The organism is Desmospora activa DSM 45169, from assembly GCF_003046315.1.
Lineage (GTDB): Bacteria > Bacillota > Bacilli > Thermoactinomycetales > DSM-45169 > Desmospora > Desmospora activa.
In genome coordinates this window covers 1-57,671 of the sequence record NZ_PZZP01000004.1, presented here as the reverse complement: position 1 = coordinate 57,671, position 57,671 = coordinate 1, and the positions used below count along the sequence as shown (strand labels likewise).

General features: G+C 48.9%; 49 protein-coding genes and 1 riboswitch (1 of these 50 running past the window's edge). Of the genes, 33 read left to right on the top strand and 16 right to left on the bottom strand.

Translation table 11 applies throughout. The features are described 5' to 3' along the window. A protein-coding gene (locus C8J48_RS17340; RefSeq protein ID WP_107728536.1) for a hypothetical protein crosses the window boundary here: on the bottom strand, nt 1-171 show its 5' portion. Its footprint begins 12 nt before the window's first position; 171 of the gene's 183 nt are visible here — the first part of the coding sequence; it begins with the start codon at nt 169-171; its stop codon lies off the left edge, out of view. Between the two features lie 217 nt (nt 172-388). Here C8J48_RS17340 and pxpB point away from each other — a divergent pair, with 217 nt between their 5' ends. Genes pxpB through C8J48_RS17325 form a run of 3 tightly spaced genes read left to right on the top strand, consistent with a single transcriptional unit; the run spans nt 389 to nt 2,843 of the window. After that, entirely contained in the window at nt 389-1,123 is a 735-nt protein-coding gene (gene pxpB, locus C8J48_RS17335; protein WP_107728535.1) for a 5-oxoprolinase subunit PxpB, read from the top strand. Next, complete coding sequence (locus tag C8J48_RS17330) at nt 1,120-1,887, top strand: LamB/YcsF family protein (RefSeq protein ID WP_107728534.1); 768 nt, start codon at nt 1,120-1,122, stop codon at nt 1,885-1,887. Before pxpB ends, C8J48_RS17330 begins: the two co-directional genes overlap by 4 nt. Beyond that, nucleotides 1,884-2,843, top strand: a complete 960-nt coding sequence (locus C8J48_RS17325) for a 5-oxoprolinase subunit C family protein (protein ID WP_107728533.1) — start codon at nt 1,884-1,886, stop codon at nt 2,841-2,843. The genes C8J48_RS17330 and C8J48_RS17325 overlap by 4 nt, the downstream gene beginning before the upstream one ends. A 37-nt stretch (nt 2,844-2,880) precedes the next feature. Here C8J48_RS17325 and C8J48_RS19255 read toward each other — a convergent pair whose 3' ends face one another. Continuing rightward, the gene (locus tag C8J48_RS19255; protein WP_107728532.1) at nt 2,881-3,075 is read right to left on the bottom strand and encodes an NUDIX domain-containing protein; all 195 of its coding nucleotides are present in this window, start codon (nt 3,073-3,075) and stop codon (nt 2,881-2,883) included. Nucleotides 3,076-3,121: 46 nt separating this feature from the next. On the opposite strand from C8J48_RS19255, the gene C8J48_RS17315 reads away from it, so the two are divergent. From C8J48_RS17315 to C8J48_RS17305, 3 genes are all read left to right on the top strand, one after another. Continuing rightward, nucleotides 3,122-9,871, top strand: coding sequence for a golvesin C-terminal-like domain-containing protein (locus tag C8J48_RS17315; protein WP_107728531.1), 6,750 nt, complete (start codon nt 3,122-3,124; stop codon nt 9,869-9,871). 78 nt (nt 9,872-9,949) lie between these two features. Next, nucleotides 9,950-10,624, top strand: coding sequence for a DUF2625 family protein (locus tag C8J48_RS17310; RefSeq protein ID WP_107728530.1), 675 nt, complete (start codon nt 9,950-9,952; stop codon nt 10,622-10,624). An 18-nt stretch (nt 10,625-10,642) separates the two neighbouring features. Beyond that, entirely contained in the window at nt 10,643-11,359 is a 717-nt protein-coding gene (locus tag C8J48_RS17305) for a DUF1963 domain-containing protein (protein ID WP_107728529.1), read from the top strand. Between the two features lie 76 nt (nt 11,360-11,435). On the opposite strand, the gene C8J48_RS17300 is transcribed toward C8J48_RS17305, so the two are convergent. Together C8J48_RS17300 and C8J48_RS17295 are read right to left on the bottom strand one after the other, a co-directional pair. Continuing rightward, entirely contained in the window at nt 11,436-12,704 is a 1,269-nt protein-coding gene (locus tag C8J48_RS17300; protein WP_107728528.1) for a hypothetical protein, read from the bottom strand. A 175-nt stretch (nt 12,705-12,879) separates the two neighbouring features. Further along, nucleotides 12,880-14,133, bottom strand: a complete 1,254-nt coding sequence (locus tag C8J48_RS17295; protein WP_107728527.1) for a hypothetical protein — start codon at nt 14,131-14,133, stop codon at nt 12,880-12,882. 200 nt (nt 14,134-14,333) lie between these two features. On the opposite strand from C8J48_RS17295, the gene C8J48_RS17290 reads away from it, so the two are divergent. After that, on the top strand, nt 14,334-14,624 hold the full coding sequence (locus C8J48_RS17290) for a hypothetical protein (RefSeq protein ID WP_107728526.1): 291 nt from the start codon (nt 14,334-14,336) through the stop codon (nt 14,622-14,624). A 205-nt stretch (nt 14,625-14,829) separates the two neighbouring features. Here C8J48_RS17290 and C8J48_RS17285 read toward each other — a convergent pair whose 3' ends face one another. Next, nucleotides 14,830-16,746 carry an ABC-F family ATP-binding cassette domain-containing protein gene (locus C8J48_RS17285; RefSeq protein WP_107728525.1) on the bottom strand — a complete coding sequence of 639 codons (1,917 nt, stop codon included), beginning with the start codon at nt 16,744-16,746 and terminating at the stop codon, nt 14,830-14,832. A 143-nt stretch (nt 16,747-16,889) separates the two neighbouring features. Here C8J48_RS17285 and C8J48_RS17280 point away from each other — a divergent pair, with 143 nt between their 5' ends. Beyond that, nucleotides 16,890-17,579, top strand: coding sequence for a 5-formyltetrahydrofolate cyclo-ligase (locus tag C8J48_RS17280; protein WP_107728524.1), 690 nt, complete (start codon nt 16,890-16,892; stop codon nt 17,577-17,579). A gap of 298 nt (nt 17,580-17,877) precedes the next feature. Here C8J48_RS17280 and C8J48_RS17275 read toward each other — a convergent pair whose 3' ends face one another. Together C8J48_RS17275 and mtnN are read right to left on the bottom strand one after the other, a co-directional pair. Continuing rightward, nucleotides 17,878-18,345: an S-ribosylhomocysteine lyase gene (locus C8J48_RS17275; RefSeq protein WP_107728523.1), complete on the bottom strand. Its 468-nt coding sequence runs from the start codon at nt 18,343-18,345 to the stop codon at nt 17,878-17,880. Then, nucleotides 18,338-19,063 carry a 5'-methylthioadenosine/S-adenosylhomocysteine nucleosidase gene (gene mtnN / locus C8J48_RS17270; protein WP_107728522.1) on the bottom strand — a complete coding sequence of 242 codons (726 nt, stop codon included), beginning with the start codon at nt 19,061-19,063 and terminating at the stop codon, nt 18,338-18,340. Before mtnN ends, C8J48_RS17275 begins: the two co-directional genes overlap by 8 nt. A 189-nt stretch (nt 19,064-19,252) precedes the next feature. Here mtnN and C8J48_RS17265 point away from each other — a divergent pair, with 189 nt between their 5' ends. From C8J48_RS17265 to C8J48_RS17230, 8 genes are all read left to right on the top strand, one after another. Then, on the top strand, nt 19,253-20,251 hold the full coding sequence (locus C8J48_RS17265; RefSeq protein ID WP_107728521.1) for a molybdopterin-binding protein: 999 nt from the start codon (nt 19,253-19,255) through the stop codon (nt 20,249-20,251). A 169-nt stretch (nt 20,252-20,420) separates the two neighbouring features. Continuing rightward, nucleotides 20,421-21,101: a redox-sensing transcriptional repressor Rex gene (locus tag C8J48_RS17260; RefSeq protein WP_107728520.1), complete on the top strand. Its 681-nt coding sequence runs from the start codon at nt 20,421-20,423 to the stop codon at nt 21,099-21,101. A gap of 224 nt (nt 21,102-21,325) precedes the next feature. Beyond that, nucleotides 21,326-22,144 (top strand): twin-arginine translocase subunit TatC, encoded by an 819-nt coding sequence (gene tatC, locus C8J48_RS17255; protein WP_107728519.1) that lies wholly within the window; start codon nt 21,326-21,328, stop codon nt 22,142-22,144. A gap of 391 nt (nt 22,145-22,535) precedes the next feature. After that, entirely contained in the window at nt 22,536-22,817 is a 282-nt protein-coding gene (gene groES / locus C8J48_RS17250) for a co-chaperone GroES (RefSeq protein WP_107728518.1), read from the top strand. A gap of 53 nt (nt 22,818-22,870) precedes the next feature. Next, nucleotides 22,871-24,502 (top strand): chaperonin GroEL, encoded by a 1,632-nt coding sequence (gene groL, locus C8J48_RS17245; RefSeq protein WP_107728517.1) that lies wholly within the window; start codon nt 22,871-22,873, stop codon nt 24,500-24,502. 261 nt (nt 24,503-24,763) lie between these two features. Further along, on the top strand, nt 24,764-25,141 hold the full coding sequence (locus C8J48_RS17240) for a GntR family transcriptional regulator (protein ID WP_107728516.1): 378 nt from the start codon (nt 24,764-24,766) through the stop codon (nt 25,139-25,141). Further along, entirely contained in the window at nt 25,141-26,019 is an 879-nt protein-coding gene (gene pmtA / locus C8J48_RS17235) for a phenol-soluble modulin export ABC transporter ATP-binding protein PmtA (RefSeq protein ID WP_107728515.1), read from the top strand. Before C8J48_RS17240 ends, pmtA begins: the two co-directional genes overlap by 1 nt. 120 nt (nt 26,020-26,139) lie before the next feature. Then, nucleotides 26,140-26,757 (top strand): ABC-2 transporter permease, encoded by a 618-nt coding sequence (locus C8J48_RS17230; protein WP_107728514.1) that lies wholly within the window; start codon nt 26,140-26,142, stop codon nt 26,755-26,757. A gap of 170 nt (nt 26,758-26,927) precedes the next feature. Here the strand turns inward: C8J48_RS17230 and C8J48_RS17225 are convergent, their stop codons facing one another. After that, nucleotides 26,928-27,641: a TioE family transcriptional regulator gene (locus tag C8J48_RS17225; protein WP_107728513.1), complete on the bottom strand. Its 714-nt coding sequence runs from the start codon at nt 27,639-27,641 to the stop codon at nt 26,928-26,930. A 213-nt stretch (nt 27,642-27,854) separates the two neighbouring features. Here C8J48_RS17225 and uvrA point away from each other — a divergent pair, with 213 nt between their 5' ends. Both uvrA and C8J48_RS17215 read left to right on the top strand, forming a co-directional pair. Beyond that, entirely contained in the window at nt 27,855-30,305 is a 2,451-nt protein-coding gene (gene uvrA / locus C8J48_RS17220) for an excinuclease ABC subunit UvrA (RefSeq protein ID WP_107728512.1), read from the top strand. 134 nt (nt 30,306-30,439) lie between these two features. Further along, nucleotides 30,440-31,699, top strand: coding sequence for a serpin family protein (locus C8J48_RS17215; protein ID WP_170105680.1), 1,260 nt, complete (start codon nt 30,440-30,442; stop codon nt 31,697-31,699). Between the two features lie 169 nt (nt 31,700-31,868). On the opposite strand, the gene htpX is transcribed toward C8J48_RS17215, so the two are convergent. Then, entirely contained in the window at nt 31,869-32,750 is an 882-nt protein-coding gene (gene htpX, locus C8J48_RS17210) for a protease HtpX (RefSeq protein ID WP_107728510.1), read from the bottom strand. 174 nt (nt 32,751-32,924) lie between these two features. On the opposite strand from htpX, the gene C8J48_RS17205 reads away from it, so the two are divergent. After that, entirely contained in the window at nt 32,925-33,329 is a 405-nt protein-coding gene (locus tag C8J48_RS17205) for a hypothetical protein (protein ID WP_146160526.1), read from the top strand. 155 nt (nt 33,330-33,484) lie between these two features. Here the strand turns inward: C8J48_RS17205 and C8J48_RS17200 are convergent, their stop codons facing one another. Beyond that, nucleotides 33,485-34,765, bottom strand: a complete 1,281-nt coding sequence (locus tag C8J48_RS17200) for a LysM peptidoglycan-binding domain-containing protein (protein WP_107728508.1) — start codon at nt 34,763-34,765, stop codon at nt 33,485-33,487. Nucleotides 34,766-34,925: 160 nt separating this feature from the next. Here C8J48_RS17200 and C8J48_RS17195 point away from each other — a divergent pair, with 160 nt between their 5' ends. From C8J48_RS17195 to C8J48_RS18875, 5 genes are all read left to right on the top strand, one after another. Continuing rightward, entirely contained in the window at nt 34,926-35,294 is a 369-nt protein-coding gene (locus tag C8J48_RS17195) for a DUF4870 domain-containing protein (protein ID WP_107728507.1), read from the top strand. Nucleotides 35,295-35,453: 159 nt separating this feature from the next. After that, the gene (locus C8J48_RS17190) at nt 35,454-35,660 is read left to right on the top strand and encodes a CDGSH iron-sulfur domain-containing protein (protein ID WP_107728506.1); all 207 of its coding nucleotides are present in this window, start codon (nt 35,454-35,456) and stop codon (nt 35,658-35,660) included. A gap of 451 nt (nt 35,661-36,111) precedes the next feature. After that, on the top strand, nt 36,112-38,325 hold the full coding sequence (gene katG, locus C8J48_RS17185; protein ID WP_107728505.1) for a catalase/peroxidase HPI: 2,214 nt from the start codon (nt 36,112-36,114) through the stop codon (nt 38,323-38,325). Between the two features lie 448 nt (nt 38,326-38,773). Next, nucleotides 38,774-39,001, top strand: a complete 228-nt coding sequence (locus C8J48_RS17180) for a transposase (RefSeq protein WP_107728504.1) — start codon at nt 38,774-38,776, stop codon at nt 38,999-39,001. A gap of 312 nt (nt 39,002-39,313) precedes the next feature. Then, a complete protein-coding gene (locus C8J48_RS18875) occupies nt 39,314-39,670 on the top strand; it encodes an integrase core domain-containing protein (RefSeq protein WP_245891285.1) in 357 nt (118 codons plus the stop codon). Between the two features lie 272 nt (nt 39,671-39,942). On the opposite strand, the gene C8J48_RS17170 is transcribed toward C8J48_RS18875, so the two are convergent. After that, nucleotides 39,943-40,914, bottom strand: coding sequence for a pyridoxal-phosphate dependent enzyme (locus tag C8J48_RS17170; protein WP_107728502.1), 972 nt, complete (start codon nt 40,912-40,914; stop codon nt 39,943-39,945). Nucleotides 40,915-41,196: 282 nt separating this feature from the next. Here C8J48_RS17170 and C8J48_RS17165 point away from each other — a divergent pair, with 282 nt between their 5' ends. From C8J48_RS17165 to C8J48_RS17130, 8 genes are all read left to right on the top strand, one after another. After that, a complete protein-coding gene (locus C8J48_RS17165; RefSeq protein ID WP_281261233.1) occupies nt 41,197-42,501 on the top strand; it encodes a nucleotide sugar dehydrogenase in 1,305 nt (434 codons plus the stop codon). A gap of 498 nt (nt 42,502-42,999) precedes the next feature. Beyond that, a complete protein-coding gene (locus C8J48_RS17160; RefSeq protein WP_245891278.1) occupies nt 43,000-43,983 on the top strand; it encodes an AAA family ATPase in 984 nt (327 codons plus the stop codon). Between the two features lie 7 nt (nt 43,984-43,990). Then, nucleotides 43,991-45,217, top strand: coding sequence for a DUF58 domain-containing protein (locus tag C8J48_RS17155; RefSeq protein ID WP_107728501.1), 1,227 nt, complete (start codon nt 43,991-43,993; stop codon nt 45,215-45,217). Beyond that, entirely contained in the window at nt 45,189-47,414 is a 2,226-nt protein-coding gene (locus tag C8J48_RS17150) for a transglutaminase TgpA family protein (RefSeq protein ID WP_170105674.1), read from the top strand. The genes C8J48_RS17155 and C8J48_RS17150 overlap by 29 nt, the downstream gene beginning before the upstream one ends. Before the next feature lie 156 nt (nt 47,415-47,570). After that, nucleotides 47,571-47,672: riboswitch (purine riboswitch) on the top strand. A 114-nt stretch (nt 47,673-47,786) separates the two neighbouring features. Further along, on the top strand, nt 47,787-49,328 hold the full coding sequence (guaA, locus tag C8J48_RS17145; RefSeq protein ID WP_107728499.1) for a glutamine-hydrolyzing GMP synthase: 1,542 nt from the start codon (nt 47,787-47,789) through the stop codon (nt 49,326-49,328). Nucleotides 49,329-49,345: 17 nt separating this feature from the next. Further along, nucleotides 49,346-50,671, top strand: a complete 1,326-nt coding sequence (locus C8J48_RS17140; protein ID WP_281261232.1) for an NCS2 family permease — start codon at nt 49,346-49,348, stop codon at nt 50,669-50,671. Nucleotides 50,672-50,999: 328 nt separating this feature from the next. After that, nucleotides 51,000-51,884 carry a DUF3179 domain-containing (seleno)protein gene (locus C8J48_RS17135; RefSeq protein ID WP_107728497.1) on the top strand — a complete coding sequence of 295 codons (885 nt, stop codon included), beginning with the start codon at nt 51,000-51,002 and terminating at the stop codon, nt 51,882-51,884. Between the two features lie 104 nt (nt 51,885-51,988). After that, nucleotides 51,989-53,143 carry a peptidase MA family metallohydrolase gene (locus C8J48_RS17130; RefSeq protein WP_107728496.1) on the top strand — a complete coding sequence of 385 codons (1,155 nt, stop codon included), beginning with the start codon at nt 51,989-51,991 and terminating at the stop codon, nt 53,141-53,143. 36 nt (nt 53,144-53,179) lie between these two features. On the opposite strand, the gene C8J48_RS19250 is transcribed toward C8J48_RS17130, so the two are convergent. The 5 genes from C8J48_RS19250 to C8J48_RS17110 all read right to left on the bottom strand — a co-directional run bounded on the left by C8J48_RS19250 (nt 53,180) and on the right by C8J48_RS17110 (nt 56,573). Then, on the bottom strand, nt 53,180-53,308 hold the full coding sequence (locus C8J48_RS19250) for a hypothetical protein (RefSeq protein WP_281261231.1): 129 nt from the start codon (nt 53,306-53,308) through the stop codon (nt 53,180-53,182). Between the two features lie 177 nt (nt 53,309-53,485). Next, complete coding sequence (locus C8J48_RS17125) at nt 53,486-54,025, bottom strand: undecaprenyl-diphosphatase (protein WP_107728495.1); 540 nt, start codon at nt 54,023-54,025, stop codon at nt 53,486-53,488. A 140-nt stretch (nt 54,026-54,165) separates the two neighbouring features. Continuing rightward, nucleotides 54,166-55,167, bottom strand: a complete 1,002-nt coding sequence (locus C8J48_RS17120) for a phosphotransferase (protein WP_107728494.1) — start codon at nt 55,165-55,167, stop codon at nt 54,166-54,168. 154 nt (nt 55,168-55,321) lie between these two features. Next, on the bottom strand, nt 55,322-56,068 hold the full coding sequence (gene yidC / locus C8J48_RS17115; protein ID WP_107728493.1) for a membrane protein insertase YidC: 747 nt from the start codon (nt 56,066-56,068) through the stop codon (nt 55,322-55,324). Between the two features lie 37 nt (nt 56,069-56,105). Continuing rightward, the gene (locus tag C8J48_RS17110; RefSeq protein WP_107728492.1) at nt 56,106-56,573 is read right to left on the bottom strand and encodes a MarR family winged helix-turn-helix transcriptional regulator; all 468 of its coding nucleotides are present in this window, start codon (nt 56,571-56,573) and stop codon (nt 56,106-56,108) included. Nucleotides 56,574-56,812: 239 nt separating this feature from the next. Here C8J48_RS17110 and C8J48_RS17105 point away from each other — a divergent pair, with 239 nt between their 5' ends. After that, complete coding sequence (locus C8J48_RS17105) at nt 56,813-57,307, top strand: small multi-drug export protein (RefSeq protein ID WP_107728491.1); 495 nt, start codon at nt 56,813-56,815, stop codon at nt 57,305-57,307. Nucleotides 57,308-57,671: the final 364 nt, after the last annotated feature.

Below are 57,671 nucleotides of genomic sequence, written 5' to 3'. Positions count from 1 at the left end.
GACAGGAACCGGTTTTAGTGAGTCGCCAAATTCGCCAAATTCCTGCTCAAACTCTTGTTTATGTCGTTCTTCTAGCTTTTGTGTAATCAACATGGATATGGCAATCAAGGCCACGACAGAAAAGACGACAAGCGTTAAAAGCCAACTCCAGTTTTGAATAATAAATTGCACAAAACAACCTCCTTAATCTTGACCATTTCTCTTTTTTCTCTATGGGTCGGTTCTCTATTATAGTGAACTACTACTTTGGTGGCAATGTTTCGGTATAATGATCAAAACGTTATACTCCATGGTTAGAGTGGGTGAAGGCTGGAAACCTCTTTACTATTCCTTTTTTTGCGGTATTTCTCCATTATGGTCCATTTTTTATGCAGAGGGGGTTGTTTGAATGGGGGTTACCTTCCATCCTTTGGGAGATACAGGAGTGCGGGTTGGTTTTGGAGAACGACTCGATCCCCAAACCCATCGACAGGTGCGTGTCTTTGCACAAGCGTTGTCCGCAAAAGTACCGGCAGGAGTGGTGGAATGGGTGCCCACTTACTGTGCGGTTACGGTCTATTACCGTCCCTATGAGATCAGTTATGACGACTTATGCCAACATTTGCGTAAGGTGGAAGCGGGCAAAGAGAACCTCGTTCAAGCTGTTGAACGGACGGTGGTCCTGCCCGTTGCTTATGGTGGGGAGTATGGTCCTGATTTGATGGAGCTGTGCGCGCTAAAAGAAATAACGGCGGCGGAACTGGTCTCACTTCATTCGGACCCTACTTACTTGGTATACATGATGGGGTTTGTACCTGGGTTTCCTTACTTGGGTGGGATGCCGGAACAATTGTCTGTTCCTCGTCTAAAACAGCCACGCTTACGCATCCCTGCCGGTTCCGTGGGGATCGCTGGTCCCCAGACGGGGGTATATCCCCTGGAGACGCCGGGTGGATGGCGAATTATCGGGCGCACGCCCGTCGATCTGTACGATCCTGACCGCAGTGAGCCGATTCTACTACAAGCCGGGGATTATCTGCGCTTTCAACCGATTGACGTAAGGGATTTTGCCGATTGGAGAGAAGAGTGGCGATCCGGCCGCCTTCATTTGTTGGAACAACCACAAGGGAGAGGAGAAAAATGAGATATCAAATCGATCTCAACAGTGATGTGGGAGAAAGTTTCGGTCGTTATGTCCTGGGACAGGATGGGGATGTTTTGCGTTATGTGACATCGGCCAATATCGCCTGTGGATACCATGCCGGAGACCACAACGTGATACGGCAAACGATCCGTATCGCCATCCAAAACGGGGTAGCGGTGGGAGCCCATCCGGGGTTGCCGGATCTGCTCGGCTTTGGCCGCCGCAATATGGCGGTCGATCCAGAAGATGTCTACAATATGGTGATCTACCAAATCGGAGCGTTGGCTGCCTTTGCCTGTGTGGAAGGAGTGAAGTTACAACACGTTAAACCCCACGGAGCGTTGTACAATATGGCCAGTCAAGAGGAGCGAGTGGCGGAGGCCATCGCTACTGCCGTGCGGGCGGTCGATTCGGAGCTGATCCTGTTTGGTCTGGCCAACAGTCTACTTGTCAAAGCAGGGCGACAGGTGGGATTACGCGTAGTGGAAGAAGTATTCGCCGATCGGACTTACCAGCCGGATGGGACGCTGACGCCTCGCACCCAGCCTAACGCCCTTGTCACTGATCCCGAGGAAGTGGTGGAGCGGGTAATCCGTATGGTCAAAGAAGGAAAAACGACGACCGTGACAGGAACGGATATCGACATCTGCGCCGATACCGTCTGTATTCACGGTGATGACCCTCAGGCCCTCGTTTTTGTAGAGCAGCTACGGAAGCGGCTGACGGATGCGGATATTCATATCCGGCGAGTGGGTGCTTTATGACGGGGGTCGTTGTCAAAAAGGCAGGCATGTTGACAACGGTGCAAGATGGAGGGAGAACCGGTTATCAGGCTTTTGGCATGGGCGTCTCCGGTGCGATGGACCCGTTTGCGCTTCAGGTAGGCAATCTGTTAGTCGGAAATCCAAGAGAGGAGGCCGCTGTGGAAATTACTCTATCCGGTCCCGAGCTGGAATGGCGGCAAGATGCCTGGATTGCCTTAACCGGGGCGGATCTCAGTCCTACCCTGGACGGAATCCCGCTTCCCTTGTGGAAAACCCTCCGAGTGAAAGCGGGGCAAATGCTTCGATTTGGCAAGCCAAGACGAGGTGTTCGTTGTATTCTCGCCGTCGCCGGAGGGATTGACGTCAAAGCGGTCATGGGCAGTAAATCAACCTATCTGAAAGGTCGGGTGGGAGGTTTTCAGGGGCGTCCGCTGAAAAAAGGGGATGTGTTAAACATCGGTCGCCCACGGTTGCCGGATCATCAACTAAGCGGGCGTGCATTGGCGAGGCGGGAACAGCCCGTTTATCGAAAAGAGGCCTGTCTGCGCACAGTGGAGGGGCCACAGCTGCAGGCGTTTACCGACGAGGGTATCCGCTGCTTTTATGAAGAATCGTATCAAGTCAGCCCCCAATCGGATCGTATGGGTTGCCGTCTGCAAGGGCCGTCGATTCAACACCGCAAGTCAGCCGATATCATCTCCGATGCAACCCCTCCTGGTGCCGTTCAGGTTCCAGCCGACGGTCAACCTATCATCTTGATGGCCGACCGGCAGACTACCGGCGGCTATACCAAAATCGCCACCATCCTCTCCGTCGATCTTCCGCTGGTGGCCCAAGCCGCCCCCGGCCACCGCTTTACGTTTAAGCGGGTAACCGTAGCGGAGGCTCAACAGTTGGCGATTGAACAGGAGCGCTTTTTGCGGATGTTGGAGATGCATAATGGGGGAGGACATTAACCAAACCACGCCGATAAAGGCGTGGTTTTATAGCTGCTCATTGATGAAATAGCGCCTTTAGCTTAATCTTGATTCCAATCTCCTCATACACCTCTCGACTCACGGCATCTTCAATCGTTTCCATGTATTCGACCTTGCCCTGCTTGTGTACGGGGAGATTCCAGTAAAACAATTGTATTTTTTTATTTAATCGATGGAAATAGGAGGAAAAGTAGATGGAAAAGCGAATCATTTATTAGAAAAAAATGAAAAATGGTGGTTGAGAGGAGTGTATTCCCTTGAAAAAATTGAGCCGGACCCGCGCTGTCTTGATGTGGATTTTTCTGGTTGTGTTTTTCTTGGGCAGTGTGCAACCGACCCCGATCTATGCGGCGGAAAAATTGCGTCATTCCTCGTTTGATTTATCCAGTATCCATCACCTTTTGACCTTGATTCAACAGCCAATCTCCCTTTTAACACAGGGAAAAGAGGAAGGAAGAAAGCAAGAGCCGCCTGCGAAAATATCGGCGAAGGCTGAAGTGAAGCCGATCAAGTGGAAGGCGGATGATAAAGATAAGACAACACTGGGTAAACCCTCCCTACTCGGTGCGACGGGAGCCAAACTAACATGGAACCGGTATAAAGGGGATGACTTTGTCGAGTATCAGCTTCATCGCAGCCAGCGTAAAGATTTTGTCCCTTCGCAATCGACGTTGGTTGCGCCGGTGGATGAGCGTGCACGTACCCATTATCAGGATACATCGACACCGACTGATATCAACGAAAAGACAGTTTACTATACGGTTGCCGTTTTGACGAAACAGAATCAGCTCAACTATGGACAACCGATCGCGGTGACGTTGCCGAGCGCCGGCAAGGTGAAGCAGACTGCCGTTATCGCGGCTGATACCACGGTAACGGAAGGTGATCCGCAAGCGGATACGTCTATTCTGCATGTGGGGCAACAGGATGGAGAAAACCGGCGTGCGCTTTTCTCATTTGATTCTTCTTCCCTGAAGGATGCTCCCGTGGTTAAGGCGGAACTGATTTTAACACCGGTTGGCAATAAGCAGAAAAGCAGTCCTGCTCTGAGCGCATATGCACTGGAGGAAGAGATTGATCCGGCAAAAGCGACAGGAAAAATCGTGGATAAGCTGTTGCCGAAAAGCACGGCCGTGAAGAAAGCCACGGCAAAGGCAGATGGCCGATATGTGTTGGATGTGACGGATATTGTGCAAGGTTGGGAGCAAAATCCGTCGTCTCACCCCCTTTTACTTCTAGCAGCAACATCGAAAAAAGAGGTCGAATATTTGGAATTGGCCGGTAGCCAGTTTCGCTCCAAGGATAAACAGCCCCAATTGATCGTCACTTATACGAACCAAAATGAAACCTATTATGCCCCGGATACACCAACACGTATGACACCAGGTGAAAAAGTGGAAGTGGATGTGACGGTGACCAACACCACACAAAAAATCTGGAAAAAGGATGAGGTCGTTCTCTCCTACCATTGGGCACGCCCTGATGGCCGAGATGTGACCAATCCCGTCAACCGACGCGATACAAAATTGACCCAGGATCTGGCACCAGGTGAGAGCATCAAGCTGAAGGCGGCGATCAAGGCGCCGGTTTTAAGCGATATTGGAAATATCCGTGAGGATTTTATCCTCCAGTGGGATATGCGAAAAAATAAGCAATGGATTTCTAAAACCGACGATGTACCCACATTGGATCAGCCAGTGAAGATGGAACATCCCACTTCGAATTCGTTAGGGATGGAGAAATTTTACCAATATGTCGGGAAGAATGCCGGTTCCGGTTCCACCGTAATGGTGAACACCCACTCCGGCAATGCGATCGTCAGCTATGACCCTATCCATAACCCTGGTCAAGGTTTATCCTCCTTTGTGCGGCTAACATACAACAGCTTAGACACTTCTGATTCCGCGATTGGTCGCGGTTGGACGATGACTGCTGCCGGTGGTTTGCGATTAGGAACGTGTTTGGATTTAACCTTGTTGAAATTAAGTCAGAAGACGGGACTTGTCATCGGGGGAAAAGTAAAATTGACCGATGGCGACGGTACCACCCACACCTTTGAATATAATTCCAAAACCAAGCGGTTTGAGGAGCCAGCGGGCATCCAGATGTATTTTCAGCAGGGAGACCGGAAAGATCATCAACGTAGCTGGACTCTCACCCGTCCCGATCGGACGAAATTCCACTTTGATAAAGCGGGTTATCTGTCTGAGGTGGAAGATAAAAACGGAAATAAACTGACGTTTACTTATGAAAAAAAAGGTCTCCTTGGCCGCCTGGGGCAAGAGCTGCAGTATGTGACCGATGAAGCGGGTCGGCGTACTTTGGATTTGGATTACTATACTAAGAAAGATACACGGAATCCGCACATCTGGGGAAAAGTGAAGACGATCAAGGATATCAGCGGTCGTACACTCCGGTTTCAATATGACGATGACCGCCTCGTCAAATTAACGGATGGGAGCGGGACTAACCAGGCCAAAGAGTTTCAGTTCGCTTATCAAAAGGACGGTTTGCTCGATCTCAACCCTAAGTTGGTCAAAGTGACGGATCCGCGCAAACACGACACCCAGCTGCAATATAAACGGTCGGGCCTATTTAAATGGCGTGCGGCCAAATTGACCGATCGCCTGGGTGGAGAGACTACCTTGGAGTATAAAGATGTAGATGGAAAAGAAGGGCATAAGGTTGAGACTACGACGACCGATGCTAAAAAACGGGTAACCCGTTATCTCACAAATGGATACGGCAACCCAATTCAAATTACCAATGCGGCGGGAAAGGTCACCAAACTGCATTGGGATGACGATATGAATGTGGATCGGCTGGAAGAACCCAATGGCTCCGTCACCACCTGGAAATATGACAAAAACGGCTTGCCGCTGGAGATTACCGACCCCGTCAACAATGCGAAAAAAGATCCAAAACAGCGTAAGTCGACCAAACTGGAATACCAATACTCCTTAGACGGCCATGTGGCTGATCTGGTAAAAAAGACGAGTCCTGAAGGTCGCGTGTACACGTTTACTTCCGATGACAATGGCAATCTGTTAACCGTGACAGATCCGAAAGGGAACGCTACACCGGAACAAGACGATTACACAACGACCTATACCTACTACGAAAAAGGATTGTTAAAAACCGCGACGGACCCTAACGGCCATACCACCACTTACAATGATTACGACGCCAACGGTTATCCGCAAAATATCACTGATCCACTCGGCAATACAACCTACTATGAATATGGGAAACGCGGGGAAGTTGTCGCCATTACCGATGCCAAAGGGAAAAAGAGCACCTATACCTATGATGTGTTTAATCGCCCATTGACGCAAAGAGTACCGAAAGATCAGGACAAGGGTGAATTTATTATCACCCCATCACCGGTGTATGACAAAAACGACAATATCCTAGAGCAAACGGACCCTAACGGTGCCAAACGAAGCTATGTCTATGATGCGGCGGATCAAGTAACCGCTATTTCCTTACCGCGGGATACGGATTCGGGACCGGAATCCAAAACGACGTATGAGTATGATATCGTTGGCAACCTCAAAAAAGAAACAGAGCCCAAAGGAAACCTGACCCCCGATAACCCCGATGATTATGTCAACTTGTATGACTACGACAATATGAATCGCTTGCTTTCTGTCACTAACAGCAAGAAAGAGAAAATCTCTTATCAGTACGACGATGTGGGCAATATGGTGAAATTAACTGAGCCCAAAGGAAACAAGACAGAGGATCCAGATGATTTCACCACCACCTACACCTATGATCGAAGCCACCGTGTCGTTAAAGTGACAGATGCCGCCGGCAAAAGCGAACGGATCGTTTATGATCATGACAACAACGAAATTAGTATCACGGATAAAGCCGGAAACACTACTCATTTGGTCTATGACGAACGTGGCAAACTTGTTGAAGTGAAAGTTCCGCACAAGAAAAACGGGGATGGCGAGATTCAATACAACCGCACACAGTATGAATATGATCAAGCAGGCAACCAGACGAAGGTGATTACTCCGCGCGGTGTGGCTTCTTCGACTGCAGGCGATTTTACTCATGAAAAAGTGTACGATGAGCTGAACCGGGTCAAAGAAGTGATTTATCCCCGTGATCCCTCCAGCGACAATGAGCGCTACCGTGCGATCAACAAGATGATCTATACCTACGATGAAGTGGGTAATGTAACCAAAGTGAGCGCCCCGCCATCAGAAGAGCAATCCCAACGCAATGACACCGTTACCACCCATTATGACAACGGTTGGATTAAAACCAGCACCGATCCATGGGGGATTGTTACCAGCTTTGATTACAATGAATTGGGACAGCAGACGGCTCGTACGATCAAAGGGGAAGGCGATAGCAGCCCCCGCACGATGAGCTGGGATTACTATCCCGATGGAAAGCAAAAAGCACGCAGCGACAGCGGGGAGCCTACCGGGGCACAAGCCGTGGTGATCGACAATACGGATATCAACAACACAGATAAAACGGGAACTTGGACCACCGTCAAAAACGGTTCCGGCTACCATGGGTTCGATTATCTGGTCCATGAAAAGGGAGCAGGTAAGGATACATTCACCTGGAAACTGCCAACACCGACATCGGACAAATATAAAATCTATGTAAAAATTGTCGCCGCTGAGGATCATGCCGACGATGCCGCTTATACGATTACCCATGATGATGAAAAAACCACCGAACAGGTAGATCAAACCAAAAACGACGGCCAATGGGTGTTGCTCGGCAGTTTTAATTTAAAAGAAGGCCAAGGTCAAGTGGAGTTGGCACAAAGCGAATCCGGCAAGGTAATGGCGGATGCGGTCAAGCTTGAAAGAGACTTGTCCGACGTAGAAGATGACGAGGAAAAAGATTTTACCTACCGCTATGATGTAAACGGAAATTTGGTCGAAATGACAGACCAATCCCCCCATGCCCAAATCAAAACCTATGCGATCGATTACACGGGGCTCAATCAAGTCAACCGCATAGAAGAAAAGAATGCATCCGGTGCAACCCAACGTACCCTGTCCTTTACCTACGATGAAAATGGAAATCCCCTCAATCGCAGCCATGAAAATGAGATTGTCGATTTTGAATACGATAGCCGCAATTTGATGTCCAAGTTGACGAAGAAGGAAGCGGAAGCGGATCCCAACCCGGAGGTAACGACGTATACGTATACGGACCATGGCTTAACCAGTAAGGAAACGTTACCCAACGGCAATATCACCACCACCCGTTACTATCTGGATAATCAGATCCATGTGCAAGAGACCCAAAAATCCAACGGCACCTTGGTTAATAAACATACACTGGAATACAATGCCAACGGTCATAAGAGCAAAGAGACGACCGAGCGAGTTGACGCCGATGGAAACAATAGCAACAATGTTACCACCTATCAATATGATCCCATGGATCGGATTGCGGATTTGACACAAACCGGTACACAGGCGCGAAAAGAAAGCTATGAGCATGATGCCAACAACAACGTCATCAAGCAAGTGATCGACAACGAGACCACTACATACAAATATGATCGCAATCGGCTTGTATCGGCGACGGTCGATGGAGCGACAGCCGGCTATAACTATGACGTCTATGGTCGCTTACGTTCAGTCGTGTCGGAAGGGATTGTGATTGAAAGCTATCAGTATGACGGCTTTGACCAAGTGAAAGAGCATAAAAAGCTAAAAGAGGGCTCCACCGACCAATACAATGTTTCACAGTATCAATACGATCCTTTGGATCGAACCGTCAAAAAAGCGGAACAAGTGGGGACCGATCAAGAAAAAGAGACTGAGTTTAGCTACCTTGGCTTAAGTGGGGATGTAATCTCCGAGTCGGTTGCGGGAGAAGTAGAAAAATCGTATCTGTATTCACCCTGGGGTAAGCGTTTATCGATGGTGAAGAAAAACGGATCCGACCAGGATGAAACCTCTTATTACGGTTACAACACCCGCACCGATGTGGAGATGCTCTACGATGAAGAGGGCGGTGTTCGTGCGACCTACGGCTATACCGCATATGGAAACGACGATGAGGAGGCGTTTACCGGTGTAGATAAGCCGGATCCGGGCCAACCGGAAAAAGAAGCCTACAACGCTTTCCGCTACAGTGCCAAACGTTGGGACCCCTCGACACAAAATTACGATATGGGTTTCCGGGATTATTCACCGGGATTAAACCAATTTCTAAGCCGCGATATGTACAATGGGGCGCTTGACGATATGACGCTGGCGATGGATCCCTGGACCAGCAACCGTTACGCCTTTGCCGGTGGAAATCCCATCTCCAATGTAGAGATGGATGGACACTTTGCGATTCCCCTTGTTCCACTCGCGATTGCAGCGATTGCGGCCATTGGAACAGTTGCCGTTTTAGAATCGCCGCCCGTAAAAGAAGCGACAAGAAAGTTGGGGCAATCGATAGAAAGAGCGATAGGTGGTGCGATCGACGGGATCGCCAGCGGGTTGGAAAGGCTGGGTAGAAAACTGGAGCAAAAGTGGAAAGAAGAGCAGAAAATCGCTTCTGAATTGAATCGCATCCGCGAAATCTTAGAGAGACAGGGAACCAGAGACGAGGATGTTGATGTTGAAATATTCTTGTCCAAAGACAATTTCCCGGAAACCGCTCAGCATATTCAGGACGCAATTGCCGCTGGATATCCGTCTATTGTTACAATAGAAAGAACAGGAGCGGATCAGAGAAGAAGTGAAGCCGTTAGTCAACTGCCACCACGGTCGGACAAAGATCGGGATGAATGGCCGATGGCCATGTTTGCAGAGGGTGGAAAAAATGCCGACGTCAGATACATTGATCCAAATGATAATCAACAAGCAGGTAACTTTGTCGGTCAGGCTCTAAGGCCAAATGCCAATGGAACGAGAGTAAGATTTACGATCTTAGAAGAAGGGGCAGGCAACTCCTTCGCTGTTGATTATCGAACCGGTAGGGTTTATGTTTATACTGGAAAACGAGCAGTGGAGCCGCGCTAAATTTTGCTTTAATTGCAAACACACCTTAGATTCCAACTAAGGTGTGTTTGGCTTCAATTTTTTAAGGGAGAGAAATCGATGAAACCACTATCGGAATTGATCGTTGACTCAAGTGATACCAAACAGTTGTTACAGCAGTGGAAAGAGGAGAGTGAGCGTACGGTTCAGTTTTTGCCTGAAAATACGGATGCCAATAAACCGGTACTCCACTATCTCCAGGTGACGACCCATTCCATTTTGGGCCATATTGCCTATCATACCGGTGGAATCATCATTGATCACGGGTGGTTACGCATACTGGGGTCCGGGCATGATCGTATGCAGCGGGATGTGCAAACATGGAATGTGATTGATCCGGAGCAAAAGCAGAATCGCTGGCCGGGACTGTTGCTTGTGGCCGATGATGTTTTGGGTGGCTTTTTTGCCTTAAATGGCGGTGGCGTTTCAGGAACAGTGGGGAAAATCGTTTATTTGGCGCCGGATACACTTGAGTGGGAAGCGTTGGATCTGACTTATCCGCAGTTTATCGATTGGGCGATGACTGGAGATATCAAAAAGTTTTATCAGCCTTTTTACTGGACGGGCTGGGAACAAGATGTGCAATCGCTGCACGGGGATCAAGGCTATTCTTTTTACCCGTTTTTATGGACGCGTGAAGGGAAAAATATTGAATCGGTGTCCAGAAAAGCGGTCCCAATCGCAGAATTGTGGAAGCTTCAGCTTCATTGGCGAAAAGAGTTTAATATCAAGTGAAAGGGAGAGGGAAAAAGGATGTTTTGCTATACCCCCAAAGTGACACTGGGTGATTACGTACCGAAACAGACGTCCTTAGAGGACAAGTTTGGCGGACTCCCATGGGGATTGCCACCGGAACGTTGGCCGCTCTGTGGGGAATGTGGGGAACCGCTGACGTTTTTGGCCCAGTTTTCTTCCCATCCACAGCGGTTTTCATTGGGAAAAGAGGGACGAGTTTTATTTTTGTTTTCTTGTCAAGACGATTGTAGTACCTTTGATCGTGAAGCGGGAGCAAATGCAGTCGTGATTGTGGATCGAGACGATTTGGTAGCCGGCTTAACGGCGGCACCGCCTTCATTTGACGAATCTTTGATGCTGGCGGAAGCACGGGTGGTCGAGTGGGTTCAATATGAAGAACCCTTGCCGGATGAGGAGAAATGGAAGTGCTACGATAGGAAGGCATGGGCGGAAAATGAACAAGCCTTAAACAGACAGATCGTTCATCGAACCAAGTTGGGCGGGTTTCCTTCCTGGATTCACCGTGTTCATTCCCACCCACAGGGTTACTTTTTCGCCGGTCAATATCTAACGGGGCCTGATGACTTTGTACAAAGTGAAGAAATTGTCAATGCAACGGATGAAAACAATATATTACGCTATCTCTTGCGTGGGATTGAAAATGGGATCGGATATTTGTTTATCAATCCCGATGCGGTAGAGCCAAAAGGGGAATTAATTGTCGATTATTACTAGTGTAAATTCTCCCCTAAACAATCAAACCGCACCTGATATCAGGTGCGGTTTGATCCTACTAAATAATCGATGTCTTTTATTTTAGGTTCTCGGCAATCGATTGGGCCAGAGGCTCCAGCTTCTGTGCTAGTTGTTGCGGGTCGGCGGCGTCTTGAGTCTGCCAATTCGTCATCTCAACCGCTGTCTTGCCGACGCGGAAATTGAGGGATTTGTTGCCGGTTCCAGTGCTGGTTAAGCATACCGCGCCGTCACCGACTTTCATATCCAAGGCGATCGGTTGTGTCAGAGAGCTTGCTGACCCCTTTGGATCACAGGGCCAGTCACCGTATTTTCCCCACTCATCTTCACGGTAGATGGTGAAATCAACCTTTACAGATTGATAGCCGTCGCCTATCGAACCGGAAGGAACTAGATTGGAGCGACGGCACGAAGTTTCCGTACGGGAGATCATGGGACCTTTGTCAGGCTTAAACTCCGCATCACCAGCATAGTAGGTGGCCTCTACATAACCGCTTGCAGGCTCCCCATATGATTGTTGAAAGGCTTCCGCAGATACGACTTCACATGGATCAGGTACATCGTCGTAGGGCGCGTCGTATTGATGCTGAATCGGTGCGATTGGTTCTTTGGAGATGTTTGCCATGGCCTGTTTTGCGATTGCGTTAGCTACCTGTTCCGGCGTGCGTTTGCCGTACTTTGACTGTTCAAGTTTTGTATAGCCATCTATGACGAGATCTTGCTTCCCGATGATAAATTGCCATTTCACCGGTTCCTCCTCATCCTGCCACACGGCTACTTGCATCCCCTGCTCCGTGCGAAGCTCAGCGCCTTGCCGTTCTGGTCTTCCCATTCTACTTTCCAATTCTCTTTCTTCGTTAAATGGTGGCTGAAGAACATCTACTGCGACCAGATCTTCTCCAAAATTATATATACACTTGCCGACACCATCGAAGGGGGTCGCTCGTTCAATCGCTCGATCGGGAGGAACACTTTCGGCAAGGTAGGCGGCTGTGACTGTCGACTGTTCGGTGTAGTTTAGGCCAAGATCGGTTAACGTTTTGATCGGTATGACAGAGCAGCCGTCAAACACTTGAACTGAACCGTAGCTGTTGGCATCACCTTCTCCTGCTTGCTGCTTGAGAAGGGGGCCCGCAATGGTTTCACTCTGCCCGGATGCTTCTTTTTCCTCTGAAGCATCTGGGTTTTTTGAGTTGAAGTCGGGCAACGAGCAGCCGGATAAAACCATGACGACCGAAAGAGACGCAACTGCTCCCAGACGGATGATTGCGATCTTTTTTGATTTGGTGGGAAATGCTCTCCGTTGAAATTTGCTCAGGAATTTCATGATAAGGACACTTCCTTTTCATCGGTTAGTTTTGTGGTTCGAATTGATGCCATTGGTTTCTAATCTTAAGCTCGTACGATTGAGGATTCCACTTCCTTGTTGAATTAAGGCGATTTTATCATTGTTTTTTTACCGTTAGCAATTATTTTATTAATTATTAAAATATACTAGTTCATTACTTTAGGTTTTCGGCGATTGCTTTCGCCATCGGCTCCAGCTTCTGTGCCAGTTTTTGCGGATCGGAGTTATCGGGATCTTCTCGCCATGTCTCCATCTGGACAATCGTCTTGCCGACACGGAAATTGAATAGATTGTGAGTCTCGTTGCTCTTCGTCAAACAGACGGGGCTGTCACCGATCTCGATATCCAGTACCTTTGCCTGATGAAGATCGGAGTTGGGAGCGTCCGGGTTACAGATTTTGAAATCGGACTTGGCCCATTTTTCGTCGCGATAGTGTGAGAATTTGACATCGACGGACCGATAGGCACGATTGGAATTGCCGGAGGGGACCAGGTTGGAACGGTTGCATTCCGTTGTGATGTTGGGGACTGAGGTTATACCAAAATTTGTTGTTTGAAACTCGCCGGCATAGTATGTTGCCTCAATTTGTCCGCTGGCGGGCTCTCCAAATGATTGCTCAAAAGCTTCTGCAGATACAACTTTACAGGGAGCGGGGATACCCTGATAAGGGGAGTCGTATTGATATTGAGCAGGTGCTGTCGGTCCCTGGTTGAGGTTTGCGATCACTTGTTTTGCAATCTCTTCTGTCAACTGTTCCAGATTGTAATTGCCGTAATTCGGCTTCTCTAGCGGCAAATATCCTTGCACGACCACATCTTGTTTATCGATTACAAAATACCACCCAGATGGCCCTTGCCATACCGCTAACGGCACCCCTTGTTCCGTGCGGAACTGGCCACCTTGATTGGTTGGGACCTCCAGCTGTCTCTGCAGTACATTCTCTGCATTAAACGGCGGTTGATAGATATCGAGAGAAATATGTTCTCCTTCAATTGAATAAGTACACTTGCTCACACCATCTAACACCCCTACCCCTGTAACGGCGGCAGGGACAGATTCCGCCAGATGAATGGAACGAACGGCCGATCGGGCTTTAAAATCAGTTTGGTCACCATGCTCCAGCCCGAGATCGGTTAATGCCTTCAGTGGAAGCACCGTGCATGCGTCATACACTGAAACAGAGCCATATCGTTGGGGATTGCCCTTCCCTTCCTGTTGTTTTAAGAGGACACCTGTGATTTGTTCTGGTGGCTGTGATGAATCACTGTCAGAGTTGGAGTCCGATTGATTGACGGATTCGGAACTTGACGTTCCTAAATCGGGTAACGAGCAGCCAGCCAGTATCATAAGAACAGCGAGAACAGCGACACTTCCAATACGCATAAATAAAAACGTTGGCAACTTCATCTGTGTTCCTCCTGTGATGATCCCTGATTGGAGAGAAACCGATAGACAGCTCTCCCCATTGTTAGTTTTCGAATTCCTGATTTCCTCAATCTAGGATAAAGTTAAGTTTAGCAAGGTTATTAAGATTAAGGAATAGGAGAAGGGATGTAAAGGGAGTTGTTGCTCTTTTTTGCCTAATTTTCCTAGATGGGAGAACGATGATGTACAAACGCCTTTTTTGGATACCGGGTGTTGCATTGGTATGTTTCGTTGTTGCTGCGATTTTCGCTTATCGGTTGGTTTTTTATCAAGAGATTTCATACCCGGCATTTCGAGAGAAAGTTGATGCATGCGAATTTTATCAGGTGAAATTCGATTATACCCGTGAAAGGTTGATCGGTTGGAAAAACGTGACGATGTATGTAACCTCAGAGCCTCATGACTTCAACTATGATGAATTACGTGAACCGACGAAGAGATGTGGAACGGAGTATATTTTGCCGATGGATTGAAGAATATGAATTGCGATCTTTTCTGTGATTAAAAAAGGCTCCGTGCTGACAAAGCACGGAGCGTTGATATACCGAAAAACCTACTATGGAACGGTTAAACGGGTGGGATGTCTTCGATTGAGCACAGGTCTTACCTTAGTTACTTCGGTCCTGGGTCTCGCTTAGCAAAAAAGGTGTCATCAAAGATGGATTAACAATTGTCGCGTTACTCGGCGATTTCCGCCCAACGTTCCGTTTTGGCGGATAAGGTTTGTTGTCGTTCCATTAATCGCTCTTGCAGGGGAAGGTTTTTGTTGGGGTCTTGGTAAACCTCCGGTTTGCACAGCTCCGCTTCAATCCAGGCAATCTCCTCTTCTAAAGCTTCGATTTCCTGTTCTAGCGCCTCCGCCTCCTGCTGAAGGCGACGGGTCTCTCGCTCGCGTTGGCGTTGTTGGCGGAGGGATTCATGGTGAGAAGGAGCGGTTGGAGAAGCGATTTGCTCTGTCTGTGCTTGCTCCCGCTGCCGCACTTGTTCCCGGAATGCATCATAGTTGCCCTCATAAACAAGTACATCGCCGTTTCGCACTTCCCAGACGCGGTTGGCCAGGCGTTTGATCAGATAACGATCGTGGGAGACAAACAGCAACGTGCCCGCAAACCCCTCCAAGGCTTCCTCGAGCCGTTCTTTGCTGTCCATGTCCAAGTGGTTGGTCGGTTCATCCATCAACAGCATATTGGCTTGGTTCAGCAGGCGTTTTACCAAAGAGAGACGCGCTTTTTCCCCTCCGCTTAGGTCCTTAACTTGTTTAAAGACGGCGTCACCGTTAAACAAAAATTGCCCTAGATAGGAACGAATTTCCGTCTGGTTTAAACGCGGGTGTGCATTCCACACTTCATCCAATACTGTCGCTTCTCCGTTCAGCTCTTCTTGTTCCTGATCGTAATCATCCAGCTCTACACCGCTGCCCCAACGGATGGTGCCCGCCAACGGCTTCAATTTGCCTGCCAGTGTTTTTAACAACGTCGATTTTCCGGCGCCGTTGGGACCGACGAGAGCTACCCGATCTCCCCGTTCCAACTGGAGATCGCAGGAACGGATCAGAGGGGGTGACCCTGGATAACCGGCGGTTAGATCGTCGGTGGTCAGCACCTCTTTGCCGGTGCGGGTGCGGGTTTCAAAACGGATGGCGGCGCGGTTTCGTTCACCTGGTGGTTTTTCCAGTTTATCCATCCGTTCTAACGCCTTACGCCTGCTCTGAGCCCGTTTGGTAGTGGAGGCTCGTGCTAGATTGCGCTGGACAAAATCCTCCATCCGTTTGATTTCCGTTTGCTGTTGTTCATATTCCTTTGCCCACTGTGCCAGCCGCTCTTCCCGCTGTCGGATGTAATCGGTATAGTTTCCGGGGTAGCGGGTAACCCGTGTCCGTTCCACCTCATAGATGACGGTGACGATGCGATCGAGAAAATAGCGATCGTGGGAGACGACCAACACTGCGTGAGGATACGATTCCAATGTATGTTCCAACCAGGAGAGGGCATCCATATCCAGATAGTTGGTCGGCTCATCTAAAATGATCAGATCGGGTTGTTCCAACAGCAACCGCGCCAAGGCAAGCCGCGTCTTCTGCCCACCGCTGAGGGATTGAACTGGAGTCGAATTCCAATCGAGTGTACCTAACCCAAGGCCGTTTAGCGCTCCCTTTGCCCGCGCTTCGTAGTCATAGCCGCCATCTCGTTCAAAGGATTCCTGTAGGCGGGCATATTGGGCCAATAGCGACTCATACTGGCTTTCATCCGCTAGGACCGTCTCGTCCCCCATACGGGCTTCCATCTCCCGCAGCTTCTTCTCCTGCTCCCGTAAGGAGGCAAATGCCCGCATCACTTCGTCCCAAATTACACCGGCGGAATCGGTTTCAAACTCCTGGGCTAAATAACCGATCCGGGCACTTTTGGGTACGGCGATTTCGCCTTCATCAGCGGGAAGGCGGCCGGTGATGATTTTTAGCAGCGTCGATTTCCCGGCGCCGTTGGGTCCGATTAGACCCACCCGCTCTCTATCCTCTACCTGGAGGTTAACTCCGTCAAGGACGACGGTGCCTCCAAAGGATTTGTGGATCTTTTGCACTTGCAGGATACTCACCATTTTCACCCTTCCATGTTCCACCGTTTCCATTGTAGCCGATCACAGGGAAAAGGGGAAAGGCTTTCGGATGTGAGTGCTATAATACGTGGAAAGAACATGAGCGTTATAATCGAATTGTGTCAGTGGTGGGAGTAGATAATTCCTTGATCGACAAAAAACGGATCGAGACTGATGACATCGCCACCATCGAAAAATGGGGCTGTGATTGGATAACAGCAGCAAAAAGGAGGGAGCGGTCCAGGAAGTGGACCCATGCGATGATGGACCCATCTACCAAACAAGAGCTGCGCCGACAGTGGCTGCGGCGGCGGGAAGCGTTGGACGCGGCTGTTGTGCGTAAGCATTCCCTTGAAATCTGTCGACATCTCCATCGGCATCCGTTATACCGTGAGGCAAAGCGGGTGCTGTATACGATGCCTCATCGCAATGAAGTGGATCTGCGTCTGTTGATGGAGTGGGCGTGGCAGGAGGAAAAAGGGGTGATCCTTCCCCGCGCCTTAAAGGAGGAGCGCACCCTGCACCTGTACCGTGTCCAAGGGTGGGACGAGTTGTCACTTGGTGCTTTCGGCATCATGGAACCTGCCGGACTGCCGCATACCGAGGTAAAGGCGGCAGAAGTGGATCTAGCCTTAGTCCCTGGTGTCGCCTTTGACCGGCGCGGCTATCGCTTAGGGTACGGCGGGGGCTATTTTGACCGTTTTTTTGCAGACGAAGGAAAGAATACGGTCGCCCTCGGTGTCGCCTACGCCTTCCAAATCGTGCCGACGGTATTTCCTGAGGCTCATGATGTGCCGATGGCAGGAGTGATGACGGAGGAGGGATGGGTGGGGTGAGCACTAATGAATGCAACAGATTATCTCCAGACACCAGAAAGGATCAAATCGGAGAACGAAATATAGGGGCATGGAACGTACCTTCGTGAAGAATGCGACATTGGTCGGTGTAGTTTGCGATATAAATCAAAATTTTGGAAATGACTGCATCCCTTTTCTGAGTTGAGTTTACGGTTTCAAAAAAATCGGGCAAGCGAGTGTCTCCCCGCTTGCCCGCTCTTCCTCTTCCATTTACATCGCATCTATGTCCCGCTTTGCTCGTTCGCGAGTCCGCTTCCACGCTTTCACCAAAATCCCCTCACTCCGCAAACACCTGCTTCCACTCATCCTTGCCCGCCAACATACGGCGAGCGATTGCTTGTGCTCCTTCAAGGCTGTGGTTGGCAGCCCAACCGCATTGGACTACATTACAGGCGGGCACTTCATCCGCTGCCAGCACATCGTTTAAGGTTTTGGCCAGCACATCCAGGATTTCATCGCAATCGTTATGGTTGATCACCGAGAGATAAAAGCCGGTTTGGCAACCCATGGGACTTAAGTCGACCACGTTGTCCAGGTGGTTACGGATATTTTCCGCCATCAGGTGTTCCAGCGAATGGAGTCCCGCCATCTCCATATGTTCTTGGTTGGGTTGGCAGAAACGGATATCGTATTTATGAATTTCATCCCCGTTAAGCCCTTTTTTGGTGCCCGCCAGGCGAACGTAGGGGGCTGCTACTTTGGTGTGATCCAGTTCAAAACTTTCCACGTTCATTTTTTTAGGCATGGACCTTCACTCCTCTGCTATGTTGTCCCAATTGTGCCAGCATCGATAGGGCGATTTGTGCTGATCGTTCCGCCGCCAGTTCCATAAATTGTTCATAGGATAACTTGGCATCTTGGCCGGCGATATCGGAGATGGAGCGGATAACAACAAAAGGAATGCGAAACTGGTGGCAAACCTGAGCGATGGCGGCAGCCTCCATCTCTGCGGCGTACAAGTGTGGGTACTTGGATTTAATCAAGGCGACACGATTATCGTCACTCATAAATGAATCCCCGGAAGCGATCAATCCCTGGTGAACCCGTAGATCGAGGTGGGTTTGTGCAGCTTTTGCCGCCATCGTCACCAACACGGGGTCCGCTTGGTAAAAAGCGGGCATCTGGGGTACTTGTCCATACTCATAGCCAAAAATGGTGGCATCCACATCGTGGTGGCGAATTTCCGTTGAGATCACAATGTCACCCACGGCCAAATCGGGGTGAAAACCACCGGCGCAACCGCTGTTGATGATATAGTCCGGTTGTTGGTTTTGAATCATCAAGGTGGTGCCGATGGCCGCATTTACCTTGCCGATGCCGGATTGCAAAATAACGACATCGATGCCGTCGATGGTTCCGGTGTGACAGGTTGAACCGGCGATCGTCTCGATGTCTGCGCGGTTCATCCGTTCCCGCAAGAGGGAGACTTCTTCCGTCATAGCGCCGATAATTCCGATTTTCATGTTGTGACTCCTTCTAGTTCGATGAGTTCAATATTAGCATACTACAATTGCATTCTTCAGCAATAAAAATCAATTGAGATACTGCTAAGCGGGATGAAACAGTTAAAGAAATGTGAAAATCTACACATGCCCAGCCCCGCTTGTTACAATAAAGAGAGTAGCATTGGGAAATCGAGGGGGAGTTAAAAAATGAAGAGCAAGTTGCGGGAGGTTCATGTCTCCGAAGCGGTGGGGCTCGTATTGGCCCATGACTTGACCCAGGTGCTCCCCGGAAAATATAAAGGTCCCTTGTTTCGAAAAGGGCATGTGGTTCGTGAAGAGGATCGGGAAGCCTTGTTGTCCATCGGCAAGGAGCACTTATATGTACTGGAGATTGCGGAAGGAGAGTGGCACGAGAACGATGCTGCTCTTCGCATCGCTACGGCGGTATGTGGAACGGGATTGACCTTGACCCAGCCCCGGGAAGGGAAAGTTAACCTGGTGGCGGAACGAGATGGATTATTACAGGTGGATGCAAACCGTGTCCATGGGATTAATCAGGTGGAACAGGCGGTGTTATCCACTCGAAAAACGGATATCCCCGTTAAAAAGGAAGACATCGTGGCTGCAACACGCGTGATCCCGCTTCTCTATCCGGAAGAGCGACTGAGACAGGTGGAAGCAGCCGCACTAGCCGATGCAACATTGCCTGTGCTGGAGGTTGTCCCGTTTCCGCAGCGCAAAGTCGGGGTGGTGATCACCGGCAGTGAGGTGTACCACGGTCGTATTCAGGATCGCTTTGGCCCGGTGGTGCAGGAAAAAGTGGAACGCTTTGGCTCCGTTATCATGGGTCAAACCTTGGCCAGTGACGAAAAGGATCGTATCATTGAGCAAGTGCGGGCATTTGTTGAACAGGGTGCGGACTTGGTTTGCGTTACCGGCGGTATGTCCGTCGATCCCGATGATCGCACACCAGGGGCAATCAAAGCACTGGGGGCGGATGTTATCAGCTATGGAACGCCGATGCTGCCAGGGTCGATGTTGATGGTGGCTTATTATCAGCAAACGCCGATACTCGGTTTGCCGGGTTGCGTCATTCATGATGAATACACGTCATTTGATGTGTTTTTGCCGCGGATATTGGTAGGGAAACGCATTACTCGCCATGATATCGTGCAGTTGGGCTACGGTGGCCTTCATTCCTGTTGAGGTATCGAGGCAAGGAATTGTTGATAAACTGTTGAAAAGCGTCGGCACTGACAGGAGAGACGACACGAGGTGTTTACCGGATTGAATTTGACACTCCACTTGGAAAAAAAGGATAGAAACACCTAAACGAGGGTGATAAATATAAACGGCCAAACGGGGGTGATGCTGTATGTCTGAAGGAAAAATACCGCAGGTGACTGCCAAGCGGTTGCCCCTCTATTATCGATATCTGGAGAAATTGCACGCAATCGGGAAAAAGCGTATTTCGTCCTCTCAACTGAGCGATGCATTGCAGATTGATCCAGCTACCATCCGTCGCGATCTTTCCTATCTGGGTGAGCTGGGCAAAAAGGGTTACGGATATAATGTCAACTACCTATTGCAATTTTTACGCGATTTCCTTCATCAGGATGAGGTGACCAATGTCGTTCTGGTTGGTGTGGGGCATTTGGGAACCGCTTTGCTGGGCTACAATTTTTACCGCAGCCATAACACGAAAATCGTAGCCGGTTTTGATGCGGATATCTCAAAAGTGGGCAAAGAGGTGGACGGGATTCCGGTCTTTTCGATGGAACGCTTTCAGGAAGTGGTTGAGTTGCACCAAGTGGAGGTGGCGATCCTGACGGTTCCTGCTACCGTGGCCCAGGCGACGGTAGATATGATTGTGGATGCTGGCATTCGCGGGATCATGAATTTTACCCCCGTCCGACTGACCGTGCCCCCTCATGTGCGTATGCACAACATCGATTTGACAATTGAACTGCAAACTTTGATCTACTTCCTGAAAAACTTCCCTATCGACGAAGATCTTCCGGTGCTGGAGGTTGGAGAACGGGATCACGAAAGGTAGTGTAGCGATTTCACCAATCATTGGATAAGCCCCTTTGCTTCCAAAGGGTTTGAGACATTACACCAGTCTGGCGGCTATCTATGAGATTGGTTTGATCGAGATAGAGAGTGAAGTGGGTCCGATATTTAATTTTTCCGTGAGAGTGAGGGAGGGTTGGTGTGGTCGATGAAGCGACTTTACGCTTATAGCAACGAAACAGAGGCGGCTACACCAGCCCGGAAGTGATGACGGATCGAGAACAGCGTTGGACGGAACATCTAGGTGAAATGCGGAAGCGAATCATCATCGTGTTGATGTTTTTCGTCTTGTTTTTGATTGTGGGATTTGTGTGTGCCAAACCGATTATCGATTGGATTACGACGGATATATTAAGTGGTCCCCTGGGACGTAATCTTGAGCTGCATATCTTTTCTCCAGCGGAATCCTTGAGCATCTTTATGAATTTTGCCTTTGTCGTCAGTCTGGTTCTAACCTCGCCGGTGGCTTTGTATCAGGCGTGGCGGTTTGTTCAGCCGGGTCTGACGAAACAGGAGCAGCGAGCGACATTGCGTTATATTCCCTTATCCGTCGTCTTGCTCATCCTAGGACTTCTGTTTGGCTATTTTTTGATTTTGCCGTTTATAATCGGCTTTTTATCCCTGTTAACGGCTTCTTTGGGGGCGACGGAAACCTACGGAATGTACGAATTTTTTCGCTTTATGTTTCGGATTGTGATTCCAATCGGCCTTTTGTTTGAACTGCCGGTGATCATTCTCTTTTTGACGCGAATCCGGATTCTAAACCCGGAAATATTGAAAAAAGGGCGCAAGTTCGCCTATCTGGCGATGGTGGTGCTGGCGGCTTTTATCACCCCGCCGGACTTTATTTCTAATATCCTGGTCGCACTTCCCCTAATCGGTCTGTATGAGGTAAGCATCTTCTTTTCCATGCGCATCTATCGCAAGATGAAAGCGGAAGAGGAAGCATACGAGGCGTCGTGGCAGGAGAGAGAAGCCACCCCCGGCTCGGAGGCCGACTGGTGGGGGGAGCAGCCAAAAGATTAATCCAGCTAAAAGGCTTCATGCGATCGGTTGTTTAATCGCATGGCCTCTGCCAGGTACCCAGGAGCATCGCAACCGAGGGTCAAACTTGTGCGTGTGAGTCAGGGAATAAAGACGGAACTCTACTCCCGATTGTCTTACAGGGTAGCTTAACCTTTTCTGATGGAGCACGTGATTTACCGGTGTGGATCGGTATCGGGATTCTCGCGTTCTCTGTTCAAACCCGATCTAACCGGGTTTGTTTCTTTTTCCAGTACAGCGGGGGCAATTTTTTCGCCGGAAGGGCTTGCAAAATCAAACTGAGGAATATATCATTGTTTATGGTGTTAGCACTCGGTTGATGCGAGTGCTAACAAGCCGAAAATGTCCACCTCAAGAAGGAGGGTGTTTTGTCGTGATCAAACCGTTGGGAGATCGTGTGGTTCTAGAAGCGATCGAGCAAGAAGAGAAAACCGCTAGCGGCATCGTGCTGCCGGAAACGGCTAAGGAGAAGCCCCAGGAGGGGAAAATCGTCGCTGTTGGTACCGGCCGTTTTGAAAATGGTCAAAAAGTGGCACTGGAAGTGAAGGAGGGCGACCGCGTCATTTTCTCCAAATACGCGGGTACGGAAGTAAAAGTGGGCGATAAGGAATACCTCATCCTGCGGGAGAGTGACATCCTGGCCGTCGTCGACTGATTCGGAACAACCTCTTACCAATAGAAATCCCTACATAGGAGGGTGAAGCGAGAATGGCGAAAGAAATCAAGTTTGGTGAAGATGCCCGCCGCTCGATGCTGAACGGTGTGGACGCTTTGGCCAATGCTGTAAAAGTGACCCTAGGTCCCAAAGGGCGTAACGTCGTGTTGGAGAAAAAATTCGGTTCTCCGCTGATCACCAACGACGGGGTGACGATTGCTAAAGATATCGAGCTGGAAGACAAGTTTGAAAACATGGGTGCCCAACTGGTGAAAGAAGTGGCTACCAAAACCAACGATGTGGCTGGTGACGGAACCACCACTGCAACGGTTTTGGCACAAGCGATGATCCGTGAAGGGCTGAAAAACGTGGCCGCCGGTGCCAACCCGATGGTAATCCGCCGCGGGATTGAGAAAGCTGTTAACGCTGCAGTGGAAGAGATTAAAACCATTGCCAAACCAGTTGAAAGCCGCGAATCGATCGCGCAAGTGGCTTCCATTTCCGCCAACGAAACCGAAGTGGGCGAACTGATTGCCGAAGCCATGGAAAAAGTGGGCAACGACGGCGTGATCACGGTGGAAGAATCCAAAGGGTTTATAACCGAACTGGAAGTGGTCGAAGGAATGCAGTTCGACCGCGGTTATATCTCCCCTTATATGGTGACGGACAACGACAAAATGGAAGCGGTGCTGGATGATCCGTATGTCCTGATCACCGATAAGAAAATCACCAACGTGCAAGAAATCCTGCCGTTGCTGGAGAAAGTCGTGCAACAAGGCAAGCCTCTCCTGATCATCGCTGAAGACTTGGAAGGGGAAGCCCTGGCAACCCTCGTGGTTAACAAGCTGCGTGGAACCTTCAATGCTGTTGCGGTGAAAGCACCTGGATTCGGCGATCGCCGTAAAGCGATGCTGGAGGATATCGCCATCCTGACCGGTGGCCAAGTGATCACCGAAGATCTCGGACTGGATCTGAAAACCGCTGACTTCAGCGCTCTCGGCCGCGCTCGTCAAATCCGCGTGACCAAAGAGGATACCATTGTCGTCGATGGTGCCGGTGATCGCGCTGGAATCGACAGCCGTGTAAAACAGATCCGGCAACAGCTGGAAGATACCACTTCCGAATTTGATAAAGAAAAACTGCAAGAGCGTCTGGCCAAATTGGCTGGCGGTGTAGCCGTCATCAAAGTGGGTGCCGCAACCGAAACCGAATTGAAAGAGCGCAAACTGCGCATCGAAGACGCCCTCAACTCCACCCGTGCTGGTGTGGAAGAAGGAATGGTCTCCGGTGGTGGTACCGCCCTGGTCAATGTCCTGCATGCAGTAGAGAAAGTGGACGCTAGCGGCGATGAGTTGACCGGTGTAAAAATCGTGCTGCGCGCGCTGGAAGAGCCTCTGCGTCAGATCGCCTTCAACGCTGGTCTCGAAGGTTCCGTCATCGTGGAACGGGCCAAGAAGGAAGATGTGGGCATCGGCTTTAACGCCGCTACCGGCGAATGGGTCAACATGATCAAAGCTGGTATCGTCGACCCGGCCAAAGTGACCCGCTCTGCTCTGCAAAACGCCGCTTCCGTAGCCGCGATGGTGCTGACCACGGAAGCAGTGGTTGCCGACCAACCGGAAGAAGAAGCAGCTGCTCCCGGCGCCGACATGGGCGGTATGGGCGGTATGGGCGGCATGATGTAAGGACTGCCCCCATTTACCCTAAAATAGAACGAACGAAAAATGAGAGGCTTTCCATGAGTGGTACACACTTATGGAAAGCCTCTTTTTTCGCTAGCACACTAGATCCGATTTCACCTTTTGTCAACAAACGATTGTCGACCGATACATGTAAGTACACTGTGATCCAGTGTATTTTTCTTTTTTGTTGACACATAAAAGTGCATAATGTATATTTAACATATATACAATATACCCAAAGATCCCATTGGAATGAGGATGTCTATGAGAATATTAATTTCTAACCAGTCAAAAGAACCGATTTATGAGCAGATTAAGACTCAAATTAAAGAAAAAATCTTAAATGATGAATTGAAGGAAGGGGACGCTCTACCGTCAATGCGCAAACTCGCTAAAGATTTACGCATCAGTTTAATTACGACGAAACGTGCCTATGTTGAATTAGAAAATGAAGGCTTCATCACTTCGTTCGTCGGGAAGGGGTCGTTTGTAGCCAGTCAAAATACCGAACTTCTTCGCGAAAAGCGGTTAAACCTGATTGAAGAGCAGCTGGCACAAGTCGTTGAAGAAAGTAAACGGGCAGATTTGAGCCTTGCTGAACTGAAAGAGATTTTGGAAATGTTATTTGAGGAGGATAAATAATGGAAAATGCAATCGAACTTAAAAATGTATCGAAGAACTATAAGCAGTTTTCGTTAGACAACATTTCTTTTTCGGTTAAAAAGGGGTTTGTAACAGGATTTATTGGCCCAAACGGGGCGGGTAAAACGAGCACGATCAAAATGATCATGAATCTCATTCATGCTGATTCAGGTAGTATTGAGTTGTTTGGATTAGATCATAAATTAAATGAGCGTTTTGTAAAAGAACGCATCGGCTTCGTTTACGCTGAAAATCATTTTTACGATCATCTTACAATTGACAAAATGAAAAAAATCATTTCGCCTTTTTATAAGAACTGGGATGATGCGCTATTTTATGAAACGGTCCGCAAGTTTGATTTACCGCTTAAGCGTAAGATTAAGCAGCTTTCTACCGGTATGAAAATGAAGTTTTCATTAGCCATCGCATTGGCTCACCATGCTGACCTCATTATTATGGACGAACCGACATCTGGCTTGGATCCGGTTTTTCGCAGCGAAGTTTTAGATTTATTTTCCGAAATTATGCAGGATGAGGAGAAAACAATCTTTTTCTCCAGTCATATTACATCGGACCTTGAACAGATCGCCGATTACATTACATTCATTTATGATGGGCGTATTCTTTTTCAAGAAACGAAGGATGACATCCTAGAACGCTTTGCAATCGTAAAGGGAGACCGTCAGTTGCTTGACGCTGATACACGTAAGCATTTGATCGGTATACGGGAAACCGATTTTGGTTTTGAAGCATTAACAGCAGACCGTGTTGAAACGAGAGAAATTTTTGGAAAGGAAGTATTAATCGAACAGACGAACTTGGAACAACTGATGGTCTTTACGGTGCGAGGTGAAAAGCATAAACGAATTTCTTCATAACAGAATTTCAGTCATGTATCGAGCTAGGAGTCCTCGTGCATCACGTTCATCATTTAATCTCTTCCGCTTTGTCAAAGGCTGTGCCCGTCAAGAAATTATAATTTCAAGGAGGCAGACACTATGAAAGAATTATTATTAAAGGAATACTATGCAAATCAATCGACGTATGCTTCAACATTTATCTTTTTCGCTATTACAGCATGGGTTATCACTGATAGTCATCAAATACCCTCATTCTTATCGGTATTATTTGCAGGCATCTTTCTGTTCTCTACGACTTACGTTGATGAGCAAAATAATAGTCACATCCTGATTAATAGCCTTCCCGTTAATCGCCGATTGGTGATCGCTTCTAAATATGTGAGTGGACTTCTGGTCGGTATGCTGCTTTTAATATTAACGATCGTCATGAACGCTGTTATCCCAGTCAATACACCGCTAACTGAGATGAGCATCGCGCTGACTGCTGCTGCTATTATGATTACGATTGCACTTTACTATCCGGCTTACATGATTTTCGGACCTCGATTCATGGGTTATGTTTTCATTGTAGTAATGGTCGGTATACTGGCACTTGCACCGCATATCGCAAATACAAACTTTCTCGATACCGTCACTCTTCTCCTCCAACAGTATTCAACTGTAGCTTTGATTACTGGAATAACTGCAGCAGCTATCGTTATTTTGGTTTTATCTTGGATAATTTCAGTGCGTGTCTATGTAGCTAAACAGTTTTAATAATTCACGGGGTCTGAGCCGAATTTGATTTTTCTGGACAAACGGTTAAAAAAATATCCGAATTTCTTGAGCGGATGATCATGGCTGAAATTAATCGGAATAATGAATGAGGGTAAAACTTCTCATGTGTTTCTAAACACGTTGAGAAGTTTTTTTCAATAATGAAACCATCACCCCTGCTTCATCAACCCCACTTCTTCACACAGCTGGACTAATCGATGGACGCCGTAGTATTGCTGGCGATTGCGTTCATGGATGCGTAAGAGCGCATGTTCTGTCACTTTTTTCGCTTGTTCAATGCTCTGATGCTCCACCGCTTGCACAATCTCCTTCATACTCTCCAAAAAATAGACGGTTCTACGCAAGGTGCGTATCAGCAAAATCTGCCGGATATGCACAGGGGTGAAAAGCCGATATCCATTCTCGGGATCTCGTTCCGGCGACAGGAGTCCTTCCTTTTCCCAATGGCGAATGGCAGAAGCGGGTACATCGGTGAGTGTGGAAACTTCGCCGATGGTTAGTTGGTTTTTTTTCTTTTTATTTTTCAGGAGAGGAAGGCTAGGATCTTGTAGTAGAGCAAGCGTCTGGTCGGCAACCACTTTTTCCTGCTGCAGATTGGCCTGTTCTTTGTTGACAATCCAGAAAGCGGTATCCACCTCTCCATTTTGAATGTGGCGAAGCACATCACATGTCAGCTTTACCCCAAATCCGGGAAACATGGCGCGCAGGCAACGGAAATAAGCCAAATGTTCCGATGTATACAGACGATACCCATTTTTAGCACGCGCAGGTGCCGGAACGACTCCCCAAGATTCATAATGTCGTAATGCGCTGGTGCTGATGTGGAGCTCTCTTGCGATCTCAATCGGCTTGTAGTAGCGCATCTTCCATCTCTCCCTTAAAGTGGATCTTTACTATATCAAACAAGACCCTCCTTAGGCAAACATTAGAGAAAAAGATTAAAGTCCTACGCTAAACATGACGACGCACTAAACCGATAATTTTAGGGATAAATGACTTCTAACTTTCTCACTTGCATTAGAGTTATAAAATGGCGGTGGAGGATTATCTTGCATTGAATTGAAGGAGGGTTTTGTATGATTGGGAGAATTCGCATTGAGGGAGCACGAGAAAACAACTTGAAAAATATTTCGCTAGAGATTCCTAAGCACCAGCTCGTGGTCGTTACCGGACCGTCAGGGTCGGGGAAATCGACACTGGCGCTGGATATTTTACAGCGGGAATGTCAGCGGCAATACATGGAATCCAGTGGGATGTCAGCGGAATCAATTGAAAAGCCGAAGGTGGATTCGATTGTGGGCCTTTCTCCCTCGATCGCCATCGGTCAACATATCACCAACCGCAATCCGCGGTCAACGGTAGGAACGGTAACCGACATGTATACGTATTTGCGCCTAGTGTTTCAAAAGAAAGGGGAAATGCAGTGTAACCAATGCCAGGCGATCATCCCGCCAGCGACGGATGATGAGGGTACGGTTATTCACTGCCCCGATTGCCGGCATCTCCATTCACGGTTGACCAAATCGGATTTTTCCTTTAATACTCCCAACGGTGCCTGCCCCCGATGCAGCGGTTTGGGAAGAGTGGTAGAGATCGATGCTGAGGCTGTCTTTGACAAAGAGAAAAGTATTCGCGAGGGTGCAGTCACCTTTTGGCACGGCATGTTGCATGACTACCAGGCGAACATCCTGGAAGCGGCGGGGAAGCACTACGGGCTTGCAATGAGAGGGGATCAGCCCTTACACACATATAGCCAAGCGCAGTGGGATTTGCTGCTGTACGGGGTGGAAAGCGAGGCTTTCTCCCGTCATTTTCCCGGTATTACACCGCCAAAAAGTGTGAGCAAAGGGAAGTTTGAAGGGGTGCTGACAGGAATGTGGCGGCGTTACAAGGAAAAGGAGGGGCAATCCAGTGATGCCGCTTATTTTATTACCCAGACATGCGGCGACTGCGGCGGCGAACGGCTAAAGGAAGAGAGCCGTCGTGTGACGGTTATGGGTGAAACCTTGCCCCGTCTTTCCCATTATTCCTTGGATGAGCTTTGCAGTTGGATCGAGCGTGTACAAGCTAAGTGTCAACAGGATGAGGACCCGCTACTTGAGACGGTTCTGCACGATTTGCTGATAAAAGTGAGACGGGTGATCCGTGTCGGGTTGGGATATTTAACCCTTGATCGAAACGCGATCTCGCTTTCCGGCGGGGAAGCACAACGGCTGAGGCTGGCTTCTATTCTCGGTTCCGGTCTGACTGGTGTATTGTATCTGTTGGATGAACCCACCTCCGGACTGCATCCCAAAGATACGGACGGTTTGATTCATGTCATGAAGCAGCTGCGTGATCTCGGCAATACTGTACTGGTGATTGAACATGATGAACGTGTGATTCAAGCGGCTGATCATGTGATTGATGTGGGTCCCGGTGCAGGCCGTTTTGGTGGGGAAATCGTCGGTCAGGGAACACTGGGGGAGTTGATGAAGCAGTCACAGTCGATCACCGGCCGCTATTTGCGGGAAAAGAGAAAATTGGAAGCAAAGGGACGCCGAGGCAACGGTCAGAGGATTACGATTCATGAGGCAACCCGCCACAATCTGCAACAGGTGACGGTCTCCTTTCCACTTCAGTGCCTGGTTGCCGTCTCCGGTGTCTCCGGTTCCGGCAAATCGACACTCGTCTTTGATGTGCTCGCTTCCGCTGAAAAAGGAAGAACAGACGTGAACGGGTGCCGCTCCCTCACGGGGATGGATGGAGTCGACAATATGATCCGCGTTGACCAGTCCCCCCTTACACGCATGCAACGCTCCAATGTTTCCACCTATATCGATTTGTACACACATTTGCGTAAGGTGTTTGCTGGATTGCCGGAGGCGAAAGAGCGAGGTTTCAAGGCAAACCACTTCTCTTTTAATACGCCGGGTGGAAGATGTGACCGCTGTGAAGGGTTGGGACAAGTCTCCGTCGATATGCACTTTCTCTCCAATTTGCAGGTGGTCTGTCCCGACTGCCGCGGCAAACGGTTCAAGGAAGAAGTCCTAGCGGTTACCTATCAAGGATATACCATCGCCGATGTTCTGGCACTGGGAATCGACGAGAGCCTCTCTTTATTTTCAGGGCTAAAGAAAATGAGACAACTGCTAGAACTCTTATGTGAAGTAGGCCTTGGCTATTTGCAATGGGGACAGCCAATGACGACCCTATCCGGTGGAGAAGCACAGCGGTTAAAGCTGGCAAAGGAGCTTAGCAAACCTACCGCCGGTCACACCTTGTATCTATTGGATGAACCCTCCTCCGGCTTACATTTTCATGATGTGCAAAATCTTCATTTGTTGTTGAATAAGCTGGTCGACGCAGGGAATACGGTGATGATGGTTGAACACCATACCGATCTTATCGCCGCTGCCGATTGGGTGATCGATATGGGACCCGCGGGAGGAATGGCCGGCGGGAGAGTGATGGCTAGTGGGACACCACAGGAAGTGGCGGCTGTTAACGAATCTTTTACAGGCAGATTTCTCGCTGCTTATTTTTAGGGTTTAAGGTTGAGGCCACCCGTATGAGGTGGCCTTCGTTTTTTAAAACATAGTGCTTGATTTTATTTGCAACAATTTCCGTTTTCCACCGTCTATAGTGTTACAGTGATCACGGTGGAATGGGAGGTTATATGATGAAACCGACAGCGATTAAAATTGCATTGCTTACGGTCATCTGTTTTCCGTTTTTGCTTACACCCGGCCACAAAACCGAAAGCGATCATCGGAAGGAGGATAAACCCATATTCCAGATTGATGATATTGATAAACGTCTTATCACCGCAAATAATCGCTTTGCCTTTGGGCTATATGAAGCGACGGTAAAAGAAGAGGAAGATAAAAATATACTGCTGTCGCCCTTTAGTGTATCGTTGGCCTTAGCGATGACCTATAACGGGGCGGATCTGGAGACAAAAGAAGCGATGGTGCGCACACTGGAAGTGCAGAATCTCAGCATGGAGGAAATCAACCAATCCCATGCTGCGCTAAAAAACGTGATCGAACATGCGGATCCCGATATACAACTAAATATCGCCAATTCGCTCTGGGGTAGGGAAGGAATCACGTTTCATGAGGAGTTTCTTAAAAAGAACGAGGCGTTTTATGATGCCTATCTCACGACGATGGATTTTAACGATCCTAAAGCCGCCGCCACCATCAACGGTTGGGTCCATGATCATACAAACGGAAAAATCGAAAAAATGGTCAATGATGACATCCATCCTCGAACGATCTTGTTTTTACTTAATGCCATCTATTTTAAAGGGGAATGGGCCGAGCCTTTTGATGAAGCGTATACAACGGAGCGTGATTTCTACTTAGCGGACGGGTCGACACAAAAGGTGCCGATGATGTCCCAGTCTGGAGAGTGGAAGTATTTCCAAGGGGAAGGGTTTGAGGCGGTACAGTTGCCATATGGAAACGGGCGGATCAGTATGAACATTTTCCTGCCGGATGAGAACTCGGATCTGACGCAATTTCAGCAGCAATTGAACGAGCAAGATTGGCAGTCATGGATGGACCACTTTCAATCGACACCAGGAAACATTCGGCTGCCGCGTTTTCAGGTGGAGTATGATAAGACGTTAAATGAGGCGTTAAAAGCGCTGGGGATGGAAGTGGCGTTTGATGAAGGACGAGCCAATTTTGAACGGATGGTAGCCTCGCCTAATGAGAATGTGGTTATCAAAGAAGTAAAACACCGCTCATTTATAGAGGTGAATGAAGAAGGAACGGAAGCGGCTGCTGCAACATCGGTGGAGGCGCAATTAGTGTCCGCACCTGTACCCACAAACACGTTTAATATGGAGGTAAACCGGCCGTTCTTCTTTACGATTCAAGATAATGAAACGGAAGCGTTGTTATTTATGGGATCGGTGGTGGAGATGGGATGAACGGCCTTCAATGAGGTCTACTTGGAACCGCGGCGTTTTCCGACACACGTATTACGGAAAGTGTGGTTCCTTTAAAGGAGAGTGTCGATTTATTACCCGGCTGCGAAAAATGAAAAAAAGCTTCTCACGAGTATATCCTACTCATGAGAAGCTTTACTTAAACAAAAGATTAGGAGCGCTCCAAACGGGCGATGCGCTCATCCAGATCCGGGTGGCTGGAGAATAGTTTGAGCCATCCGGATTTGCTGTTGATTTTCATCGTTTGCATCGCTGTCTGGCTGTCATCGACCATGTCAACATGGTTTTGGAGAGAGCGAAGCGCATGTATCATCTTGTCCTTGCCGGCGAAGTCGGCTCCACCGCGATCAGCGTGGAATTCGCGATAGCGGGAGTAAGCCATTACCGCGATACTACCGAGAATGGAGAAGATGATGTTAAATAGGATGACACAGACAAAGTGGACGATGCCGGACAGTTCTTCCCGTACCAGCCGTGATACGGCATATGCCGCGATCCGGGACAGGAAGACGACAAAAGTGTTGATTACCCCTTGCAACAGTGTCATCGTTACCATGTCACCGTTGGCGATATGGGCCACCTCGTGGCCGATGACCCCTTCGACGGCGTCGGCATCCATCCGCTCCAACAAGCCGGTAGAAACGGCGACCAAGGAGCGGTTTTTGGTGGGACCAGTTGCAAAGGCGTTTACTTCAGGAGAATCGTAGATGCCAACTTGGGGCATTTCGCGAATGCCCGCTTTACGGGACATGGAGTGCACCTTTTCAATGATCCATCGTTCATCTTGGGTCAAGTTGGGATCATCGGGGGACAGGACGCGGACACCCATCATCCACTTTGCCACGATACGCGAGATGGCCAGTGAGATAAATGCACCGGAAAAGCCGACGATGGCACTAAATGCCAACAGAGCACCGTAATCGATCCCCTGTGAAGTGATATAGTTGCCAACGCCAAAAATGGTAGTAAAGATTACGATGGTAGTCAAAACCAGCACGTTAACGACGATAAACAAGAAAATTCGCTTAAACAATGGCGATCAACCTCCCCGTACAGCAGTTCTAGCTTGTTGGACATGGACCAATACTTTCGATAAAGGTATTACACCTATATTATTAATTTTAACATTATCTAGCGAGCTTGGGGCTGGATTTGTAAGTAATTTTTTTGAATAAGAAGTGACGGTGAAAAGGAGTGGTCGATGATCATGAATCGATTGGTTGGGTTGTGGTCCGTTGATGTCTTATATGGCCCGGGAGCGCAGGAGGATACCGTTATCGCATTTATGGCTAACGGCGAAGGTTGGCTTGCCTTTTATCATTATGTGTTGTTAGAGCGGGAAACTTTTTACTGGCGAATCGATGACGGTGGACGTCTTCATATTAGCGGAAAAACTTATGCGGGGTACACCCTTGATGACCAATGGGAAGAAAAGCCCTCTGATTGGACTGTGCTTAATTTAAGCTTTCGCATTGCCGGGGAGACCGTTCCATCCAGTGAGAGCATGGATGTGTTAACATTTTCAAAGCCGCTTTGGTGCAACGAGAGCCGGTTTGGTCTTCTCAAAAAAGAAGTGAGTCGGAAGGAGTTGCCACAATTTGATCATGATTGAGGGTAGTCGGGTGCGATTTCTCAATCAAGTTTCAATTATGTTGGACCAAGTTCTTATATAAAGGCCAATTATGTGTGATAAATATCCTGATGAATCGCGCAATTATTTTCCGTAAGGAAAAAAACACCCAGCAACCCGTCGTCGGTTTGCTGGGGTCAGCGTAATTTGCGGATATTGAATTGATCAGCCAACAGTGCCCAATTTTGTGGAAACGTGCGTCCCAATACCCAATAACTGATGCCGCGCAGGCGGTATTCTTTGATCAGGTTAAATTTGGCCTGCATGCTGCGAGCGTCCTCAAACCAGACGATGTGTTCTTTGCGCGCTTGATCGTAATAGCGGTAATAAGGAGCTTCATCGCGATTATCGTATAAAATTTCCGCCCCTACCCGCCGGGCTTGATCGACTGCTTCTTGTGGGCTGAGTGTTTTGGCGAAGGGGCCGCCGCGTACATAAGGTAATGTCCAGTCGTAGCCGTAGAGAGCTCCACCCATCATAATTTTGTTGCGGGGAATGACGGAGACGGCGTAATCCAGCACACGACGTACTTGGCGAATGGGCGCCACCGGTAGCGGAGGGCCACCGGACCAGCCCCACTCATAAGTCATCAGGATGACAAAATCGACAATCTCACCATGGGCGGGATAATCATGGGCGCCATACCAGGCACCGGTCTGTTCCGGCCCTACTTTTGGAGCAAGGGCGGTGGATACGAGAAAACCGGCCTCCTTGATCCGAGGGGTGATCTGTCGCAAAAACGCGTTGTACTGTTCACGGTCTTCAGTGCGCAAATTTTCAAAGTCGATGTTTAAGGCCCGGTACCCCTTTTGTCTCATGGTAGTCAAAACATTTTGGATCAAGCGGTCACGTACCGTCGTATCAGTAAAGATGCGCCGGGCGATAGTCGGTGAGAAATTACCCTCTGCAAAATTGGTTATTACCATCATCGGCACTGTACGGGTATTCGCCAAGGCTTGCAGAGCGGTTTGATCTTGCAGTGGGCGTAAGTTGCCATCTGCTTGCACTTGATAGCTAAACAAGCTGATATAAGTGCAATACTCCGCCACCTCTTGAATGATCCGACGATCTTTTTCAGTATTTGCCGGTTCGAGAAAGCCGTTTACTTCAATGGTACGTTTCGCTGCTGCGGGTATCGTGAGCCGCTGTCCAGGGTTGATGCGTCCGTCGGTGGGGATATTGTTGGCCTGACGTAGTGCTTCCACACTGATGCCGTAGCGGTTGGCGATGGAGGAGAGGGATTCCCCCGCTTGCACAATGTGCACCCCTGCTGGAACGGGAACGAGAAGCGCTTCTCCGGGGACCAGTTTTTCCGGGGTGGTTAGTTGGTTAATCTGGATGATGTCTGTTGTAGAAACACTGAATCGATTGGCGATACTCCAGATGGAATCACCCCGATTGACCACAATGATCTGCATGGTATCCTCCTTATATGGGGTTTAGTTGTAGGCTATTCGCATGAGATTGGGCGGGTGCATGGCCTTATCCGCTCTCGCAAGTGGGATCGATTTTCGATATAGTAGGGATAGCGAAATAGGTGAATAATCGACTGAGCCCAAAGGTGACGGAGGGATTTCTATGGAAAATGAAAACGAGAACAAACCGGAAGTAGAGCAAAAGAAAAATGGATCGTCGACCAGCTTAGATCCCAAGGTGGCCGCTTGTTTATGTTATGTTTTATGCTGGGTGACCGGGCTAGTCTTCCTCCTGATTGAAAAAGAGAATCGCTTTATTAAATTTCACGCGTGGCAGTCGGTGATTACCTTTGGCGGTTTGACTGTGATTGCAGTTGTAGCTGGAATCATTCCTTTCTTAGGTGGGATGATTATTACCCTGATTCAGATACTGGCCATCGTTCTCTGGATCGTTCTTATGGTGAAGGCGTACCAGGAAGAATGGTATCGTTTGCCGGTAGCGGGTGAGATTGCAGAAAATCAGTTGAAGTGAACAGTTGTTAACCCCCCTGGATGGGGGTTTTTGTATGGTCGGGGGGAAATGATAATCGCTTAAAATCACTGTTCAATCAGGTTTAAATACAATTGGATAAGTGAAATATTCAAAATAGAGTGGAGAGAAACGATCAATCCAGCATTGGAGGTAGATTTGATGGCTGATGTTAAAATCCAGACGATGGATCGTGGACCCATCATTGTGCGTGGGGATGTAGAACTGGTAGACGCTGAGGGCAATTCATTCGCCACCAAAAAGCAATTCGCCCTTTGTCGCTGTGGTCTCTCCAACAACAAACCCTTCTGTGACGGCAATCATTCCGGAAACTTTGAGGATTGCGCTCGGGCGGAAAAGGTGTTGTAAGCGTAAGTGAGGGAAGAGAAGTCGTATATCGATGCGGCAAAGAGTACACAAACGATCAATATACTGAGCGATACAATAAGAAACGCGAAACCATCCAAGAGTTTGATTCATAAAAAAAGAGAGTGATCGATGATCGCTGTATTTACAGCCCTCTATGCATAGGGGGCTGTAAATACAAACCATTAATTAGATCCTGAACGGCTTCCTCTTTTTTCTTTGTGTTGGCGTCCATTAACCGGGATCGCGAGCTGCCTTTGCTGCGCTGCTCGAACCGTTTGCAAAGGGAAAAGGATCACAGCATGTATGATGATATTTTCTCTTTCCATTTAAGTGTTACTTTAGTATAATTATAAAGTAAGAATAATTATCGTTGATCGGTTTGTAGTTTCTTACGATCAGAAGCATAATTATTCGCTACTTCATTTAAACAGAACAGAGAGGAGATAAACAAATGGACGCTAACACTTCTAACACAGGAAAGTGCCCGTTTACAGGAAGTGTGACTCGAAACCAATCTAGTGGTACGACAAACAGAGACTGGTGGCCAAACCAGTTAAACTTGAACATTCTGCATCAGCATGACAGAAAATCGAACCCTTTGGATGAAGACTTTGATTACGCAGTAGAATTTAAAAAGCTAGATTACTATGCTTTGAAGAAGGATCTTAAGGATCTGATGACAGACAGTCAAGATTGGTGGCCCGCTGACTATGGGCATTATGGGCCATTATTTATCCGGATGTCTTGGCACGCTGCTGGTACTTATCGTACAGGTGACGGCCGTGGAGGTGGTGGAACTGGCGCCCAGCGTTTTGCACCACTTAACAGTTGGCCTGACAACGCTAGCCTAGATAAAGCTCGTCGACTCCTATGGCCAATCAAGCAAAAATATGGCAACCAAATCTCTTGGGCCGATTTGCTCGTTCTTGCAGGGAATGTTGCGATTGAATCCATGGGTGGTAAGACAATTGGTTTTGGCGGAGGACGCCCAGACATTTGGCATCCTGAAGAAGACACTTATTGGGGTGCTGAAACGGAATGGCTAGGAGATAATCGTTACACAGGTGATCGTGAGCTTGAAAATCCACTTGCTGCCGTTCAGATGGGTCTGATCTATGTGAATCCAGAAGGACCAAACGGTAAACCAGATCCGATTGCAAGTGCTCGCGATATCCGTGAAACGTTTAAACGTATGGGAATGAACGATGAAGAAACAGTTGCCCTAATAGCCGGCGGCCATACGTTCGGCAAGGCCCACGGTGCAGGAGATGCTGCTCACGTTGGTCCAGAGCCAGAAGCTGCTCCTGTAGAAGCACAAGGATTAGGTTGGCTAAGCACACACGGCAGCGGCAAAGGCCGTGATACAATCACCAGCGGTATTGAAGGGGCTTGGACTCCTACTCCGACACAGTGGGATAATAGTTACTTTGATCTGCTGTTTGGATATGAATGGGAACTGACAAAGAGCCCTGCAGGCGCATATCAATGGACTCCTAAAAATCCTGTTGAGAAGGATCTTGCACCGGATGCAGAAGATCCATCCGTTCGTGTTCCGACGATGATGACTACCGCGGATATGGCATTGCGTCATGATCCAGAATACGAAAAAATTGCTCGCCGCTTCCATGAGAATCCAGATGAGTTTGCAGATACGTTTGCTCATGCATGGTTTAAACTACTGCACCGTGACATGGGACCGAAAGCGAGATATCTAGGAGCAGAAGTTCCGGAAGAAGATTTCATCTGGCAAGATCCGATACCGTCAGTTGATTATGAATTAACCGATGCAGAAGTAGAAGAGCTGAAAGCGATGATCCTGGACTCAGGACTTACAGTAAGTGAGCTAGTCACAACTGCTTGGGCTTCAGCAAGTACCTTCCGTGGCTCCGATATGCGTGGCGGCGCGAATGGTGCCCGCATCCGTCTTGCGCCGCAGAAAGATTGGGAAGTGAATCAGCCGAAGCAACTGGCTAAAGTGCTGACTGTACTAGAAGACATTCAAAAGCAACTGAGCAAGAAAGTCAGCATTGCTGATTTGATCGTCCTGGGCGGTAGTGCCGCATTAGAAAAAGCTGCACGCGATGCAGGCTTTGATGTAACGGTTCCGTTTACTCCCGGACGTGGCGATGCAACAGAAGAGCAAACGGATGTAGAAGGGTTTGCAGTACTGGAGCCGATCGCTGATGGTTTCCGCAACTACCTGAAGAAAGAGTATAGTGTAAGTGCAGAAGAGCTGCTGGTAGACAAGGCGCAACTGCTTGGCCTTACTGCTCCAGAAATGACTGTACTTATCGGTGGTATGCGTGTGCTGGGTACCAACTTCGGTGGCACTGGGCACGGCGTATTCACTGATCGAGTAGGCACACTCACAAACGACTTCTTTGTTCATTTGCTTGACATGGGAGTTGAGTGGAAGCCGGTGGACGGTGGCGTATATGAAGGCCGTGATCGCAAAACAGGTGAAGTGGTACGTACAGCAACTCGAGTTGACCTCGTGTTCGGTTCAAACTCTGTTTTACGTGCCCTGGCAGAAGTTTATGCTCAAGATGATAACAAAGAGAAGTTTGTGCGTGACTTTATCGCTGCCTGGGTGAAGGTCATGAATGCTGATCGTTTCGACCTTAATTTAAAGGCTACCAAGGCTACTACTACAACAGCATCATAAACCCCGTGGACTTTGCCGGAAGGTGGAAGAAGTACACCACCTTTTCAGGCAAGGTCCTACATAGAGAGAGCATTTCGCACATCATGATGCACTCGATTCCGAAGCACCTTACGAGGATGCCTAAAGATACAAATTAGTTTAACGAGTTTTCGCTCGTGAATATACCAAATAATTGTTGGACTTGAGAGGGGTGTTTTTTACCCCTCTTGCAAGTCTGACCACTTAGTAGAATCATGGTAAGAAACTCCCACTTCTTAGCGTTAGCGTAAGTAGAGAGGTTCATCTCAATATACTTGACTCTCCCCTTAGAGGAGGGCATAAGCTTAACTTGTAAACAAAAAGGAGGTAATTATTATGAATTTAGAGCTACGGGATGTCAGGCAAGAAGATATAGTTCATATACTGACCCCATAAGACCCCAGACACATGTTAAGTTAGAACAAAGGGGATGAAAGGGGTCTTTTTCATGGGACGGAGAAAGTGGAGTGCGGAAAAGAAGATGGAGATTGTGTTGGAAGGAATGGCTCCAGGGGCAAATATATCAGAGGTATGCCGGCGGCACCACATCGCTCAGCCTCAATACTACCGGTGGCGGGAAGCTTTCTTGGAAGGAGGACGTTCCCGCTACCCCCTCTCAGCGAGAAAAGCAGCTGGAAGAAGAGCTGAAGGAGACTAAATCGCTGCTGGGAGAAAAAGAAATGCAGATTGAGATCTTGCGAAAAAAGACCGATTGGGGCCGGAGGTAAGTACACGGGAGCTGGTGCAAACACTGGCTCACGAAGGGTATTCGGTCCCCATAATCACCTCTGCCCTTCGTTTAAATCGAACCTATGGATATGCCCTTCTGAAAACAAATTCAGCTTCCCAGTCGAGACCGCGTGATCCTCGGTTGCGTGAAGCCATCCGTACGTTATGTGGGCTATGGATATCGTCGAATCCGAGTCTGGTTAAAAAAAGAATATGGGTACCAGGGGAACTGTTGCAAGCGGTGAATCAAGCGCTTCCTATTCGCTTTCCTGACGGTGTGTATGGACAAGAGTTGACGATTCGAAGTGATAACGGCTGCCAAATGACTAGTCGTCAGTTCGTTCAAGCGATGAAAGCAGCGGGGATTCGGTACGAACGTATGGGATACAACAACCCAGATGGGGATGCCTATATTGAACGCGGGTTCCGAACATTGAAAGAAGAGAGTGTTTGGTTACAGGAGTATGACTCCTTTGCTCAAGCCAAGCAAGATCTAAATGACTTTATTGCTTTTTACAACCACGACAGACCTCATTCTGCCTTACGTTATCGCTCACCTGTAGAATTTCGCCAATCTCTCACTTCAACTGCGGCTTAATTGTCTGGACTTATGGGGGCATTACGAATCAATTATATATTATCTTTTACCTCAAATTAAATCTTCAACAATCGGGTGCGATTGTTGAGTAAGCGAATTTAGTAAATAACTTTTTTATCACGTATTTTCGGTTCAAGCCAAAGTGATGTAAGCATTAAACCTTCCCCACCTTCAGTGGTGGGATACTAAATTAAAAAAGCTAAAGCAGAAAAAGGTGAGGCTGCTGACCATTGTCAGCAGCCTCGACAATCGATATCGCTCTTTTTTCGTTCTTACTGCCGCTCTTCCCCCATCACATCGGCCAATACCACAGGGTCAATGTTGCCGCCACTCACAATAATGCCGACCCGGTTGAATTCCCCTGGTAGACGGCCATTGATGAGGGCGGCGATGGGAACGGCGCTGGAAGGTTCAATCACCAGTTTGAGCCGCAGAAACACCCAACGTAAGGCATCTCGGATCTCTGCTTCAGAGACGGTCACGATGTCTTCCACCAGGGATTGGATCACCGGGAATGTGAGGGAGCCGGGGGCAGTATTGCGTAAGCCGTCAGCGATGGTGTCAGGTGGATCGATCGCCAAGCGCCGTCCGGCTTGTAGCGATCGATAGGTATCGGCGGCTTGTGCCGGTTCGGCGCCAAAGATACGGATGGTACCCGATTGATGGCGAGCGGCGAGAGCGGTACCGGACAAGAGTCCTCCTCCCCCCACCGGTGTGATGATCGCATCCAGATTCGGTATATCCTGTAACAGCTCATAGGCAGCGGTCCCTTGCCCGGCGATGATGCGAGGATCATCGTAGGGCGGGATCAAGGTTGCTCCCGTTTCCGCTGCGATTTGCTGTGCCAGTTGTTCCCGATCCTCCGTCAAGCGGTCGTAAGAAACGATCGTTGCTCCGTATTCCTCTGTGGCCGTCCGTTTGACACGGGGGGCGTCTGTCGGCATACAGATCGTGGCCTTCACCCCTAACAAATGGGCGGCGACGGTAACGGCTTGGGCATGGTTGCCCGAGGAAAAAGCGATCACACCGTTCTTTTTCTCTTCCGATGAGAGTTGAGCGATGGTGTTATAAGCGCCGCGAAATTTAAAGGCGCCTGCTCGTTGGAAGTTTTCACATTTCAAAAAGAGGTTCCTTCCAGTGTATCGATTGAGGGTGCGGGAAGTCATCACTGGGGTGCGGTGGGCGACTCCCTCCAAGCGGTGAACCGCTTGTTCTACCTCTTCCGCTGTTATAATTGCAGTCATCTCGTCACCTCAATTGTTGCCCATACAGGACTATAATGATAATGGTCAGGAGCAGGTCTGTTAGCTTGGAGGCTCAAATATCCCTACTCCCACGATCGAAATGATAAAAAGTCAACGCGTGTGATCATTGTTTTTTTCGTAGAGATTCTCGATTCATCAAGTAACCAGCGAGACCTCGCATTCCTAAAAAGGAAAATCTCGTCTGATAGCGAATATTACTTCAGAAGATGGCGGATCAGGGGGAATTTTGTCGAATCCCCATTGGGAGGGATAGTAGCCGTTATGGAAATGGAACAACGATGCTGTGTGGTGGGCTTAGGTTATATTGGCTTGCCCACCGCTGCTGTTTTTGCGGATTGCGGTTGGGATGTGCTAGGAGTAGATGTGAATCCGGATGTGATTGCCGTCATCAACGAAGGTGACGTTCATATCGAGGAACCGGGATTGCCACAACTACTGCGGCGACAGGTAGAATTAGGAAGATTGCGGGCGGCGTTGGTACCGGCAGTGGCAGATGTTTTTATCATCGCTGTACCGACGCCGATCGATGCCGACAAACGGGCTGACTTAACCTATGTGGAAGAGGCCATTCGCAGTTTGTTGCCGGTTTTGGCGCCGGGCAATGTGGTGATTGTGGAATCGACAATTCCGCCGCGGACGATGGATGATTGCATTACTCCCATGTTGACTGAAGCGGGATGGAGAGTCGGTGAAGATCTGTATCTAGCCCATTGCCCAGAGCGGGTGCTTCCGGGGCGAATTTTACATGAACTGATACATAATCATCGTATTGTAGGTGGGGTGGATGTAGACTCCACGCGACGGGCAGCCCAGGTATATCGGACAGTGGTTCAAGGGGATGTAGTAGAGACGGAGGCCGTTACCGCCGAGATGACCAAATTGATGGAAAACACCTACCGGGATGTCAATATCGCTTTATCAAATGAATTGGTACAAATATCGGATCAATTGGGGATCGATGCTTGGGAAGTGATTCGGTTGGCGAATCATCATCCGCGGGTGGGATTGCATCAACCCGGTCCCGGTGTGGGTGGCCATTGTTTAGCTGTCGATCCTTATTTTATCACGGAAAAGGCTCCTGTTGAGTCCCGCTTGATCCGCACCGCTCGGGAAATTAACAGCGATATGCCTGTCTATGTAACAAAACAGATACAAGAGGCGATGAAAGGAATCGCCTCGCCTAAAGTGGCGTTGTTCGGGTTGGCGTACAAAGGAAATGTGGATGATGTGCGGGAAAGTCCCGGCTTGGCGGTATGGGAGATCTTATCCCAGGAGGTAGGCTGGCAGGTAGTAGCACACGATCCCTTTGTATCGGAGAAAAAGGTGGCGCTCCCGTTGTTGGGAGAAGAGGATGCGTTACAGGATGCGGATTGCCTCGTCATCCTGACGGATCATACTCCCTTTGCCCAGCTGGAAGGAGCGCGGTTGGCACGACTGATGCGAACCCCTTTTATTTTTGATACAAAAGGAATTCTTCAATTGAATCATCCGGATCTGATTGTTCGACGGTTAGGTACTCCCTTTCTCAATCGGGTTAATCTCGTGGGAGAGGTACCGACAGTTTGAAAGTTTTGTGACAACACTTCGTAATTGTATCCCACTATATAGGAGGCGGAGGTTATTGACAAAGTGGGTCCGGGTCCCGATTTCCGTCTTCGCGCCTCTTTCCCTTGCAACAATGTAGGGCTGTCCGCTCTCCTCCGTCCCCAACCAGCGGGCCAAAGGAAAGGCATGTGTGGCCGCTAACGTGATTGTGTTTAGCTGACGGATACAAATCGGTCGAGGACTTCTCCTGAACGGTTGGGAACTACGGAGACTTCGCTGGGTAGTCGGTCAAAGCGAGACCCGGGAACGGAGTGACCGAGACGAGACTTGTGCTTTAGTGCAAAGGGCACTCACCGTAAATCGTTCCCCTCTTCCCTTTATTACAGTTGATCAATCTGTCTCTCCCTATATTGGGGGTGTTTTTTTTGACAGGGAAATCTGCATAGTCAAATAGAATAATAGAAAAAAGGGTAACAGGTAATGTACATCTTTAGACACATACGATCGGAGGTCTAGGATTTGAAATCGATTTATTCCACCCAGTCGCTTGACCGCCTGCAGCCGCAAATCGCTGAAGTGATCGAACAAGTGGAACGTGTAATCATCGGAAAACGGGAGACAATTCAGCTGTGCCTGGTGGCGTTGTTGTGCCGCGGACATGTATTGTTGGAAGATGTGCCCGGAGTGGGCAAAACAATGTTGGTAAAAGCGCTGGCCAAATCGATGGGGTGCGATTTTCGCAGAATTCAGTTTACACCCGATCTTTTACCATCGGATGTAACTGGCTTTTCTGTATACAATCAAAAAACACTTCAATTTGAATTTCGTCCGGGGCCGGTTATGTCTCATGTGGTGTTGGCAGATGAGATCAACCGGACTTCTCCTAAAACCCAGGCCGCCCTGCTGGAAGCGTTGGAGGAGGGATGTGTCACGGTTGACGGAGATACCTATGAGTTAGAGCAGCCCTTTTTTGTGATGGCAACGCAAAATCCGATTGAATACGAAGGAACCTTTCCCCTGCCGGAAGCGCAGCTGGATCGGTTTTTGTTAAAGCTGCGACTGGGATATCCCGATGCGGCGCAGGAAGCAGAAGTGCTGACCCGCATCCAGCATCATCATCCCATCGAGGACGTATGTGAAGTAATCTCGCGACGGGAGCTGCTGCACTTGCAAGAAGAAGTGCGCAAGGTGCATGTGGATGCATCCATCATCGATTACATCGTAGAAGTGGTGCAAGCGACCCGTACACCGGATGCCGTTTATCTGGGAGCTAGTCCCCGCGGTTCCATCGCTCTATTCCGGACCGCACAGGCCTGGGCGTTTGTTCAGGGACGTTCCTATGTGATTCCCGACGATGTAAAAAAATTGGTTCCCCTCACACTGGCCCACCGAATCATTCTTAACTCCGAAGCGCGCCTAAGGGGTACCCATGTGGAAGGCTTGTTAAAACAAATCTTGAGTCGGGTACGGGTTCCGGTCCTGCCTCAGGAAAGAAAAGGGTGATCGCGGTTTGAAACGATTCCAAGGAGTCCCCGTGCTAATCCTGTTGACGGCCTCCGCTTATGCATTTGCCCGTTTTCAGGGGGGGCATGTGCCTTGGTTCCTCTTTTACGTCTTGCTGGTGATGTTGGTGTATGCTGCTTTAGTCCGCCTTTTCAGCCTTTCCGGGATCGAGATCATCCGTCATTTTTCCACTGATCGTATCACCCAGGGGGAACGTTTGCGCATTCAGGTTTTTTACCGGTTGCAACGCCCGTTTCCCCTCTCCTGGTTACTGGTGCGACATCACGGGGGTGGGACCGTGTATTTGGATCAAGATCGGCATGTTGATTTTCCCGGTTGGAAGCGGCAGGGGTTATTTGAATCGTACAGTGTGCGTTTGCCGCGCGGGCGTCATCATTTTGGCGAGGTGGAGGTTTCATCAGGGGATCTGTTTGGATTTGTAGAAAAGCGGATTACGCTTCCAGAGACTAAGGAAGTGTTGGTTTATCCGCGTATCCGGCCGATTCGATCCTGGTCCACCGTCAATGAGCGCAATACCGGCCAATCCCTGTCAACCCTCCACATCGCAGAAGATGTCGCAGCGGTGGTGGGGGTGCGCGATTACAGCAACCGTGATCGTCTCAGCCGTATTCATTGGAAGGCGTCTGCCCGTGGCCGAGGGTTAAAGGTGAAGGAGTTTGAACAGCGCATCACCAATGATTTTCTGTTTGTGTTGGATTGTTGGAAGGGAGACGGTCAAACAACGGCCTCCGTTTCGTTTGAGCGGGCTGTCAGCCTAACGGCATCGTTGATCCATCATGCATTGGAGCGGCGTTTTAGTGCCGGTTTGCTTACCACTGGACAACTCCCGGGCCAGTTTCCGCTTGGGCGGGGGCAGGAACATCTGCTGCGCCTATGTGAGCATTTGGCAGAAGTAAAAAAGGATGGCGACCGTCCGTTAAAGGAACCGATAGCACAACAAACTCCCTACCTGTCGCGGGGCATGACGGTGGTGGTGATCACCACCCAGTTGGAAGAAGAGTTACAGCAAGCGATCATGTATCTCTCCCACGTTGGGATCAGAGTGGAGTGTTGTTGGGTAAGCAATGGCGAGCCCCCGACAGCGGTGGAAACCGCTTGTTATGCCCAATTGCGACGATGGGGCGTTCGATGTGTTTCCGTTACCCATGATGATTTTGACCAAATTTTTAGGGGAGGGGACTTCCATGGCATGGATGCCGCAACAGGAAAATGAGCAACCGTCACAAGGGCAAAAATGGGGTCTGACGCTGCTAGCGCTCTTGTTGGCCTGGGAATGTCTACTCCCTCTCGCTCAGATCAGTAGCATGGAACGGGTGGATATATTTTTGTGGGCTTTTCTACTCTTTCTCATCGCGCAGCGAGTGGTACATCAGGGGTGGTTACGTTTTTCTCTGTGTGTGCTCCTGGTTGTGATTCTGTTACATCGGGCCCATTTTGCTTTGCACTATTCCTTTTTTGACCCCCTTTGGCTAGCACAGTGGAGCAACCAGTTTATAACGGGATGGAGCATGTGGTGGGGGAGAGAAGGATGGATGGGGCCCGCTTCCTTTCATACCTTTTTATTTTTGCTTGCGTTGTGGGCGTTGGCGGTGCTATTCCGGCTGTGGTCTTTTGAGAGTGGTCGCGTTTTTCCGTTTATAATCGGGGCGGTCGTGGTGTTGTCCACGTTGGACAGCTTTACTTCGTATGACGCCAGCGGTGCCATTTTGCGCGTCTTTGTCTACGGTTTTATCGCCTTGGCGTGGCTTCGTCTCGCCCGATTGCGGGAGCAGTCGGTGGGAGAGCCTCCCGCTGCCCGCGGTTGGGCCACCATGACCGCGGTACTGATCCTGGTAGCAGCCGTCGTGGGCTGGGCTGCTCCGAAGCCGGCGGCCGGTTGGCCCAATCCTCTCGCTTGGATTCCGAGCGGTGATGACCGAGCTGGCGGCGGGGTGGGTATCCGCCAGATCGGTTACAGCCGGGATGACAGTTATTTGGGCGGCTCTCTACAGATGAATGAGGAAACAGCCATAGAGGCTTTGGTGGAAACGCCGTATTATTGGCGGGGAGAATCACGTGATCTTTATACGGGCAAAGGGTGGCAAAACACCTTACAGCCGGAGAAACAGCTGGAATTTAGGCCACAAGAGGAGATTCCCCAGACTGATTCAAAGGATATCGATGCCCAGCTGTTTCAAGACATACCGACAGATCGGAATCGGGTGCGTCTTACCCAGCTAAACAATCCGGTGCTGTTTACGTCTGGAGAATTAAAAACAGTCACTTTGCGGTACGAGGAAACGATACAGCAACAGCCGCATCACGGCGGGTTTGTCGCGGAAGGCCGTATGCGGTTAAGGGAATACAGCTTGGTAAGCGAAATTCCACGCATTGACGAGGATCAATTGCGAAAGGCGCGTGACTACGGTTCTCGTGAAATCGCAGACACCTATCTCCAGCTTCCTGCTTCTCTGCCGGGGCGGGTGCGGCAGTTAGCGCAAGACGTAACGGCAGAAGAAGATAACCCGTATGACCAGGCCAAAGCGATTGAAAGTTATTTGCGCCAAGGGGGAGGATACACCTATGAGTTGGAGGATGTGCCGCTTCCAGGGAGAGAAGATGACTTTGTCGATCAGTTTTTGTTTGAGTCCAAGCAGGGATACTGTGACCATTTTTCTACCTCGATGGTGGTAATGTTGCGCAGTGTTGGGATTCCGGCCCGGTGGGTAAAGGGATTTACACCGGGAGATGCAGTGCCGGTAACGGACGAGAAACAATTGGAGAACCACCAAGCGGATGAACTATACCAAGTTGAAGTCAAAAACAGCAACGCCCATTCCTGGGTAGAGGTTTATTTTGAAGGGTTTGGATGGATTCCGTTTGAACCGACCCCGGGATTTTCCAATCCGACACCGTTAGAGGTGGAACAAGCCGACACCGATGATGAAGCGGAAACGGAAGAAGAGGAGAATGATCCTGCGGCGGGTGGACCCGATCCGCGCCAACAGGAGTTAAATCAGGACCCGGCACAAGCGGGGGAGGATGTGACGAGCGAGCAAACCGTCACAACTTGGTGGCGGCCGTGGGTATGGGGGATTGGCCTCTCTTTGGCGGTGATCGGTCTGCTATTCTGGTTATGGCGCCATCGGCTGGCGTGGTGGTGGCTTAGTCGTCAACCATCAACCACTGGTTCTTTGCTTCGTGCTTACGGTTCCTTGTTGCAATGGTTGTCGTGGTATCAAGGTCCGCGACGGCCGGATCAAACGTTACGGGAGTATGTGTTGGAGCGGGAGTGGCCGAGCCAGCCGTCCGCGGAATTGCGAGAACTGACACACACGTATGAGGAGACGCGCTATGGCAAAGGGAAAATGGAACTGGGTGAGCGTACGCGAACGTTGTGGAAACGGGTGATGAACCAATTTCGACCTTGAGATTCCACCACACATTTGTAGGGTATGGGATTCTTGGGCAGGAGGGCGTCTAGTTTACTGTCAATTTGATTGACAATAAACGGAAGGGAACCGGTGCCGCTTGACCAGGCGAGGATGCGGCTGGTATGATTATCGCGTTGAGACAAATGGACTAACCGATAAGCGGTAGATCTGTCTCGTATATATTCAGGAATATGGCCTGAACGTTTCTACCCAGCCACCGTAAATGGCCGGACTACGAGCATAGAAGTCGCCGGTCCCTTCTTTTGCGATTGAGGACGAAGAACGGGAGGCCGGAGCCTTGTATTGCCGGTAGGGCGGTGCAAGGGTGCCGGTCTTTTTCATATTTCTGAATGAAAGTGGGGAAAATGGATGGAACAATCAATGGATGAGCGTGTGGTCGTATTGGATTTCGGGGGGCAATACAATCAGCTGATTGCCCGTCGTATTCGCGACTTAGGGGTGTTTAGCGAATTGGTTCCCCATCATGTATCGGCGGACAAGCTAAAAGAGATGGCGCCCACAGGAATCGTATTCTCCGGCGGTCCGGCTAGCGTCTACGGTGAGGATTCTCCAAAATGCGATCCCGCCATCTTTGACTTAGGGATTCCCATTCTGGGTATCTGTTACGGGATGCAGCTGATCTCCGCTCATTATGGAGCGGAAGTGGAACGGGCAGGCAAACGGGAGTACGGGAAAGCGGAGGTGGAGTTCACTTCGGATTCGCCGCTGTTTGCCGGACTCACACGAACACAGTCGGTCTGGATGAGCCATAGCGATGTAGTCGTTGCTCCACCTGCGGGCTTCCAAGTGGATGGAAAAACCACTTCTGCACCGGTTGCCGCTATGAGCAACCCGGAGAAAAAAGTGTATGCGGTTCAATTCCACCCGGAAGTGCGACATACAGCCGAAGGAAATGGGATGATCCGCCGTTTTCTCTACAATGTTTGCGGCTGTGGAGGCAATTGGAGCATGGAGAGCTTTATCGATGACACCGTGGTCGAATTAAAGCGAAGCATCGGTGATCAACGCGTGCTGTGTGCACTCTCCGGCGGAGTCGACTCCTCGGTGGTAGCGGCATTGATCCACCGGGCGATCGGGGACCAGCTTACCTGTGTGTTTGTCGATCACGGCTTATTGCGCAAAGGGGAAGCGGACAGTGTGATGCGTACCTTCTCCGACCATTTTCACATGAATGTGGTGAAAGTGGATGCCCAACAACGCTTTCTCTCGAAATTGAAGGGTGTCATCGATCCAGAACAGAAGCGAAAGATCATCGGCAACGAATTTATCCGTGTGTTTGAAGAAGAGGCGGAAAAACTGGGCCATCATCAATTCCTGGGCCAAGGGACACTCTATACCGATATTATCGAATCGGGAACGGAAACGGCACAGACGATTAAATCCCACCACAATGTAGGCGGCCTGCCGGAAGATATGCAGATGGATCTGGTGGAACCGGTCAACACCTTGTTTAAAGATGAGGTGCGCAAAGTGGGGGAAGAGTTGGGATTGCCGCAGGAAATCGTTTGGCGCCAGCCTTTTCCCGGACCGGGGCTCGGCATTCGCGTCATCGGTGAAGTGACGGAAGAAAAGTTGGCGATGGTGCGGGAGTCTGACGCCATCCTGCGGGAAGAGATCGCGCTGGCGGGGCTGGATCGTGAGATTTGGCAATACTTTACCGCTCTACCCGATTTCAAAAGTGTGGGTGTAATGGGAGATGCCCGTACCTATGCCTATACGGTCGGAATCCGGGCGGTTACGTCCATCGACGGTATGACCGCTGATTGGGCCCGTATTCCGTTTGATGTTTTGGAGAAAATATCAAACCGTATCATCAATGAAGTGGATGGAGTGAATCGGGTCGTATACGATATCACTTCCAAGCCACCTGCCACAATTGAGTGGGAGTAATGGAAAGGAAGAAGCAGATGGAACGATCATCGATATTGGCCCGATACTTTCGTTTCAATGAACACGGGACCAATTTACGGACGGAAATATTGGCCGGTGCGACTACGTTTTTAACCATGGCTTATATTTTGCTGGTTAACCCCTTCCTTTTGGGGAACGAAGCGGGGATGGACTTTGGTGCCGTCTTTGTGGCCACTGCAGTGGCTGCTGCCATCGGCACCCTCCTGATGGGAGTGCTGGCCAATTATCCGATTGCCCTGGCACCGGGAATGGGATTGAATGCTTATTTTACTTATACGGTTGTGTTAGGGATGGGAGTGCCGTGGCAGACCGCTTTAGGCGCGGTCTTTGTCTCGGGTGTAGTCTTTCTCATCCTGACAGTGACTAAGCTGCGGGAAATGATTATCAATGCTATCCCCACTGGATTAAAGCATGCGGTCACAGCGGGGATTGGTTTGTTTATCGCCTTTATCGGACTGAAGAACGCAGAATTGATCGTACCGAGTGAAGCGACTACGGTCGCCCTCAACGAAAACCTGATGCAACCAGGACCGCTACTGACGTTGTTCGGCCTGGTTTTAACCGTGTTGTTGATGATCCGTGGTGTAAAAGGAGCCGTCTTTTTCGGCATGATCGGTACGGCTCTCGTCGGAATGGCCTTTGGAGTCGTCGGCGTTCCATCTCAAATCTTTTCCGCCCCGCCCAGTGTCACACCCACGTTGATGCAGATGGATATTATGGGGGCACTGGAACTCGGCTTTTTTGCCATTATCTTTGCCTTTATTTTTGTCGATATGTTTGATACGGCGGGAACCTTGGTCGGTGTCGCCAACCAAGCGGGTCTCATGAAGGAGAACAAATTGCCCCGCGCTGGTCGCGCCCTGACGGCAGATTCGATTGCAACCATGTCTGGTGCTGCTTTGGGCACATCCACCGTTACATCATATGTTGAATCCACCGCGGGAGTAGCCTCGGGAGGAAGAACGGGAATGACGGCGGTGACCGTTGCCGGATGTTTCCTGTTGTCCATCTTTTTCTTCCCCTTGGTGGAAACATTTGCGTCAGTGGCAGCTATTACCTCACCTGCACTCATCATTGTCGGTGTTTTGATGGCCTCCAGCTTTAAACAGATTGAGTGGGGCGACCTATCAGAGGCTGTACCATCGTTTCTCACCTTTTTGATGATGCCGCTGGCCTTTAGCATTGCAACGGGAATCGCGATCGGTTTCATTCTGTATCCATTGGCCAAAATATTTGCCGGCAAAGCAAAAAACGTTCATCCGATTTTGTATGTGTTGGCTATTATCTTCATTGCTCGCTTTGTATTCTTGGGAAGTATTTGACCTTTCCTTATAAAGAGGTTGTCAGCACTCACAAAAAATGCGATAGGTTACACGATTGGCCAGACTGAAAAGGGAAACCTGAGTAAGTCTGGTCTTTATTATGGGCACAGGGGATACTGGCCCTAACATCTTCTTTCTTTTCGAACATGACGAAAGGTCAAGTATTTAGTATAATATTTTTAAAACAACTTCTAAATTGCCTTTAAATTTTCTTCACGCATTAAAGTATGTAGCAACACTTGAGGTGGAGTTGGCTACCTAAATAATCCTGATTAGTTTAATACTCACTATTGATTGAAATTTCATTTTTATCATCTAGAGGTGAATTATGCAAACAGAGGAATTTGATCGGAAGCGAGCATTTTTGACCAAGAGAGATATGTTTCCCCGGTTTCGAGTGCAAGACCAGGGAGAGGTGTTGGAATCACTGGTCCGGAACGGGCGAATTCAAGCGGATGATGATCTGTCGATCGTTGAGAGAGCCGGTTACCGTCTGGCATTTTTGACTAAGCAACTGGAATATCATCATGTAGCTGAGGGAGAGTTGGGCGGTCAACCGTATGTCATCGGGTATTGTGGAATTTGTCAGAGTGGATCCAGTTTAATTCCGAACGTAAACGGTACCCACCTTCATTTTGGTGCCAGGGGAGTTTATAACGGTATTTCTTTACTGGGTGATGACGAAACCGGTTCCTACTGGAGCTATATTACCGGCGAATGCCTTTATGGAGAATTGGCTGGGGAGAGCATGCAGGTATATCCTTTGGAGCGCATAAAAGCCAGTTATGCATTAAAGCAATGGCCGGATTTGCAAATCGCGTTGTCCCGACCCGACATCTTGAAGTGGTTAATGTCCCCGATTAAACGATTGATGGGAAAACACACCTATATTCCGCCCATGTTCCGGTATACGCTTGGTAAATCGGATGACCGGCTTTCCCAGGAGGTACCGGGATTGGGCCTGATCAGTTCGCGGAAGGCACGTTTTTATCCGCTGCAGCTGTTACAAGAAAACGATGTGGTGGAGGACGAGTGGAACGGTCGCCCGATCCGAGTAAACATGGATCTTGCCCGCTCTTTTCCTTACGCGGAGTATACCGATGAGGGAAACCATGAATCTAGCTTAAATTGGCCGATGCAACTATACTCACGTTGGTACGGATTTTCATTGACCTTTCCCCGCTGTGAAATCTATACTTCAAAATCGCCGTGATGGAGTGGGTGAGGAACGCTCCGTCGATTGAAGTTTTATTTCATGCATAAAGTACGCCCGCTTCGCTTCAGACTAGACAGAAACGAAGCGATAGGGTGGTCGGGATGAAAAGGTGGATCGGAACGGGAATGGTATTCCTATTGCTGGTAACAGCAGTAATGATACCTGCGGCAACGGCAGCGGACCAAGGGGTGTCGGCGGTTACGGCCGCCTCCCGCTTGATTCAACAAAAACAAGAAGCAGTCAACCGAAAGGATCGGGCTGCTTTTTTGGCCGTGCTCAACCCCGCCGATCCAATATATATAAAAGAACAATCCCGCTGGTTTGAGGATGCGGTCCGTTGGATTGAGCCGGGGTCATACCGATTGCGGTTGATTTCGGCCATTCCCGCAGGAGAGCACCAACTGCGCGCGTGGGTGGAGCAGAGCTATTGTAAGGATGGGAGCAGGCATCGTGTACGTTTTCCCCTGTTATTGCAAGAGACGGAGACCGGCTTAAAGGACTCCGATTATCCCTTTTATCATCTTACCCATGACGACGTGCTTGTCCGCTTTACGGATGAATCGCAACGGGAACAGGCGGTGATTATACAGGAAGCGGCGATCAAAGCGTTGGCGGAATTCCGAAGGCAACTGGGTTGGAAACCGGAAGGGCGTGTGGAGATCAAGATTTACCGCGAACCGGAAGTGTTCCGGCATTCGGTGAAACTCTCTTTACCCCGATGGGCGGGAGGATGGTTTGAGTCGGGGCAGTCGATCAAATTGGTAGGAGCGGATAGCTACCCCGACCGTCGCCTGCTTTCATCTACGGTGATCCATGAGCTGACCCATCGCATGGTGAGTGAGCAGAGCGGGGATAATGCCGCTTATTGGTTACAGGAAGGGGCAGCGGAATATTATCAATCCCATCTTGTGCCTGGGCTGAGGCAAAAGCGGGAACGGGAGTCAAACCGTCCCCGCTGGACTCTGCGTCAATTGGAAGGGATCGATTTGGAATCCCTTCCGTCTGATGATGCGGCCGATTATTATCGGCAGTGCGAGCAATTGTTTCGTTTTATGCGGGAGCGATTCGGACAGACAACGATGCAGCGGTTATGGATTTCGTTGGAACTTTACCCCACTATTGATCGAGATGGAGCGGATAAATTAAAGATATTGAATAAACGAACGCGTGAGGCCTTAAAAAAAGTGACCGGCTATCGTTTGGAACAGTTGGAACGGGAATGGTTGGATTGGATGAAAAAAGAGAAGAGCGATTGAACAGAAAAAAGCCCGCAAAACGGGCTTTTTAAAGAATTAGCAAAAGCCGCCATAACCATAACCGTAGCCACCATAGAATCCACCGTCAACTAGGGCGAAAATGGTGGCGATGACCAGCAAGAACAGCAACAGTCGTCTTAAACCAAAACCGTAGCCACCAGACATGTGTATCCCCCTTTCCCTGTGATCATCCATAGTTTATGAGTACTTGGCTATGAATGGTTGGGCGAAAGGGAGAAATAAAAGGAATTTGGTTTTTTATCCAGCCCGGTTCCAGGCGGATTGGACGGTTTCAGGTTGTCAACTCTCGCAACGTGGATTTGCTAGAGAGGACTCTCCCCTCTATAATTTTGACGGGATTTCGCTGGTTTTGGCGGAGCGGGCTTCCATTTTCCCCATCACAAATTTTACGATTTGAGCGGCGATCCAGGCCACTGCAATCCCTGCCAATACGTCACCGGGGTAATGATGACCCACAAAAGGACGGGAGATCCCGATCAAACACGCCAGCATGAACATTATGCTTCCGAGTCCGCGATGATGATGCCAGAGCCCAAAGGCAATGGCAAATGCCCCAGTCGTATGATCACTGGGAAAAGAAGCATCTGCCGCGTGATAGAGGAGAACATTGACATCATCATAAGTGACAAAGGGGCGCGCTCTTTCCCACAGCTGTCCGATTAAAAAACTAAATCCCAACGCGAGAGCCAGTGTGCTTCCTGTCGTGATTCCGCCCCGGCGGTGTTTTTTAAAAAAGAATAAAGCGAATAGCACTAAGGCAAAAAAATAAGGGCCGTATTCCGTCATGACAATCATCAAAAAGTCCAACCATCCAAACTTTCCAGCCCATCCATTGATCCACTCAAAAAGTTGGTAATCCATTTTTCTTTCCTTTCTCTCCCCTTTACTGATCCATTGCCATTATTGATGAATTGTTAAGCCGTGTAAATAATCTGTATCGCGCAATTATCGTTTAAGCATTTTGATCTATGGAGAGAGAAGGGGGCAAACTTAAAACTAAGTCACTCTGATTGGACCAGATGAGTATAAAGAGTTTGAAAACAAGGTTCTTTGGTCATCTCACGCTTAACGGTTTTAACGAAGCGATTAAGCTGGGACGATCCGGGATTATTGACTCCAAAATAACGTTTCATTCGTCTATACAACCTTTTGGGGAAAGCAAGATAAGAGAAGAACAGGTTCCATTCCTGTTGTTGAATCGGTGTTTTCACGGAAACTTGATAAGTGTTGAGAAAAAGTTGGCAAGCGTGTGGGTGCCAGTCCAATGGGCGTGCGTGATATTCGAGAAAATGAGCCAGATCCCATACTCGCTCCCGATATGCCAACGTTTCAAAATCGATTAGCCACACCTCATTGCTGTCATCCAACATCAGATTACGATGTTGGAGTGCGTTGTGACACCATACTCCATATTGGGCGTCTTGGGGTGCGGTTTGTATAAAATGAAGAGCCATCTCACAACGATAGCGCAAAAAACGAAGCAGCCACGTTTCCGTGTCGTCTTTATACCGATCGTCTTGTTGCCATCGGTCCAACAACTTCTTTGACTTTATTAGAAATGAATGATGTGTTCCCCATTGGGAGCGGGGATTGTTGCTATCCGGTTTGGAGATCCCACAGGAAGCCTCATGAAAATGAGCCAATGCAGAGCCGATTTCCGTAAAATGCGGCAAGCTGTGAGAGGGGAGTTCTCGCAGTTTTAGCCAGTGTTCCATAAAATAGGACTCGCCATCTTCATGCACCAACAATTCCCCTTGCTTGGAAAAAAGGAGATGGGGAATACGATTAAAACCGTTCTTCTTAATCTGCTGTAAACAATCGGCGATAAACGGCAGGTCTGGCAGCTCTTCCGCATTTTTAAAACCGTATGTCCCTTTATCCGTATAAACCTTATATACGGCTCTCACCCGTTCCAGTGCAATTACTTCTAAATCATAATCGCGGGTGATGATGGCTTTGATTTTTTTTTGATCAATCGTGACATCCGCTTTTACCCGGAACAATCCGCATCACTCCTTCCATACCAGAGAAATATTCATCAGCGAGTGGTTATTATGACGCAAATAAAAAACCCTCTCCACCTTTGCCCTTGTTGCAAAGAGAAGAAAGGGTTTTTCAGTTTATTTATGGGAAGGGAGCAAAGGGTGTAGCAGGTGATTAGGTGGCAGGCGCCACGGGAGTGGATCGCCGCTGAATCAGGAAAAACTGCACAATGGAAAACAGGTTTCCATATACCCAATAGAGAGCAAGGGCGGAAGGGAAACTGATACCCAGCACTAAGATCATGATCGGCATAATGATGAGGAGCGGGTTGTTCGCTTGTGTTCCGCTTTTGGCCATCATTAGCTTTGATTGTAGATAAGTGGTGCCTGCTGCGATCACTGGAAGGATGAAGTATGGGTCAGGTTGGCCTAACTGCATCCAAAGGAAAATGGATTTGGCGATAAGGGGATCCCGCATAATCGCTTGGTAAAACGCAATCAAAATCGGCATCTGGATCAAAGCTGGAAAACAGCCCGCCATTGGATTCACATTATGTTTCTGGAACATCTTCATCGTTTCTTCCTGCAGTTTCTGTTGGTTGTCTTTATATTTTTCCTGCAACTTCTTCATCTCCGGTTGCAGCAACTGCATCGCTTGAGAGCTTTTGGTTTGTTTTAGTGTCAACGGAAGCAGCAGGAGCCGGATCAACAGTGTGACGATGAGAATGGATAAACCGTAATTACCGAGTAAGCCTTTAAACCAATCCAAAGTTAGGATCAGGGGATAGACCAAAAAGACCTCCCAAAAGTTTCCCGTTTCCGGATCGATCGGTTGCATTGCGTTGGTGTTTGGAGAGCATCCAGCAGCCAATGTCATCACAGCTGCGATGGAGATGACGATCAGAAGATATCGCTTTTGCATATATAACGCTCCTTTCGTAAGCCTATATTCACATCTATCAGTCTAAAAACGATGCGGAATCGTTTGATCGTTTCATTTCATCATGAATCTTTTCCATTAATTGAATAAAAATTTCCTGTTCCTGTTCTGATAACGCTTGGAGCATTTTTTCCCACGCTTGCTGACGCCGTAAAAGAAGCTGTTGTACCAACGCTGACCCATGCTCAGACAGCTCCACCCAAACGACTCTCCTATCATGGGAATCCCGAGTACGCTGAACAATGCCGTCCTTTTCTAACCGATTTAAGGCCAAAGTGGTTGCTCCTGAGGTTAAATTGGTTTTTGTCGATAAATCATTGACCATGCATCTCCCTTTTTTGAACAAGGTATGAAGCAAGATAAATTTGGCGGAAGTCGGCTTAAAAGGCAACTCTTCTTCATTGCGCTTATTCAACAAGCGAATCATCTCTGTAGAAATGTGATCCATTTTTTCGATATAGGGATTTGGTTTTGTGTTGGACAGCATGGATAGAAACCTCCTTGCATCTCGATCCGACACATCTGATTTTATCACAAAAACTTTGTTGAAAAGATACTATCTATGAAAGTTTTGTTGCAAAGTCATCATCACGATTATTCCTTGATTGATGTTGGTGGGCGGGATTCATGTTGATTTGCTGCTCAGCATAAAATTGAGCTTGCAAAATAATTGATTATATTGTTAATATACATATGTACAATATATGAATGGGAGAAGGGTTGAAGATGTGGGAGCTTATTTGGATGTATTTGGGGCTGTTTTTAACGGCTGCAATCCCTTGGCTTGAGTTGATTGTAGTCGTACCAGCAGGGGTTGCTTTAGGATTAAATCCCGTTGTAGTGGCCTTGATCGCTTTATTGGGAAATGCGTTGCCTGTTTTGGGGATTGTGGTGTTTTTTGATTGGTTGGGTCAGCGTCCGTGGTTTCGACGCTTTTTTCAGGTGGCACAAAATCAATCAGCGGGGGAAGAAGAGTCGGACCGCCGTCGCAAAAAGCGTGAACGTGCACAGCGACTGTTTCAAAAATACGGTGTTCCCGGATTGGCTCTACTGGGCCCGATGATTATTGGCTCCCACTTTTCTGCTGCACTAGCCATGGCTTTACGCGGAGGCAAAAATATGGTGGGAGCGTGGATGTTAATCAGTTTAACCGTCTGGACTATCATTATGACAATCGCCGCTGTCGCCGGCTTTCAATGGATTCCTTCCTATACTGCCTAATGCTTTGCATCGGGCGGTTTTTTTATTTGAGAGCCGTTTGATCCATCCTTTAACAGGGATATACTTTCTGTTTTCATTTAAAGAAAAAAACCTTGACGACATTGATGAAGCATGATACATTGTTACTTGTCCTTATCGACAGGGACAAACTTCAACAAAAGCGGTTGAAGAAAAAACATCAAAAAAGTTGTTGACAAGATCATCACGGTTTGATAAGATAGATCTTGTCGCCGCAAGAGGCGGCAGGGCTGGAAAAGCCTGAAGCAACAAGCGTTCCTTGAAAACTGAAGAGCGAATGAACGACCCTGTTCAATTCTTATTATGAGTGTTTCAAGCTCTTTTTATGGAGAGTTTGATCCTGGCT

Coding starts and splice junctions, on each gene's coding strand:
- pxpB (WP_107728535.1), top strand. CDS start 389: ATGGGGGTTACCTTCCATCCTTTGGGAGATACAGGAGTGCGGGTTGGT.
- C8J48_RS17330 (WP_107728534.1), top strand. CDS start 1,120: ATGAGATATCAAATCGATCTCAACAGTGATGTGGGAGAAAGTTTCGGT.
- C8J48_RS17325 (WP_107728533.1), top strand. CDS start 1,884: ATGACGGGGGTCGTTGTCAAAAAGGCAGGCATGTTGACAACGGTGCAA.
- C8J48_RS19255 (WP_107728532.1), bottom strand. CDS start 3,075: ATGATTCGCTTTTCCATCTACTTTTCCTCCTATTTCCATCGATTAAAT.
- C8J48_RS17310 (WP_107728530.1), top strand. CDS start 9,950: ATGAAACCACTATCGGAATTGATCGTTGACTCAAGTGATACCAAACAG.
- C8J48_RS17305 (WP_107728529.1), top strand. CDS start 10,643: ATGTTTTGCTATACCCCCAAAGTGACACTGGGTGATTACGTACCGAAA.
- C8J48_RS17300 (WP_107728528.1), bottom strand. CDS start 12,704: ATGAAATTCCTGAGCAAATTTCAACGGAGAGCATTTCCCACCAAATCA.
- C8J48_RS17295 (WP_107728527.1), bottom strand. CDS start 14,133: ATGAAGTTGCCAACGTTTTTATTTATGCGTATTGGAAGTGTCGCTGTT.
- C8J48_RS17290 (WP_107728526.1), top strand. CDS start 14,334: ATGTACAAACGCCTTTTTTGGATACCGGGTGTTGCATTGGTATGTTTC.
- C8J48_RS17285 (WP_107728525.1), bottom strand. CDS start 16,746: ATGGTGAGTATCCTGCAAGTGCAAAAGATCCACAAATCCTTTGGAGGC.
- C8J48_RS17275 (WP_107728523.1), bottom strand. CDS start 18,345: ATGCCTAAAAAAATGAACGTGGAAAGTTTTGAACTGGATCACACCAAA.
- mtnN (WP_107728522.1), bottom strand. CDS start 19,063: ATGAAAATCGGAATTATCGGCGCTATGACGGAAGAAGTCTCCCTCTTG.
- C8J48_RS17265 (WP_107728521.1), top strand. CDS start 19,253: ATGAAGAGCAAGTTGCGGGAGGTTCATGTCTCCGAAGCGGTGGGGCTC.
- C8J48_RS17260 (WP_107728520.1), top strand. CDS start 20,421: ATGTCTGAAGGAAAAATACCGCAGGTGACTGCCAAGCGGTTGCCCCTC.
- tatC (WP_107728519.1), top strand. CDS start 21,326: ATGACGGATCGAGAACAGCGTTGGACGGAACATCTAGGTGAAATGCGG.
- groL (WP_107728517.1), top strand. CDS start 22,871: ATGGCGAAAGAAATCAAGTTTGGTGAAGATGCCCGCCGCTCGATGCTG.
- C8J48_RS17240 (WP_107728516.1), top strand. CDS start 24,764: ATGAGAATATTAATTTCTAACCAGTCAAAAGAACCGATTTATGAGCAG.
- pmtA (WP_107728515.1), top strand. CDS start 25,141: ATGGAAAATGCAATCGAACTTAAAAATGTATCGAAGAACTATAAGCAG.
- C8J48_RS17230 (WP_107728514.1), top strand. CDS start 26,140: ATGAAAGAATTATTATTAAAGGAATACTATGCAAATCAATCGACGTAT.
- C8J48_RS17225 (WP_107728513.1), bottom strand. CDS start 27,641: ATGCGCTACTACAAGCCGATTGAGATCGCAAGAGAGCTCCACATCAGC.
- uvrA (WP_107728512.1), top strand. CDS start 27,855: ATGATTGGGAGAATTCGCATTGAGGGAGCACGAGAAAACAACTTGAAA.
- C8J48_RS17215 (WP_170105680.1), top strand. CDS start 30,440: ATGAAACCGACAGCGATTAAAATTGCATTGCTTACGGTCATCTGTTTT.
- C8J48_RS17205 (WP_146160526.1), top strand. CDS start 32,925: ATGAATCGATTGGTTGGGTTGTGGTCCGTTGATGTCTTATATGGCCCG.
- C8J48_RS17200 (WP_107728508.1), bottom strand. CDS start 34,765: ATGCAGATCATTGTGGTCAATCGGGGTGATTCCATCTGGAGTATCGCC.
- C8J48_RS17195 (WP_107728507.1), top strand. CDS start 34,926: ATGGAAAATGAAAACGAGAACAAACCGGAAGTAGAGCAAAAGAAAAAT.
- C8J48_RS17190 (WP_107728506.1), top strand. CDS start 35,454: ATGGCTGATGTTAAAATCCAGACGATGGATCGTGGACCCATCATTGTG.
- katG (WP_107728505.1), top strand. CDS start 36,112: ATGGACGCTAACACTTCTAACACAGGAAAGTGCCCGTTTACAGGAAGT.
- C8J48_RS17180 (WP_107728504.1), top strand. CDS start 38,774: ATGAAAGGGGTCTTTTTCATGGGACGGAGAAAGTGGAGTGCGGAAAAG.
- C8J48_RS17170 (WP_107728502.1), bottom strand. CDS start 40,914: ATGACTGCAATTATAACAGCGGAAGAGGTAGAACAAGCGGTTCACCGC.
- C8J48_RS17165 (WP_281261233.1), top strand. CDS start 41,197: ATGGAAATGGAACAACGATGCTGTGTGGTGGGCTTAGGTTATATTGGC.
- C8J48_RS17150 (WP_170105674.1), top strand. CDS start 45,189: ATGGCATGGATGCCGCAACAGGAAAATGAGCAACCGTCACAAGGGCAA.
- guaA (WP_107728499.1), top strand. CDS start 47,787: ATGGAACAATCAATGGATGAGCGTGTGGTCGTATTGGATTTCGGGGGG.
- C8J48_RS17140 (WP_281261232.1), top strand. CDS start 49,346: ATGGAACGATCATCGATATTGGCCCGATACTTTCGTTTCAATGAACAC.
- C8J48_RS17135 (WP_107728497.1), top strand. CDS start 51,000: ATGCAAACAGAGGAATTTGATCGGAAGCGAGCATTTTTGACCAAGAGA.
- C8J48_RS17130 (WP_107728496.1), top strand. CDS start 51,989: ATGAAAAGGTGGATCGGAACGGGAATGGTATTCCTATTGCTGGTAACA.
- C8J48_RS19250 (WP_281261231.1), bottom strand. CDS start 53,308: ATGTCTGGTGGCTACGGTTTTGGTTTAAGACGACTGTTGCTGTTCTTG.
- C8J48_RS17125 (WP_107728495.1), bottom strand. CDS start 54,025: ATGGATTACCAACTTTTTGAGTGGATCAATGGATGGGCTGGAAAGTTT.
- yidC (WP_107728493.1), bottom strand. CDS start 56,068: ATGCAAAAGCGATATCTTCTGATCGTCATCTCCATCGCAGCTGTGATG.
- C8J48_RS17110 (WP_107728492.1), bottom strand. CDS start 56,573: ATGCTGTCCAACACAAAACCAAATCCCTATATCGAAAAAATGGATCAC.
- C8J48_RS17105 (WP_107728491.1), top strand. CDS start 56,813: ATGTGGGAGCTTATTTGGATGTATTTGGGGCTGTTTTTAACGGCTGCA.